The organism is Tepidiforma sp. (genome assembly GCF_034432735.1).
Taxonomy (GTDB): Bacteria; Chloroflexota; Dehalococcoidia; order Tepidiformales; family Tepidiformaceae; genus Tepidiforma.
The window spans coordinates 1-57671 of record NZ_DAOUBJ010000050.1 but is presented as its reverse complement, the minus strand read 5'-3'; the positions used below and the strand labels follow the sequence as shown (position 1 = coordinate 57671).

Below are 57671 nucleotides of genomic sequence, written 5' to 3'. Positions count from 1 at the left end.
AGGCCGAACCGATGGTCGCGGGTCATGGGGAAACCTTCGACAAACCGTAATTGTTCGTCAAGTGTCAAAGCGAACAGTGATCATAATGTTCGAGCAGGCCGAAACCGGGGCAACGTCACGTCGTCGTACTGCTCGAAAACAACCTCCACCGGCATGCCGATAGCAATGGCGTCGTTCGCGACGCCCATGAGATTCGTCGGGATCCTCGGGCCCTCCTCGAGCTCGACGATGGTGACGTTGTAGGGCACCTCGAAGGCCGGGTGGTAGCGCTGATGCATGATGCCGAATGTCCGGACGACGCCCCGCCCGCTCGCCTGCTCCCATGTGTATTCGTCGGAAAGGCAGACGTCGCAATGTTGCCGGGCTGGAAGACGCCACGTCTGGCAGCGGACACAGCGCATCAGCATGAGGCGACCCTCCGCCGCTCCATCGAAGAAGGGCCGCGAGGCTTCGTCGGGTTCAGGCACGGGAATCGAAGACTGTGACATCGGCGCGACTCCTCGGGCTCAAGCCGGGTGTGGACTGAGAATGAGACAGGCGTGATAGCTAAGGCTGCCGCCATTCCCCGTGACCAAGATCACGTCGTTGGGAGCTTGTCGTTCGCCCCCATGGCCCCTTCCCTGGATGACGGCTTCGCTCAAGGGGGTCATTCCCCACATGTAATACGCCGAGAGCTCGCCGCCGCCCGTATTCGTCGGGAGAGACCCGCCGGGTCCGAGCTTACCGTCCTCGACGAACGGGCCGCCTTCGCCCTTCTTGCAGAACCCGTAATCCTCCAGCGTCACCAGCACGGTGTAGGTGTAGCAGTCATAGAGCTGACATTGCGAGATATCGGAAGGGCCGACCCCGGCCATCCGATAGGCGGTTCGAGCTGCCAGGCGGGCACCGGTCTCGGTTTCCCACTCGGAGCCCGCACGACCGCTGTCGCCGGGATGACCCTGGCCCATCCCGTGCACATAGACCGGTGGCTGGGGCATGTCCTTCGCGCGGTCGGCGGGGCTGACAATGACCGCAACGGCGCCGTTGGAAACAAGGCAGCAATCGAGCAGGTGGAGCGGCTCGATGATCCATCGGGAGTTGTGGTAATCCTCCAACGTGATCGGCTCGCGCATCTGGGCCAGGGGGTTCATCGCCGCCCACTGCCGTTGGCCAACCGCGATGATGCCAAAATGGTCCTGTTTCGTTCCGTAGAGCGCCATGTGTCGGCGCGCAGCGAGTGCATACGGCGTGTTCGCGCCGAAATAGCCAGCGGCTGCATAGAGGCCCGCCATTCCTTTCGGGCGCTGAGGGTTACGTGCCGCGCCGCCGTATGCGGCGCCGGCCGACGACCCCTCTTTGAGGGGCGCATCGGCGAAGACGCACACCACGTGCGTTGCCATCCCAGCGTGGATGGCCATCGTCGCGTACTGAACCATCTGGGCAGCCGTCGACCCAGCGGCGTTCATGTGATTGAGCAGGCGAAGGTTTCTCAGCCCAAGATAGTTCTGGAGCCCGAGCGTGAGACCTCCGCCAGTCGTCCCGGTGATTCCGGCGTTGATGAGCAGCCCATCGATGTCGGACTTCTGGAGTCCGGCATCGGCAATCGCTTTGGCGACGGCTTCCGCCGCCAGCTCGCTCGTCGACCGGTAAATGCGGCCCATCGGTGTCATGCCGAGGCCTGTGATGGCCGTGGCGCCTCGGAGGGGATGCGGCATACCTACTGTCTCTCCTTCGGGGAGCATTCTACCGGCGGCTTTCAGACGCGGTAGCGCTCCAGATCGCGCGCGACGAGGGTATTCGCCAGATGCGTCACCGAAACGGCTGGCGTTACGTGCGTGAGGATCAGCCGCGAGTCGGGGGGCATTGCTTCGCGGATGCGAGGAATATCGTCCACCAGATTGAGGTGGATCGGCACGCGCTCATCGACCGACGAGCATTCCGCGACGACGAGCTCGGACTCGCCGGCCATGGCCAGCACCGCATCACATAGACCGGTGTCGCCGGTGTACGAAAAGAAGCGGTCGCCTAAGCGGCAGGAAAATCCGAGGTTCAGACTCAGGCGGGTATCGTGCTCGACGCGGTGCGCCCGGATGTGAAGCCCTTCCAATTCCACGACGTCGCCGTCCTCGAGTTCGAACCAACGCAACTCGTACGAAAGGTCGAACAGACCCGGATAAACGGAGCGGCCAATGGCTGTCGCCAGCTCGCGGGTCCCAGGTGGCCCGACGATCGCGGCCGGTCGGCTGCGGCCGAAGTACTTCCAGTGCAGCATGATGAACGGGAGACCCAGAAAGTGGTCGCCATGGTGATGGCTCAAAACAACGGCGTCGAGCGCGTTCGGGTCGATGCCCATGCGGTTGAGCGACATAAGGGCCTGAGGCGGTGCCTCGAAGAGGAAGCGCCCATCGAGAACGAATCCGTTCCAGCACAAGCCGCCCGGCGCGAACGCGTTGCCCGAGCCCACGAACGCCAGTTCCAAGTGCGACACGCCAGCGATCCTATCGCGGGTCAGCGAACTGTGTGCTCACTCGGCAGACGTGCGCCGGCTTCCCATCCCGAACATGACTTGGGCAATTCGTCGAATTTGAATTTCGTCGCTCCCCTCCGTGATGCGGTAGCGACGATGGTGCCGATAGATGTGTTCGAACGGCATGTGGCGCGTGTATCCGATGCCGCCGTGCACCTGAATGGCGAGGTCGGCTGCGTTGCAAGCGAGCCGGTTGGCGCGATAGTTGCACATCGCGACCTTGTCGCTGACCTCCATGTGGTGCTTTTGGTCGAGCAACCAGGCCGTTCGGTAAACCATCCAGCGAACCATTTCGCATTCGGTCTGCATCTCGGCGAGCGGCCACTGAATGGCCTGTCGTGAGGAGAGCGGCTGCCCGAAGGTCACCCGCTGCTGTGCGTAGGCGACTGCCCGGTCGATGCAATACTGCGCGGCCCCCACACCCGATGCCGCCTGCCGAATGCGATTCTCGTGGACGAATGTGTTGGCCAACGCGAGCCCGTCGCCTTCCTTGCCGAGCATGGCAGTTGCCGGCACGCGCACATCCTTGAGCGTCACCTCGGCATGATCGCTCGGCATGTTCATCGTCCACCACATGAACTCGACCGAGAAACCCTCGGCGTTGGTCGGGACGATGAAACAGCTGATTCCGCGGGCTTTGCCTTCTTCGCCCGATGTACGGGCAAAGATGAGGTCATGGGTTGCGTTGTGGAGTCCGCTGTTGAATCGCTTCTTGCCGTTGATGACCCATTCGTCGCCGTCGCGGACCGCTCGAGTCTCGAGCCAGGATGCGTCCGAGCCGTGGTTCGGCTCGGTAAGGCCGAAAGCCACCCGGGTCTTCCCCGTGAACATGCCCTCCAGGAACTCCCGCTTTTGCTCTTCCGTGCCGAACTCCTCCCACATCCGAACCGTCGGGAAGTTTCCCACAACGGAGGACTCGTTCTGAAGGTCGTTGTGCAAGCCGAGCCCCTTCTTCGCGAGGTGCTCCCGGATGATCGCCATTTCCAGGTTGGTTCCGTCTCGCCCACCGTATTTGCGGGGCACGGCGAACCGGAGCCATCCAGCCCGGTCGGCACGCCGACGCATCTCGGCCAAGAGTTCCTCCCACTCTTTTCGTGGGATACCGCCGTTTTCCCAATCGGTCCGGGCCCATTCGCGGCGATGGTCGAAGAAGCGAATGTTGTCGTTTTCCCGCTCGAGGGGCTTGATTTCCCGCTCGATGAACTCATCCAGCTCTCGCAGCAGGTCGGGGATGTGGGGAGGGAGAGCGAAATCCACAGGGCAGCCTCGCTGTCGGGTTTTGCGCGCGTATGCTACGCCGGAGATTGCCCCATGTCTGGTCCGAAACCGCTCGCCATTCGCCGCCTCGAAGCAGAGGGGATCGCGTTCCGCGTCCATCGGTTCGATGCCTCGATACGCTCGGCGGTCGAGGTCGCGGGCGCACTGGGGATCGAGCCCGTACGTGTCCTCAAGACACTCGTCATCGAGGAGAATCCGCCACGGGGCCGACCGTACCTGCTCATGGTACCGGCCGCGCTCACCATCGACCTCAAGGCCCTAGCCCGTGAACTGGGCGCCAAGCGGCTTCGAATGGCCGCTCATTTGGAGGCGGAACGAATTACCGGCCTCCGGGTCGGCGGGATCAGCGCGCTGACGTTAGCCGGAAGGGGCTTTCGTATCCTCATCGACCGGTCCGTGACCGACCATGATCAGGTGCTCGTCAGCGCTGGCGAACGCGGCATCGATGTCGAGTTGCGGCCAGCCGACCTCATTACCGTCACCGGCGCAGTGCCGGTGACGGTCGTCGGATTGGCAGAGCCAACGCATTAGCCGAGCAGCTCGAGGTACTTGCGCTTCATCCAGTCGCCTTTGCGACGGTATTCCGTCGCCGTGGAGAGCGTGCCGCGCTGTCCGGTCTCTCGGGCATAAGCCGCATTGAGGACGGCAAAGTGATTCTCGCCCTTTCCGAATCGGCGTTCTCGCTCGCGGGCGGCACGGCTAGTCCACAGTCGACAGTAATCGATTGCGTCCTGGAGCTCCGCGCGGAGGTCTATCACCGCAGGCTGGGAGGCCGGCTCCGCGGGCGTCGTACCAGATTTCGGCGAGGGTGGAGGTGAAGGTACGCCAAACATCGTGAGCTGCTGACCCTCCACCAGCCGCCCGGTTTCGTCGAGCACCGCATCGCCGACTTCTTCCACATCGACGATTTCGGGGACGCTCCGCTCCTCGTCACTTTCCGTACCCAGCTCCTTCCGAGCATCCTCCACCAGCCGGGCTCGCCACGACTCCGGAGTCCCAGGTCGCTGTGGCACCGCCGGGACGCTCGCTTCGCGCTCGAGGTGGTCGATGATGGGTGCCAAGCGCGGGTCGCGGCCCACGAACACGTGAAGGACGTTTTGCGCTTCGGGCAGGTTGCGGTTGTAGCGAAGGCCGCGCCCGAGCTGCTGGATGACCGGCTCGCGGCTGAACACCGCATCCAGCTTCAAAAGAACAGAAACCGTCGGCGCATCGAATCCCTCGCTCGCCTTTCGAACCTGGATGAGGACGTCGTACCTCCCCGCGAGAAAATCCCGCATCCGCCGGTCGGCTTCCGCTTCTGGCAGGTCGCTCCCGCTGTGCACGACGGTGCAGCGGAGAGAAGGATGGTGGCGTGCGAATACCCGGGCGAGATGCTCCGCGTGTGCCGTCGTGGCTGCGAATACCAGCCCTTGGTGCTGTCCCGGTGAGAGCCGTCGTTTCCATTCGAGCGTGGTGGCGAACTCGCGTACAAGAGGTTGGACATAATCATCGTTCCATCGAAGCTGCTGCCGGACGCATCGCTGGTCGAAGTCCGGCAGTTCGGCCATTTCGGACGCAGTGAAGGTATAGACCTCGCCGTCCGTGCCTCGGAGTTCGACCGCGTAGTCTTTCATTTGAATTGCGAGCCGCTTGAGGATGCGTCCTTCGCGCCACGCCTGCCGCATGGTCACGTGGACGAGTGGAGCGATTGCCAGGCCTTCCCCGGCGTCCGCTGGCACGTACCGGGCTCCCGCGATGGGTTCGCGGTCCAGTCGCACGGGGGTAGCCGAGAGGAGGAGCGAGCTCACCACCGGAAGTTGTCCGAGAGCGGCCGCCCAGAGTCCGCGTTCGGCGAGGTGATGGGCCTCGTCGGCGACGAGATGCACACGGCGGCCAGCGCACATACGGGCGTAACGCACAGGAGCGGCAGCCACCTGCTGGTACGTGGCAACGACAACGTTCGCACGGTTGGCCGCCACCCGGTGGAGCGAAGCGTTCTCGGCGAGGTACTTCCGAACTTCGATTTCGCTGCCGAGCAGTCCAAGCACCCGTTCGACCCCCTCGTACACCTGCGACCTCAGGACATCGGTCGGGGTCAGGTAGAGGCAGGTATCGACCAACCCCTCGGCGGCAGCGATGGCGAACGATCCGATGCCGATGACCGTCTTGCCATAGCCGACGGGCACCACAACGAGCTCCGATCGCGAACCTGCGCGAAGCGCTTCGCACCAACGGCGGAGCGACTCGGCTTGTCCGGGCCGAAGGCGCAGGTTTTCAAGGTCGAGAGCGCTCATGCCAGCGTGGTCACGTCCGTTGCAGGCATGATTCCGAGCGTACGGCGGTCGTCCGTTGAGGGCAGCTTTCGTCCTCGCGACAAACTGTGATGCCGCGTTCAGCCGGGCGGCGGCAACGTCAGTCGTTCGCCGCCATCGGCACCACCGCCCGGTACTGCCGTATTGGTTTCGTCGGGCCCTGAGCGCTAGGGGTCGCACCGGGGGTGCGCTCTCTGACCAGGAACTGGCCCGCCATCCAGCCGTCGCCCACCGGTGAGGACACTCGGTACCAATCGATCCCGAGCTGGCGCGCGGGCCCCTCGATGATGGTGACCAGCGTCCGATCGGCCACGCACTGGATAATGTCTCCCCCAGGCACCGCGCGGAGTCGGAGGCAATCACCTGGAGTGTTCGTACGGGCGAGGTCACCCGGGCTGAACGTCGTCTGCGTACCCGAGGGAACGCCCCCGGGAGCGGCGCTGTTGCCTACCGGAAACCGGTAGATGCGGACTTGGAGTCCGTTCGCAGCCGCCTGCGCAAAGGGGTCGTATGCCGGTCGGAGGCGCACGACCCCGTCCCAGCGTTGGTTCGAATCAATTGCATCGAACGTCCCGTCGCTGTTCTTGGTGATCACGATCGCCGTGTGGAGTCCGGGATAATCGGCGTCCGGCGATGTCCAGTCGTCGCGGGCCACCTGGATGATGTCCCCGGGGGCCGCTTCGGCCGCCCCGACCTCGATGGCTCCGGCTTCGAGGAACCCTTGGCGGTAGTCGAACCCCATCGTCCTGCCCGTCGCGTCGTGAACCACCCGCTTCACCCAAGGCCAGCAATCGCCTTGGAAGGTACCTAAATCGCGCAGGGCGCGCTGCACGATCGGGTGGTTTTCGTTTGCCGCCGCCGGCCGAAAGGATCCGCCTGCGCCGAACAAGGCAACGAAGGCGACCAGAATGGCTGCGACAGCGTGCCGGTGGCGGGTCATCGGCATCGACGCGCTCCTCATTCGCCTGGGGGCTGCGAGGCACCGTAGCCCAGATGGCGCAGTTGTGACAAGCTCCACAATCTCCAATCGGCTTCACCAGCACGACAAATCAGCGAACTCCGCTTCAGAGTCCGGAAATTCTCGATACCTCCCTATGGGACTTGCTGCCCTTTCTCGCTCCCTCCGTATCATGTCCCCAATGCCCAGAACCTCACCGCTCGAAGGCCTCCGCGTCATCGAATGCACCGGCTGGAATGGGGTCCTTGCAGGGCGATTGCTCGCCGAGGCCGGCGCCGATGTCGTGCGAGTCATCCCGCCCGCGGGCGACCCGCTCGATGCCGAGCCCCCTTTCTTCGGCGCCACCAGCGTCTCCATCCAGGCGACCTTTTACAACGCCGGAAAGCGGCTGCTCCGGCTGGACCTCGCATCCGAGTCCGGGCATCGCGAGTTCCTCGAACTCTTGCGCGGGGCCGACGTTCTCATCGAAGAATGGCCCGCTGAGTCCCCACCGATCGAACGCGCAGAAGTCGCGTCGGCCAATCCTGCCATCACCCAGGTGTCGATTACTCCCATGGGCTCCGATGGTCCACGAGCTAACTGGCGCGTCAACGATCTCGTCGCGAATGCGATGTGTGGCTCCGCGTGGGTCACCGGCGACCCTTCCAGCCCGCCTATCTCCGGCTACGGAAATCAATCGCACCACACCGTCGGGCTCTACGCCGCTGTCGCCGCCCTCGCAGCACACCGGTTCGCCCGAACGAGCGGACGAGGCGTGCACGTCGATCTGTCCGGCCACGAGGCTCTCGTCAGCTGCACCGAGCAGGTACTCATGCAATGGTTCTTCCCGGGTGGTACCTGGGGAACGCCGATCGCCCGACGGCAGGGAAGCCTCCACTGGAGCGGCGCTTACGAAGTCTACCCCGCGAAAGACGGTCGCGGCGTCATGGTCACCGCCTCGCTCAAACTCACAGAAGTGCTGGTGCCTTGGCTCATCGAATGCGGCGCCGCGCAAGACCTGGCGGACCGCGAGAAATACCCGGATGTCATCGCAATGGTGAAAGATCTCCCGTACGTCATGAAGGTGCTTCGGGAGTGGGTGGCGACCTGGGACGGCGAGGCGCTCTTCTACGAAGGCCAGCGCCGGCATCAGCCGTTCGGTGTGGTGTGGAACGTCGGCGAGGCCGTCGAACGAAGCCCCCAGATCCGTGCCCGCGATTATCTCTACCGAGCCGACGTCCCCGGCGTCGGGACCGTCCAACTGCCCGGGCGGTTTTTCCGAACTGACGCCGATGGCCCCCCGCCTGAGCCCGCTCGGGAAGTTACAAGACCAGCGCTATCATGGGCGCCCCGTCGACCAGCTCCGAGTCCAGCGGCCATCTCGGCCGACCCCGCGCTTCCGCTCGCGGGCGTTCGAATCCTCGACTTTACGCACGTCCTCGCCGGCCCATTCGGGACGAGGGTGCTCGCCGACCTTGGCGCAGAGGTCCTCAAAGTCGGCAGCGCGAAACGAAGCGGTGGCGCCAACTCACCCGACCACCCGTACTACGTTTGCTGGAATCGGAACAAGCGAAGCGTCGCGCTTGACATGAGCCTCCCTGAAGCTCGGGCAGTAGCCCGGGACCTCGCATTGCGCTGCGATATCGTGATCGAGAATTTCTCGGCCGGCGTGCTCGAACGCTGGGGGCTCGACCGCGCATCGCTGGCGGCAGACCATCCGGGAATCACCGTGATCTCCATGGGTGGGATGGGCCGAACTGGCCCATGGAAGGAGTTCGTCACCTATGCCCCGACCATCCATGCACTCACCGGGCTCACCTACCTGACGAACCCGGAGGGGACCTTCACCGACGGTTACGGGTTTTCCCTCACCGACCACCTGAGCGGGCTCGCAGCAGCCCTCGCTGCGCTCGAAGGGCTCGAGCACCGCGAGCGGACGGGGGAGGGGCTCGCGATCGACCTCGCCCAGTACGAGCTCGGGCTGGGCATCATGGGACCGGCAATCATCGACTACCTGGCGAACGGTACGAATCCGGAGCCGCGCGGCAACCGCCACCCGTTCGATGCCTGGGCGCCGCATGGCATCTACCCATGCGCCGGCGACGACCGCTGGGTTGCCATCGCAGCCCGTGGCGACGACGAGTGGCAGCGGCTCGCCGGAATGCTTGGAATCGACCCCGGAGGTCCCTTTGCGACACACTCCGACCGGATCGCCAATTGGCGGGCACTGGACGCGGTCATTTCAAATCGCACCAGGACGATGGATGCCTTCGAGCTGGCCGAGAGATTGCAGCGGGCAGGCGTGCACGCAGGTCCCGTCCAGCACGCCGGCGACCTCGCCGAGCGCGACCCGCAACTCGCCGCGCGCGATTTCTTCGGCACGGCCTACGCGGAGCGGTGGGGCGAATATAGCCTCGACCGCTTTCCAGCCCGGTTCGACGGCCGCCGTCCGCCGCGCTACGAGGGAGTGCACCAGGTTGGGCAGGACACGTTCGTCGTCCTCGCCGAGGTCCTCGGATACGACGACGAGCGCATCGCTCACCTGATGGCAATCGGGGCGCTGACGTGACCGTTGCAATGAGCAACCGACACTCTGTTACCCTAGCCTGAGCCCCGCTGCGAGGAGCCCAGAACGTGACATTCCGCTTGTTCACATCGCTCGGCAACGAAGTCCGGGAATTCCGAACTGTCGTTCCCGGTGAGGTCAGGATGTACGTGTGTGGAGTCACGCCCTACGACGTGACACACCTGGGTCACGCCTTCTCGTACGTCCAGTTCGACACTCTCCGCCGATTCCTCGAGTGGCTCGGTTACCGCGTTCGCTACGTCCAAAACGTCACCGACATCGATGACGACATGATCATGGTTTCGAAGCGGCAAGGAGGCCGGGCGATTGCCGAGATCCGCGACGAGAACGACGCAATCCTCCGGGCCGACCTGGACCGCCTCAACGTCCTCCGCCCCACCGTCTACCCGTACGCGACCGACCACATCCCGGAAATCGTCGAAACCACGCAACGCCTCATCGACCGAGGTCATGCGTACGTGGTCGATGGCGACGTGTTCTTCGATGTCGCCTCGTTCCCCCGCTATGGGCAGCTCAACGGGTTGACACTCGATGAGCTGGGTAAACGGGAGAACCCCGAATCGAAGCGGGCCCACAAGAAGCGGGGGCACCTCGATTTCCTTCTCTGGCAGCAAGTCGAGCCGGGCGACCCAGCTTGGGATAGCCCCTGGGGGCCAGGGAGACCCGGTTGGAGCATCGAGTGTACAGCCATGGCGGTGAAACACCTCGGAACCCAGATCGACATCCACGGGGGCGGCAGCGACTTGAAGTACCCCCACCACGAGAATGAGATCGCACAGGCAGAATGCGCCTACGGTGTGGAACCGTTCTGTGGATGGTGGGTCCACAACGGCATGTTGCAGCTCGATGGGGTCAAAATGAGCAAATCGTTGGGCAACCTCGTGCTAGCTCGGGACCTGATGCGGACCTACGAACCCGACCATCTCCGCCTCTATTTGCTCAGCCACCATATGCGTACTGACGCGAACTACGTGCCAGGGGCCGTCGATGCGCTTGCCGACCGATTCGGCTCCCTCCGGGCGGCGACGGCACACGCAGCAGAGGGGCCACCGAACAGAGAAGCACTCGCTACCATGGTCGCTCACCTCGAGGCCGATTTCGATGTTCCCGGGACGCTCGACGCCGCCGAACGAGTCGCCCGCCGGGTGCTGGGGGGCGTGTCGGAGCAAGGAGAAGCCACGGCCCTCCGAGAGACACTGCGCATCCTCGGTTTCGCGTTTGCCGGGGCGCGAGGGCCAGCGACGGGCGACTTCAGTCCTTGACGAGCTACCCCTCGGCGGGTCCGACGATACGTCGCGCCCGCAAGCTCTCTATCTCCTCATCGGCGAGTCCGAGCTCCCGGAGCACCTCCGCCGTATCGGCACCAAGGTCGCGTGCCGGGAATGCGATTCGTGGCGGCGTCGCGGAAAGCTGGATGTGCGGCCCGACCACCCGTTGGCGCCCGAATCTGGGATGCTCGATTTCCGCAAGGTAACCGTTGGCCCAAGCCTGCTTCGACTCGGCCAGGTCCAGGTAGTCTTGCACGAGCGAGGCGGGCACATCTTCAGCCTGGAGCCGCTCCAGCCAATAACCGGAAGTATTGGCGGCGAAAGCGGCTTCCATGAGCGGTTCGAGTTCGTGCCGATTCTTGAATCGGACAAACCCACGGGCGAAGCGAGGGTCATCGATGAGATGCTCGAGGTGGAGGGCACGGGCAATGCGCGGCCAGAACTTCTGATCGATGCCCACGATCATCACCCAGCGTCCGTCCGAGCACTGATAATGCCCGACTGTCGGCGCGGCCCGGAACTCCCGAGGGCGCTCTTTGCCGAAGTGGAGCGCGTGGAGGAGCTCCGGGGCCTGCAGCGCGATCTGGGTGCCCAAGAGGGAGACCTCGACCACCTGCCCCTGCCCGGTGCGTTCACGAGCGAACAGGGCCGTCATGATGCCAAGGGCAAGGTTCATCCCGCCGGACTGGTCGGCAATACCTGGGTAGGGCACCTCAGGGCGATGGCCCGGTCCGCCGCCGGAATGCTGCGCGAAGCCCGAGTAGGCTTGCGCAATTTGGTCGAAGGAAGGAAGTCCCGCCATCGGCCCCTTCGAACCCCAACCGGTCGCCCGGGCGTAGATTAGCCGGGGATTTCGTCGAAGCGCGATATCAGGGCCGAGGCCCCATCTTTCCATAGTGCCCGGACGAAAGTTCTCGACGAGAACATCGGCCCGGTCCGAAAGGCTGAGCGCGAGCTCGACACCCTCGGGCATTCGGAGGTCGATGCACACCGAGCGCTTTCCCCGGTCGAGCGACTCCCAGAAGGCGGAGAATCCATCGGGCTCCCGCCACATGCGGCGGCCGTAATCGCCGTTCGGCTCTTCGACCTTGATGACGTCGGCACCGAAGTCCGCGAGGATGACGGTGGCGAACGGCCCTTGCTGATAGCGGGTGAAATCGAGGACGCGGATCCCTTCCAACGGCGGATTCATGCCGGGGAGTGTACTCGACCGGAGCCCTATGCAAAGGGCGTAGGGCTTTCACCAACCTGCAACCCGCTGTCACCGAATCCACGTCGACGCGGGTCATCGGCGCCCCTGGAGACCGCGCCGGGCAGTGTCGTTGAATGTGGTGAGCGAGATTCGACCTGGCCGAGGCCAGGTTTTCGCCGTTCACTTTTCCACCGTGCTCGGCCACGGTCGCGACACAAATGCGACATTTTGGACCGGGTTGGAAGCAGGTCAGGGCTACACCGCAGGTCCTGAGCAGTCGAAAAGTAACTGCGAGATGACCGCGCTCTCCGCCCCGCGCCGCCGTGAGGACTGGTTCATCGCGCTGACGTTTGCCGCCGGTTCGGTTGGCTTCACGGCAGCGTTCTTTCTCAGAGAGCTCGATGACCCGGTAGGACTCGCGGTTATCGTCGCACTGGCGGTGCTCACCGAGGCGCTCTCGGTACGGCTCTACTTTGGCGGTTGGGTCTCGGTGAGTTTCGTCGGCACCGCGATGGCCGCTGTTCTGTTCGGCCCGCCGGGTGCCGTCACCACTGCGGGCGCGATTGCCCTAACCGGATGGATGACCGGCGAGCGGGACCGGCGGAAGTTGCTGTTCAACTTTGGTCACGAAGCAGCGAGCGCATTCCTGGCCGCTCTGGCGGTCATGGGCGTCGGGGCCGTCGCCGGCACGACCGTTCCTCTCGCTCCTCTCTCGCTCATCGAGGGTGCCCTGGCGGCATTGTGTCTCTATTTCTCTGACGGTGTCTGGGTCGCCGCCATTATCTCATTCACCAGCTCAAGAAATGTTCGCGTCATCTTTCGCGAGAACATTGGCTGGTTGCTCCCGTATTACGTTGGCTTCGGCGTCGTCGCTGGGGCCTTGGCCGTCATTTTCCACCAGCTCGGGGTCGCCGCGGTGGCGGTGATGGTTCTGCCGCTCGTCCTTGCCCGGTACTCCGTGACGCAGTTCGTAGAGCGGACGCGGGAGAACGTCGTTCGCCTCGAACGGTCGAACGAGCAGCTCCATCGCGCGTACGTCGAGATCCGCGATATGTCGGAGAAGTTGCGCGATGCCTACACGGGCACACTCGAATCGCTGGTCACCGCACTCGACGTCCGCGATCAGGAAACCAAGGGACACTCCGTTCGCGTCGCCCAGCACGCGCTGGACATCGCGAGGCTCCTCGGAATCTCGGACGAAGAGGAACTGTTGACCATCTATCGGGGTGCGTTGATGCACGACGTGGGCAAGATCGGTGTCCCCGACGCCATCTTGCTCAAACCGGAACGGCTAACGGAGGAGGAGTGGACGTTCATGCGGCGGCACCCCGCGATGGGATACCGCATTCTCGCTCAAGTCCCATACCTTCGGCCTGCGGCGAAAATCGTCCTCGCCCACCACGAGCGTTGGGATGGCCACGGCTACCCCAGGGGGCTCGAGGGCGAGGCCATTCCCCTCGGGGCGCGCATTTTCGCCGTCTGCGATACCTACGATGCCATCATTTCCGACCGTCCGTACCGGCGGGGACAGTCGCCAGACGCGGCACTTGCTGAGATACTGCGCTGCGCCGGGAGCCAGTTCGACCCGCAGGTGGTGGAAGCCTTCGAAGCGCTATTCCCCCGTTGGAAGCAGGAGTCGGCCGGCCAGACCCCGCGGCCACTGCTCTACCTCCCGGCGTGGAGGCAGGAAGACGATGATGCGACAGGACGAGCGGCGGGCTAGGACGCGACGACGATTGCTCGACGCGGCTCGACGGGCGTTCGCCGTTCGGGGCTACGACAGCGCCTCCCTCGACAGCATCGCCGCAGAAGCGAGCCTCTCGAAGGGGGCCGTCTATGCGCACTTCCCGACCAAACAGGACCTCTATCTGGCCGTCGTCGACGAAGTCCTCGCCGATGCCCGCTCGCGGGTCGAATCCGTTTCCGCACAACTGGAAAGTGGCCGCACGCCCGAAGCGGCATACCGGGCCTACTTCGAGGACGGCGGGGGGACGCTCCACGCCGCCCTGATGCTCGATGCTTGGAATACGTCGGTCCGCGAACCGGCCGTTCGGACGGCACTCGAAGAGTTCCTGCGATGGCGAACCGCCGCACTCGCCTCGGCAGCGGTAGCGGCCGTCCCGCCCGAAGAGGCGATTCGGCTAGCCGACCTCGTGGGCCGGCTCATCGATGGGGAGCTGATGCGCGTGCGACACGGGTTTGGAAGCCTTTCCGACGAACGGGCTACCGGAACAGGGTGAGGGGGGCCACCTCGATGGCCCCCCTCCTGGGGGTTCGCTCCGCAGCTACCAGCGGATGGTCAGCATGGGCGCAGCCGTCGAAACGACCGCGACCGCTGCCAGCGCGCCAGCAACGAGGAGCATCCGGAGCCTAGCCATTAGGCACCTCCCGCGATATTCCGGCGGCAACATGCCGACCGGCCGGTATGTAATACGTGCTGCGACGTCAAGGTGTCAAGATGGGAAATTTCCGGTTACCGGAAGGTTCTCCTGCGATCCATCGTTGTCTGCAAGCCCCGATGGCTCAGCGGGCCAGCCAACTCTCTTTCCGGTGGATGCTCAACCCGAGCTCCAATTCCTCGATGATGGCCTCCGCCAGCTCCCGCTCTGGCCCGGAAGGAACCTCTCCACGCCAGGCCGCGAAGGCAAGCTCCGCAAGCCGCTCCGGGCCCAGTTCGTGTTCGGCTTCCGAAAGCGTCTCGGCACGTGCCTTCAGGTGCAGGCGGATGCGGTCCTGGAGGATGCTTCTGATCTTCTCGTCGGCCGCGCGACGCGCTTCGGGGTCCGACAGCGGCGGAAGACGGTACGAAAGAAGCTGCTGCGCCCGCCGACCGACCTCGTCCAGCGGCTCCGTCGCACTCGCGGGGTCGGCGAGCCAGCGGCGGAAGATCTCCCGCTCGACTGCTCCGCCGAAAAGCGTTGCTGGGTAGTTCCGGTACGCCGCTCGCAGAGCCGGATGACGGAGAAGCAGCGCGAGCAGCACCTCCTCGGGCGTCAAGGGATCTGCACCGCGCTTCGCTTGACGCACAGGTCGAGTTCGAGCCGGCCGAATCCTCTCGGCGATGCTCTCCTCGCTGACCCCGAGGTGCCTGGCCACGCGCTGGATATAGAGGCTCCGCTCGACCGGGTCGCGCACGGATAGGAGCACCGGGCGAAGCCGGTCGACCGTATGCCGCACCTCCAGCGGCGATGCCGGCCGATCCGTACCCAGCAGGCGAAAGATCAAGAACTCGGCGAACGGAACGGCGGCCTCGATCGCTCCCCGCCATGCCTCCGGGTCTTCTCGGATAAGCTCGTCGGGGTCTTTGCCCGACGGGAGCCTCGCGACGCGCAAGTCGATGTCGACGCTGCTTGCCATCTCGTCGGCCTGGCGGACTGCCAGGGCTGCTTGCTCTTCCGTTTGGACCCCGAGCACGAGGCTTCCCGCCCGTTCGGCCGCGTTCGCACCGGCAGTGTCGGGGTCGAGCGCGAGCACGATGCGCGGTGCGAATCCCCGCAGAAGCCTTGCGTGCTCTTGTGTCAGCGACGTCCCCATCGTGGCAACCACGTTTCGGAAGCCCGCCTGCCACGGTCCGAGAACATCCATGTATCCTTCGACGACGACCACTTCGCCCGCGTTGCGGATTGCATCTCTGGCGAGGTGAAGGCCGAAGAGCGTCCGCCCTTTGTCGAAAAGCTCGGTCTGGGGAGAGTTGAGGTATTTGGGTTCCTCGTTGTGAAGGGTCCGTCCCCCGAGCGCGATGAACTCGCCACGTTCGTTCGCGATGGGAACAATCACGCGGCCCCGAAACCGATCGTACGGTTCCCGGCCATCGTCGGGCTCGACCAGCAGGCCAGCCGCCATCATGTCCTCGACCGTGTATCCCCGATTGAGCAGAAAATCGCGCAAATTGTGCCAGCCTGCCGGTGCCCAACCGAGGTGCCATGCACGGATCGTCTCGTGCGTCAGGCCGCGGGCTTCGCGCAGATACGCGGATGCCTCCTCCCCCTCGGCTTCCGCGAGCTTCCGCTCGTAATAGCCAACCGCAGCCGAAACAATGGCGGCCAGCCGATCGAGATGGGCGCGGCGTTTCGGGTCATCCTCGAAGAGCTGGACGCCGGCTTCCTCAGCGAGCGTGCGCAGGGCGCCGCGAAAGTCGACGTTGTCCCGCTTTTGAACGAACGTAAAAATGTCGCCGCCCTCGCCACAGGCACCGAAGCATCGCCACGTGCCCCGTTCGGGGAAGACATAAAACGAAGGGGTCTTCTCCGCATGGAAGGGACAAAGCCCCCGAAAGCCTCGCCCCGCTCGCTGGAGCTGGGTGAATCGGCCAATGTACCCGACGAGGTCGACCCGGCGCTTGATGGCTTCGACAGCATCCACAGCCGCTATGGTAAGGCGCCCGGCCTCGAAGCGTGCACCTGCGCCAACGGAGGGCCCGTATCACGCTACGGTTGTAGCTGGACCGTCGTGCTGGCCATGGGCTGGTTCGAGACATAGACCGTCACCGTAGCCTGTCCCGAACCGGCCGGCCGGGCCACCTCGATGACGGGCGAACTTTGCCCTTTGGCAAGGGCGATGTTGACGCTGTTGCTCGTGGTCTGGCCCCCCAGCTGAACCTGCACCACGACGGTGGTAGCCGGCATGGGGCCGCCATCGTTCCGAATCGTGACCTCGATCGTCGAAGGCTTCACGGTGACTCCAGTGATCACGAGACTTGGGGCCTCGACTGGAGGCTGAAGGACGAACGTCGCGCTGTTGTTGTCCTCCCGCAGCTCACGAACGATGTTGGCTGGATCGACGCCGACCACGACACGTTTCCCCCCTTGCGTTACCGGCGGTGATAGCGGGAACTCGACGACCGCGGTGCCGCCATTGGCCTTGAGCGAAACCGTCGCCGCGAGCTCTTGCTGCGGAACATCGCCACCGATGGCGACGACGAGCGGCCCGCTGTAGTCGCTGTTCGCCACATTCGCAACCGTCACGCGGAGTACCGCGCCGCCGCTGGCCAGCACGGCGTTCGTCGGAACGAAGTCGGGGGCCGACGCGGGGGGAGATGGTGAGGCCGTCGCAGTCGGCGAGGTTTGCGGTGTCGCTGTCGGGCTTGGAGCAGGCGTGGGGGTAACGTCGCGCACCGGAACGAGGTCGAGTGTATCGAGTGGCTCCACCGCGGCCCGACGAACCCAGCCCTCCGCACCGGTGGACGGCCGGATGAGTAGCCAGGCGCCATCGCGTGTCTTGCCCGCGATGGTCACCTCCGCTCCCGCCCGCAGACTTCCCCTCTCCGGGAAGCTGTCGCCCGGACCTTCGCGCACGGTTGCGTCAGCCACCACCCGGCCTTGAATCGTCTGCGGGCGTTCGCCGACAGGCTCGATGGCCACGATGCGGAGACGCTCCGAATCCTTGGACGCGCCGGACTCCGCGAAGACACGCACGAAGATGTCGTAGGTTCCCTTCGTCGCCAGCATGAGGCGGAGCGTGGCCCTGTAGCGGTTATCCGAGGGAATATCGGTGACGTCGACGGCATCCACGACACGGTCGCCGACGAACAGCTCGAACCTCCGGATGCGCTCGGTTGAAGAAGCCTGAACGACTACGTCGTGGGGACGGTTGATTTCCAGCCGCTCGTCTCGTCTGGGGCTGTCGATCTGGACTGCAAACGCAGTGGCCGGCCCCTCGCTCTCGCCCCCGCCGCTCGACACGAGGTTGAAGACCAGAAACACAAGGAGACCACCGACGACCGCGGCGAGGAAGAGGACGACGTAGAACATTGGCTGGCGAGCAGGCGGCTCGAGGTCGCCGTAGTACTCTTCTTCCCAATAGCCATCGTCGTCGTACTCGCCTTCGTAATCGACGTCCGGCTCGCCCGGTCCATATGGGTCGGGGCGATAACCTGCAGCCGGCGAGCGGGGCGTGCGTTGGGGCAGCTCGGCGCCAATGACGGGTTCATCTTCCGGCGTCACGCCGATAACCGGCTCGTCTTCGAAGCTGGAGCCGTAGCGATTGGACATGGCGGGTAGCCTCGAGTATCGGCGTGAGGTGGTCTACCTTCAAGGCTGGCGGCTTCACTCGAGCAATTCCTGGGAAAGAACGACAAGCTCTACACCTGCCAGCCGAGCGCATCCGGGCAGCCGAGGGACGCAGCAAGACGGATTGCGAACCGGTCGGTCATTCCACTCACGTAGTCGGCAACCCGGCGCTCCACTGGGTCATCCGGCAACGAATAGTCGGGTGAAATTCCCTCGGGATGAGCCATGTAGTAGCTGAACAGGAAGTGGACGATGCGTTTGCCGCGCTCCGCTTCGCGGCGTGTCCGATCGTACAGGTAGACACGTTCGAACATGAATTCGCGGAGCTCATTCGCCGCCCGGTGCACTTCGGGGCTAAACCGGATCACGGGGTCAGCGCCTGCGCCAGTCGCGGCCCAGCTTGCTGCGACGATGTCGCAGACGAGAGCGTCGAGGCGCTCGCCATGACTCCGCCCGAGGATCCGCTTGGTGCTGTCCGGAAGATCCTCCTCGGTGATGATGCCAGCGCGGACGGCATCGAGAATGTCATGATTCAAGTACGCGATGGCATCGGCGGTTTTCACCACCTGCCCTTCGAGCGTGACGGGTACGCCCCACCCTTCTGCAAAGATGTCTTCGCGGGTCTTGGAACTCTTTTCGATCGCGTCGAGCACCTCGAACGTGAGGTTCAGACCGCGGCCCCCGTTTTCCAGGCAGTCGAGCACGCGGACCGACTGGTAGTTGTGCCGAAATCCATCGGGCAGGCATTCCGCCAAAGCCTCTTCTCCGGCATGACCGAAGGGCCCGTGGCCGATGTCGTGACCGAGCGCGGCCGCCTCTGCGAGGTCCTCGTTGAGGTTCAGCGCACGCGCAATTGTCCGGGCAATCTGCGCCACCTCCAACGTGTGGGTAAGGCGCGTGACGAAATGGTCCTGAGTCGGAGCGATGAAGACCTGTGTCTTGTGCTTGAGACGGCGAAAGGCTTTCGTGTGCAGGATGCGGTCGCGGTCGCGTTGGTACTCTGTCCTGAGCGGCGAAGGAGACTCCGGGCGCTTTCGGCCGCGGCTCGTCGCAGTCTTCGCTGCGTAAGGACTGAGTGTCGCCTCGGCTGCTTCGAGACGACGGCGCACCACGTGGAGGTCCATCTGAGCCAGATTGTAGCCTGAGCCACCGGAATACCCGAAGGCGAGCCGTGACTGGGGGGCCGACCCCGAGAGGCGACACATCCGGCCTGTCGCACGGGCGCTACACCGGCGCGATGCCGAGTTTCGCTTCGGCGTTGGCGATGATCTCCCGGGTCTGGTCGATCATGTCGGGGCTCACGCTGACACTCGTAATGCCCCACTCCACGAGCTTCTCCGTGACCTCGGGGTAGACGCTGGGGGCCTGCCCGCAGATCGAAGCCGTGATGCCGCGACGCCGCGCCACGGTGACGGCAGTCTGAATCGCCGCCATCACGGCTTCATTGCGTTCGTCGAACGTATCGGCGAGCGCCTCGCTATCCCGGTCGATACCGAGAACGAGCTGGGTGAGGTCGTTCGACCCGATCGAGATACCGTCGATGCCCACATCGATGAACCGGTCCAGGATGATCACGTTGGAGGGGACCTCGACCATCATCCAGAGCTTGAAGTCGTCCGAGCGGACGAGGCCCTGCTCCGACATGAGCTGCTTCACACCTCGGAGCTCGTCCGGCGTACGGCAGAAGGGGACCATCACGTAGAGGTTCTTGAACTCGCGGCGGACGCCCTTGATGGCCTCGAGCTCGAGGCGGAAGATGTCGGGCTCCCGAATGTAGCGGCTGGCCCCCCGATAACCGATCATCGGATTCTCTTCCGTCGGCTCGTACTTCGCGCCACCTTCGAGATTCGCGTACTCGTTCGTCTTGAAGTCCGTCAAGCGATAGACGACCGGGCGCGGGTTGAATGCGCGGCAGAATTCCTTGATGCCTTCCTCCAGGCGCCGGGTGTACTCCTCCGGGTGCCCTTCGTCGATGAACTGGCGCGGGTGCTTGCCGACCTGGGCAACGATGAACTCCGCCCGCAGCAGCCCGACGCCATCCACGTTCCGCTTGGCGACTACCTCGGCGAGCTCCGGTTCGGCAAGGTTCACGTAGAGCCGAGTCGTCGTTTTGAGCATTGCCGAGCGGGCATAGCGCTCCTTCTGGCGCTCGTACCAGGCGAGCCGGGCCTCTGCGCGTCCGTCGTAGATGCGGCCGGCGGAGCCGTCGACCGTGACTTCGCGACCAACCTCGAGCCTCGTCGCTCCTGCGACACCGACAACGCAAGGGATGCCGAGCTCGCGGCTGACGATCGCCGCGTGGCAGGTACGGCCGCCCCGCTCGGTGACGATCGCCGCGGCGCGCTTCATCGCAGGCACGAAGTCCGGCGTCGTCATCTCTGCGACCAGGACGTCGCCTTGCTTGACGATATCGATCTCGCGGGGGTCGTGCACAATCCGAACAGCGCCGACGCCGACCCCGGGTGAGGCCGGCTGCCCCGTGAGAAGGATTGGGGCCGTCTCCGCTTCGCCCTCGTCCTCTTCCATTTCGAGCTTCAGGGTGGTCACCGGCCGGGCCTGGACGAGGTAGAAATGGCCCTGCTCGTAGGCCCATTCGATGTCCTGCGGGCTCCCGTAATGCTCTTCGACCGCGCGGCCGATACGGGCGAGCTCTCGAATCTCAGCATCGGTGAGTTTCTGCCGCTCCCGGAGCTCCACGGGTACTGGAAGCCAGGCGTTGGCCGCTTCATGGCTCCCATCGGCATCCGGCCGCCGCGCGATCATTCGTTCCTGGGGCGTGACGCTCTTCGAGATGATCTGGAGCGACTCCTTGTCGACGAGGTAGAGGTCCGGCGAGATTTCGCCCGAGACGATGCCCTCCCCGAGGCCGTACACCGCTTCGATGGTGATCCGGCTACGGTCGGAGGTGACCGGCTCGACCGTGAACATCACGCCCGAAATCTCCGACTGGACCATGCGCTGAACGGGCACGGCAAGACCGACCTTGGTATGGTCGTACCCCGCCTCTTCGCGATAGAAGATGGCGCGGGCTTCGAAGAGCGAGGCCCAGCATGCTTGCACTGCTCGAACGACATTGTCCGCGCCGACGACATTGAGGAAGGTACTCTGCTGGCCGGCGAAGCTCGCTTCCGGGAGATCTTCTGCGGTGGCGGAACTTCGCACCGCAACCGGCCCTTCTCCCAGCTCGCGGTAGGCGGACCGGATTTCGTCCGCGATGTGCGCCGGCATCGGCGCCTGCAAGATCCGCCGCCGGATGTTCTCTGCTCGTTCGTTCAGGAGGCGGGAATTGTGCACATCGAGCCCGAAAAGTTCCTTCCGGATGACGGGCTCGAGCGCGTTCTGCTGGATAAAACGGAAATAGGTGTCGGCGGTCACGACGAACCCCGGGGGCACGGGGATGTTCGCGCGCGTGAGTTCGCCGAGATTGGCGCCCTTGCCCCCCACGAGGCCGATATCCTCCCGCCCTACCTCAGAGAACCAGACGACGGAACGAGTGACGCTTACCAATCTGTCTATACCTCCGCGCATCGCGCATAGTGCAGACCGATGGCTTCGGTCGCACGATTATAGGCCGATGGCCGCCGTTTGCACTGCTGTCCGAGCGGCCCACGTTCTCGGGCTGGACGGCCGTTCATTCGACCGTCACCGTCTTTGCCAAGTTTCGCGGCTGGTCGACGTCGCATCCTCGATGCACCGCTACATCGTAGGCGAGAAGCTGGAGCGGGATCACCGCAACGACGGGTTCGAGCCAAGGCGAAACAGGCGGCACGGCAATCGCTGCATCGCACAGTGCTGCGAGCTCGTCGTCACCTTCGGTCACGATGGCCGTGACCGGCCCGCCCCGTGCTTGGATCTGTTCGATGTTCGAGACCATCTTGGAGCGGAGGGCATGTTGCGTCGCTATGGCAACCGTCGGGAACGCCGGTTCGATGAGGGCGATCGGCCCGTGCTTCATCTCGCCTGCCGCGTATCCCTCGGCGTGGATATAGGAAACTTCCTTGAGCTTGAGCGCACCCTCCATGGCGACCGGGTAGGCGAGGCCGCGACCGAGGAAGAGTACGTGCTCGGCCCGGGCGAGCTGAATCGCCCGCCCGCGGAGTGCATCGCGGCGGGCGATGATCGTGGCAACCGCACCCGGGAGGTGGGCAAGGTCCGAGAGATGACCGGCAAGCTCGGCCTCGGTGACACGCCCCTTGGCCATCGCCAGCCTCAGAGCGAGGAGGTAGAGCGCGACGACGGCCGCGGTGAAGCACTTGGTGCTCGCCACTCCACGCTCCAGGCCGGCGCGGGTGTAGACCGTGCCCTCGGCGACCCGCGTCGTCTGCGCGCCTTCGGTGTTGCAGACGGTGATCTGCAGGGCGCCCGCCGCGCGAGCCACGGCCATGGCTTCGAGAACGTCCACCGTCTCGCCCGACTGCGACACGCTGATCACCAGCGTGCGTCCGTCCAGGACGGGATCGCGATAGCGGAACTCGCTGGCGTTGTCCGCGAAGGCGGGCACACGGGCGAACGCCTCGATGTATCGCTGACCGAGCATCGCCGCATGGAGGCTCGTTCCCATACCAATGAGCACGACCCGCTCGACCTGAGCCAGGCGGGCCGCTGCACTTCCCAGGTCGTCGAAGTACAAGGCGGCCGGGTCGAGGGTCGCGAGACTCCAGATGGTGTCGGCGAGCGCCTCCGGTTGTTCATGGATTTCCTTGAGCATGAAGTGGGGAAACTGCCCCTTGAGCGCGGTCACGGGGTCGATTGGGATCCGCTTTCGCTCGAGCCGCACAGGATCGCCGTCGACGGTGGCGACTTCGATGCCCCCCGACGTTACCCGGGCGACTTGCCCGTCGGCGAGAAATGCGACCTCCTGCGTGATGGGAAGGACGGCCGCAAGGTCGCTCGCCACGACCGTCTCACCGTTGCCGAAGCCGACGACGACGCCGCCGGCGTTTCCCAGTCGGGCGGCGGCCAGCACGTCTGGTTCGTCGAGGCTCATTGCGACGATAGCCTGCGAGCCTTCCAAGCGGCGCGCGGTCTCCCGCAACGCCCGGAAAAGGTCTGCCCCCTCCCGTATCCGCTCCTCGAGCAGGTGGGCGAGGATCTCGGTATCGGTTTCGCTGCGAAAGGCGTGGCCACGCGCCGAGAGCTCTTCCTTCAGCGAGGCGTAGTTCTCGACGATGCCATTGTGGATGACCATCGTGCGGCCGTCGCAGGACGCGTGTGGATGCGCGTTTTCGTCGCTAGGCCGTCCATGGGTGGCCCAACGCGTATGTCCAATTCCCACGGTTCCGGCAGGAACGTTGCTCAGCGCAGACTCGAGATTGACGAGCTTGCCCTGCTTCTTGGCGATCGAAACGCCATCACCATCGAGGACGGCAATCCCAGCCGAGTCGTAGCCGCGGTACTCGAGATCTCGGAGGGCTTGGAGGAGGATGGGCACGGCGGGGCGATTCCCCACATAGCCGATGATGCCGCACATAACGACTGCTCCCTTGAGAAAGGCCAATGCCTGAACTGGAGCACGCAGCTCTTTCCCGCACCTCGCCGGCAACGGCGACGGTGCAGAACGTCGATGGTTCCTGGAGCAGCTTTGTCGACGGGCTAGGGTAGGGCCCGTGCACGTGGTACGCTTTTGTCACCCAGTTACCTGGCGTGGTTTGTGCGTCACCTGCGGCTGTGCAGCCGGGGGGCCATCCGCCGAATGGTTCGATCCTGCCCCCGCCTCGTCATCCGCGCATACACGCGCGGACCTGGCGCTTGGTGTACCTGCTCCCTGCGTGCCGTGTCCGATAGTGCTTCCGTTCCCTTGGCCACCTCCGTTTCGCCATCTGCCTTCGCAGTCTCTCGGGAATGCGGCGGCCCCGTCAACTCTCCCGCCGTGAAATCCCTGCGAACCCGAGGAAATCATCCTCCCACTGGAGCACAGCCCGGATGATGCGGGCGTCGAGTGGATACGGGCGCGCCTCGACGCCCCGCCGCTGGAACTCCTCCGCCAGCGCGCTGGCAATCACGTCAATCGGCTCCACGTGGACGCCAAGCTCGCGCTCAGTCTCGAGAATCAACTCGACGAGCTCTCCTTGGAGCTGAATTCCCTCCTCTTGGAGCTGCTCCCAAACCCATTCGGCGCATTCGGTGAAGAGCGCTCCCTGCAAGCGACCGGTGGACGGCACGGACGCGACCTCGGTTCGTTCTCGTGCTTAGCGTTCGGCCGCGCGCCTGATTCGGTCAAGGGGCGGGAGCTTCGGAGCCGGTAGCCCCGCCTCCGAACGGAGGCGCTTGAGCCTAAGGACGTTCTTCCGGTCGGGGCCGTGGCCATCGAAGCCCGGCACTTCGAGCAAGAAGGGGACCTCGGCGACGGCCGGGTGCGCGATGAGCGCTCGGAACCCCACCGTCCCGAGGTGGCCCTCGCCAATATTCTCGTGGCGATCGCGAAACGTGCCGCGGGGAAGCTTGGTGTCGTTAGCGTGGACCGCAACGAGGCGGGCGAGGCCAAGTTCACGGTCGAGCTCCTCGAGGGCAGCTTCCAGCCCGGCGGGGCTGGCGATGTCGTACCCCATGGCATACGCGTGGCAGGTATCGAGGCAGATCCCAACATTGGGCGGGCTGCCCATCGCGCGGACAATTGCGCCCAGCTCGGCGAAGTGCCCGCCGATGCAGTTCCCCTGGCCGGCATTGTTCTCGAGAATCAGCAGCGCCGGATTCCCGGGGTCGTCGTCGAGGACGTTGCGGAGCATCCCTGCGATGCGCTCGACGAGAGCGCCGTCGAACCCAGCACCGAGGTGGCTCCCAACGTGGAAAATCGTGCCCACCACCCCCATCCGCCCAGCGAGTCGGTGGTATGCCAGGAGTGAAGCTAGCGATTTTTCGAGGATGGCCTGGTCCTGGCTCCCGAAATTCATCAGGTAGACGCCGTGAAAAAAGACGGGCATGCCAGACGCTTCGCGCACCCGGTTGAACCGCTCGATTTCGTCGTCGCCCAGGGCGGGCGCCTTCCACTGCTGAGGAGGACTGACGAAAAGCTGAATTGCCTCGGCACCGATCGCTCGAGCGCGCTCGAAGACCAGGTGCGGCCCTCCAGCACTCGACACATGGGCTCCGATTCTCATGCTCGATCAGTTCCCACCGACCTGGCCACCCCGGCGATCGCCGGTAACGGTCCTATTCGCAAGCTCCAGAGCTCCTCGAACGCGAAGCCGGCGGCTTCGATGACCTCCCGTGTATCGCGATTCGGGTGGCAACCGCCGCCGAGACGCGCCCAAACGGGCGTCACCGCGTGTAGGATTGCACGCCCCAGCCGAGCCTGTGCGTTGACATGCTCCCAGAACAACAATTTGCCCCCCGGTCGAAGGACGCGGCGGATTTCCGCTAGCGCCTGTGCGGGGTCCGGTATCGTGCAAAGTACGAGCGTCCCGATGACGGTATCGAACTCTCCGTCTGAAAAAGCGAGTGCCTGAGCGTCACCATCGCGGAGGTCGAGCTCGATGCCGGGCGGCCGGTGACGCACGGCGCGCTCCCGCATGTAGGGGTCCGGTTCGATCCCGACGTACTCGATGTCCGCGGGAAGGTGCGGCCAGTTGGATCCGACACCGTAGCCGATTTCGAGGACCCGGCCCTCCGCCTGGCCGACGATACGCCGGCGGAGCCGCCGTTCGCGGGCACTTTCGTGCCGGGCCAGCCAGTCCCAAGCAGCTGCAAATCGCCGATGTCCGGTCGTTGCGGGCACTCGTCCTCCCGTTCGTTGACAGGATGTTGCGCCCCTACCAAGATCCCGCCCAACGGGGAGGGGCAGGGATGTTTCCAGACGCGCCCAACACAGGGCAGCCGCTTTCGGGACTCGTGGTTCTCGATTGCACCATCTGGCAGCAGGGCACGTACGCCACGGCAATGCTGGCAGATTTTGGTGCCGACGTCATCAAGATCGAAGGTCCCGACTCTCCCGACCCGGGCCGCGGCCTCAGCGAGGCGTACTTCGAGAGCCACAACCGGAACAAGCGCGGAATCGTGGTGGACCTCAAACATCCCGAAGGTCGCGAAACCGTCCTGCGGCTGGCGGAGCGAGCGGACGTCTTCGTGCAAAACATGCGCCAGGGCGTCATGGAACGGCTCGGCCTCGACTATCCGGCCCTCAAGGCGAGAAACCCGCGGATCATCTACGCCAGCGCGTCGGGATATGGATCCCGTGGTCCGCACGCCAAATGGCCGGCGATGGATATCCTTGGCCAGGCGCGCGGCGGAACGATGATGATGCAGGGACCGCCAGATCGACCGCCCGTCTTTTCCTTCGGCGGGATGGCGGACCAGGTCGGTGCCATTTCCCTCAGCTACGGCATCCTGCTCGCGCTCATCCACCGCGCCCGCACAGGCGAAGGCCAGCATGTCGAGGCATCGCTCCTTGGCGGCCAGGTCATGCTGCAGTCGTTCAACATCACCGGCACGCTCTTCACGGGAGACGTCCCGCCGCGACGGAGCCGGGAAGATGCCGCACCGCTCTGGAACGTGTACCGCTGTCGAGATGGCGGATGGATCGCCCTGAGTATGGCCCAGCTCGGGCGGTGGTGGGTGCCGTTTTGCGAGGCCGTCGGCCGACCGGACCTGCGCGACGACCCGCGCTACAACGCCCTCCCCGCCCACATGGAGCACCGCCGTGAGCTGATTGCCGAACTCGACCGCCTCTTCGCAACCCGAGACCAGTGGGACTGGGTCGAAGACCTATGCAACCGCGGTCTACCAGTCGCGCCGGTCCAGGACTACGCTCAAGTCATCGCCGACCCGCAGGTTATCGCCAACGGCTACATCGTTGAGTACGAACATCGCTCCGGCGAACGTAGACGGATGGTGGGGCCTGCCGTCCAGCTCGAGCGAACACCCGGAGCCATTCGCCGGGGCGCCCCGGAGTTCGACGAGCACACTGAACAAGTGCTCCTGGAATTCGGGTTCGACTGGGACGAAGTCGTTCGGCTGCGGGCAGCCGGCGCCGTAGGAAGCCGCGGCCCGCGGTAGACGAAACCCTCTCTTCGCTTTAGGATAGGGGGGTACCCTGTAGGAGGCGACATGACCCCAGAGGTCCAACGCCAAGCGTTACGGCGCATCAAGATCATCGCGGGGCAAGTCGCGGCGCTCGAGAAACAGCTCGAAGAGAACCGTTACTGCATGGATATCCTCGACCTGTCGCTGTCGATTCAGCGCGCCCTCAGAAGCCTCGATGCGCTCGTCCTCGACGGCCATCTCAAGACGCACGTCGTCGAAATGATGAAAGGTGGCGAAGAGGAGCGCGCGATTGCGGAATTGCAGCGCCTTTACCGGACACAGGGACCAAGCGAACCGTAGTCGACACACTTCAGGAGGCAGAAATGGCTCAGACGATCGAGCTCAGCATCGACGGAATGACCTGCGACCACTGCGTGAACGCCGTCACCTCGGCGCTCAAGAGCGTGCCAGGCGTCGCGGACGCGACGGTTAGCCTCGCGGGAAAGTTCGCCCGCATCACCGGCGAAGGCCTCGACGCCAAGAAGCTGATCGAAGCCGTTCGGGAAGAGGGCTACGAAGCGGCGGTCCGGTAGCCCGCCCTCCAACCTCGGCCGGAGGTGTTCCGATGTCGGCGAGGACAGCTGCAGAGCACGCGGTGACCCTCAGCGTGCAAGGCATGACCTGCGCATCGTGCGTGCGGCGCGTGGAGCGGGCGCTGAGCCGAGTCGAGGGCGTCGAGTCGGCGTCGGTCAATTTCGCTGCCGAAACGGCGCGGGTAACGCTCGGTGCCGACGTGCCCGTGGAGAAGCTCATCGCGGCCGTCGAGAAGGCCGGTTATCACGCAGCACCGGTGAGCGCCAGTGAGCGGCCGAACCCTGGGGACCTGGCCCAGAAAACGCTCCTCCAGCTCATCGCCGCGTCGGTCTTTGCCGTTCCAGCCGTGTTGCTCGCGATGGCGATGGATATCGCAGGACTCCACCTCTTCGGCAATCCGACCCTCCACGCCTGGCTCGTGATGGCGCTCGCCACGCCTGTTCAGTTCGGGCTAGGGTGGCGCTTCTACCGGGGAGGGTGGGCGTCGCTCAGGCAGTTGAACCCGAACATGGACGTTCTCGTTGCCCTGGGCACCAGCGTCGCGTACTTCTACAGCGTTTGGGTTGTCATAACTGGCAGAACCGACACCCACATGTACTTCGATGTCAGCACCGCCGTCCTGCTGTTCATCTCCATGGGCAAGTACTTCGAGGAAACGTCGAAGGGCGCCGCCTCGCAGGCCATCCGGGCGCTGCTCGCCCAGGCGCCGTCGCGCGCGTCGGTGCTTCGCGACGGCGTCGAAGTGGAGATACCCGTGGAAGAACTCCGCGTCGGTGACCGCCTCATCGTCCGGCCAGGGCAACGGATCCCCGTCGATGGCATCGTCCTCGAGGGAACGACAGCCATCGATGAGTCGATGCTCACAGGCGAGTCGGTGCCCGTCGAGCGGAAGCCCGGCGACCGCGTCATCGGTGGGACGGTGAACCAGTACGGCGCGGTCATCGTCGAGGCCACCGCGGTCGGCGCCGACGCCGCACTCCAACAGCTCGTGAAGCTCGTTGAGGAAGCTCAAGGCTCGAAGGCCCCAGTCCAACGGCTGGTCGACCAAGTGGCGGCGGTTTTCGTGCCGGTCGTTATCGCCCTCGCGGGGGCCACCTTTCTCCTCTGGGGGCTCACTGGCGGCGACTGGCGTCAGGGCATGACGGCCGCAGTCGCCGTACTGGTCGTGGCCTGCCCGTGTGCCCTCGGACTGGCGACACCGGCTGCCATCATGGTCGGTACGGGGCTCGGCGCATCGCGCGGGATTCTCATTCGAAACGCAGCGGTGCTCGAGCGCACCCGCGCACTGGACGTTGTCGTGCTCGACAAGACCGGTACGCTCACCGAAGGGCGACCTCAGGTGGCCGACGTCATTCTGTTGGCTGATTACCGCCGCGAAGAGCTGCTTCGACTCGCAGCTGCCGCCGAATCTCCGAGCGAACATCCCCTCAGCCGGGCAGTCGTCGATGCGGCAGTCGAGTCCGGCCTCGAGCTACCACGGGCCACCCAGTTCGAGGCGATCGCTGCAAGAGGAGTCCAGGCGATGGTCGAGGGCCGGCTCGTCCAGGTCGGCAATCTCGCCATGTTCGAAGAACTCGGCTACCCAGTCGACGCTGTCCGTGACGATGTCGAAGCGCTGGAACAGCGTGGTCGTACAGTGGCCCTGGTCGCCGTCGACGGCTTGCTCGCCGGGCTCCTCGGGCTCGCCGATGACTTGAAACCGAACGCGCGACGTGCCATCGAAGCGCTCCAACGGCTGGGACTCCGGGTCGTCATGTTGACTGGCGACAACGAACGCGCTGCAGCAGCTGCGGCGGCTGCTGCCGGCATCCACGAGTTCCGCGCCCGCGTACGCCCCGAGGACAAACTCGCGTTCGTTCGTGAATTGCAGACGCAAGGGTTGGCAGTTGCGATGGCCGGAGACGGCGTCAACGACGCCCCAGCGCTCGCCCAGGCGGACGTCGGCATCGCCATGAGTACGGGCACCGACGTGGCGATCGAGGCCGGGGACATTACGCTCTTGCACGGCGACGTAGCGAAGATTGCCGAGGCGATCGCGCTCGCCCGCGAAACACTGCGGACCATCCGCCAGAACCTCGTTTGGGCGTTCGGCTACAACGTGGTCGCGCTTCCCATCGCAGCGCTCGGCCTGCTCAATCCGCTGTTCGCGGGAGCCGCCATGGCCCTGAGTTCCGTCAGCGTCATGGCGAATAGTCTGCGCCTCCGCTCCAAGGCGCGTACTCTCGCGCGCGCAGCTGGGAATGAATACACCGCCCCTGTCCAGGGGGTGTTCGAGGCGAACCGAGGTCCAGTGGTCGCTATGGCGCTGGCGTTTGTCCTGCTGGTAGTCCCGCTGATCGTTTTCACGAGCATCGACCGCGGCTGGCTGGGCAGCAACGAAACAGCCGACCACGGCACCGGTGGGCATGGCTGAGCTCCGTCCGAACAGGGCACGAGGCTGCTTACGCCACGTTCCGACTACGCTTGCTAGACTCAACCCATGAAGCGTTCGAACACCCGGCCCGTCCGCGCAGGCTCGGTCGTCATCGGTGGCGGAAATCCGATTGTCGTTCAGTCGATGTGTGCTACTCGAACGACCGACATCGATGCGACCGTCGCCCAGGCCCAGATGCTCCATCAGGCAGGCGCTGGTTTGGTCCGCATCGCCGTCGACAGCGTCAAAGATGTGGCCGCGCTCGCCGAAGTTCGGGCGCGCGTACCTGAAGCGAACCTCGTCGTCGACCTTCAGGAAAACTACCGTCTGGTGACCCAGGTCGCACCCTTCGTCAATAAGGTGCGATACAACCCTGGCCACCTTCACCACCACGAAAAGCAAAAATCAGTCCGTGACAAGGTTGCGTTCATTGCCGATACGGCCGCCAAGCACGATCTCGCCATCCGCATTGGCGTAAATTGCGGTTCCGTCGACCCCGAGATGGACGCGAAATTTCGCGGAGCGGACCCTCCGGAGCTCGACGGGGTCACCGCAATGGTCGAAAGCGCGCTCGAACATTGCCGCATCCTCGACGACCTCGGGTTCGATCGGTACGTCGTATCGTTGAAGGACTCCGATCCGCGGAAAGTGATCGAAGCGAACGTACGGTTCGCGGAAGCCCGTCCCGAAATTCCCCTCCACCTAGGCGTCACCGAGGCGGGGATGCTTCCCGATGGGGTGATCAAGACGCGCATCGCCTTCGAACAGCTTCTCTCTCGGGGAATCGGCGATACCATCCGGGTTTCGCTCACGCTCCCCTTCGCCGAGAAGTGGCGCGAAGTCGAGGCAGGCCGGCAGATCATCGCGGACGTCGAAGCCGGCCGGTTCCGTTCGGTGCCGAAGTTCCTCGATGGCGGCCTCAACATCATCAGCTGCCCGAGCTGCAGCCGAGTCGAAAACGAGGCGTTCGTCGACCTCGCCTTCAAGGTGAAAGAGATGACCGCCTACGCCCGTGAGTACGACATAACCATCGCGGTCATGGGCTGTCGGGTAAACGGGCCCGGCGAGACCGACGATGCCGACCTCGGTCTCTGGTGTGCACCCACCTTCGTCAACCTCAAGCGTGGCGAACAGGAACTCGGAGCGTACCCGTACGACACGGTCCTCGACCGCCTGAAAGAGGAGCTCGACCGTCTGATCGACGAGCGACGCCAACGCGAGGCAGCAAGAACATCCGGAAAACCCCTGTAGCTTGCGAGGTCGAGGACGGGCACGTAGGCTCCCGGAGTGGCTGTCGCTACGATTCGTGAAATTTGGCAATTCCCAGTGAAGGGAATGGCCGGCATTCCCATGGACCGCGGGCGCCTGACGCTTCAGGGCCTCCCGGGGGACCGGATGTATGCCTTCGTGCGAACCGACCGCGTCCGGCCGTTTCCTTGGCTGACCATGCGGGAGTTTCCTGGCATGGCCGCTTGGACGCCGGAATGGCGGCCGACCGGATCCGGACGAGACGAGCTGCACGTCCGCACCCCGTCAGGTGCTACCCTCCCTGTCACCGACCCGGGGCTCGAGAAGGCCATTGCGACAACCTCCGGCCTTCCGGTTCGACTGCACGCGGACTACCGCGGCAACCCGGACGTCGCTCCCCTTTCGATCATCTCCGTGGCGACCGTAGCCGCCATCTGCGAGCGCGCGGGGCTCAGCGCCGACCCGCGCCGCTTCCGCATGAACCTCGTCATCGACGGGTTGCCGGCCTTTGGCGAAGACGAGTGGCTCGGCGCTGAGGTCCGCGTCGGGACCGCGCGCCTCGCCATCGTCGCGAGAGACGAGCGCTGTGCCGTCATCACCGTGAATCCGGATGGCAGCGAGGACCGCCAGCCGCTCGTTCTCGATGCAGTCGCGAACTTGAATCATGCCTGCGCCGGGGTGTACGCCGTGGTTTTGGAGGCCGGTGAGGTGGCCCTGGGCGATGCCCTCGTGGTGGATGCCGCAAGTTGACCTTCGCAGAATCGACACATCGCCCGGGTATCGCCTTGGGCAAGATAGGAGGAACACAAAAACGCCGGGGTCACGGCCCCGGCGTTTGGTTGCATGGTGGAGACGCGGGAGAGTCGAACTCCCGGTCCAGAGAAGGTCGGCTCCGGATTGTCCTACAGGCTTTCCCACCGATAAGGGTCTTGCCGGGTGACTGCAGTGGTGGTCCCCACGCCACCCGGCCAGCCGATGAGTCTTTCGCGAGCTTTATCGGCGTCGGCCCGCGGCAGCCTGGCTTTGGTGACGCCCTACCCCAGTGCTACCAGGCCGGGCCCTGGGGAGGACGGCTCCGCACTAAGCGGCGAGAGCGAGTTGGCGAGTGTTGCCGTTTATTTTTGGCCGCCTGATTAACGAGGGTGACAGCCAACCTCGGCCTGCTATCCGGCTACCTGGCTTCCTGTCGAATCCTTTCGTCCCCGTGATACGACGAGCATAGCACAGGCGTTCGACGAGGTCAGCCCCGTCGCCGCAGGGCCTCCTCGAGTGCCCGCTGCTGGTCGCGCTTTTTGACGACCTCTCTCTTGTCATAACGCTTTAGACCGCGTCCCATGCCGAGCTCGACTTTCACCTTGCCGCGCTTGAAGTACATCGAGAGCGGGATCAGCGTTAGACCACGTTGTTCCACCATCTGGGCGATGCGTCGAATCTCCTTCTTGTGGAGCAAGAGCTTGCGATCCCTTGTCGGGTCATGTGTCGCGTAGCCTGCGTTTGCGTACGGCGCGATGTGCGCCCCGAGAAGCCAAACCTCTCCGTCCTTGACTCGGGCGTACGCCCCTTGGAGCTGCACCTTGTGGTCGCGGGCGGACTTGACCTCGCTCCCCGTCAAGGCGATACCCGCCTCGAATCGACTCAGGATTTCATAGTCATGGCGGGCTCGGCGATTCTGGACAATCGTTGTATCGGACATGGGAAAGCCAAAACGGGAGCGGGCCCATCGCGGCGATGGGCCCGCTGACCGGCATATTACCGTGACGCGACCTCAGTTGCCGCGCAGGATCTCGATAGCCTTGAACAACTGAATGTCCCCGTTTTCGACATAATCATCGTAGCTCATCGGTACCTCCACGTCGGGCTTCACTCCCAGGCCCTCGATTTGGTCGCCTTTGGGTGTGAGCCAGCGGCCAACCGAGATGTACAGAGCACCGCACCCTTTGGGGTCGCCGCAACTCTTGAGCTCGTGCAGCTGGTTCACGGTACCCTTTCCGAAGCTTCGGGTGCCGACGATTGTCGCACGACCATTGTCGCGGAGAGCGGCGGCCAGCACCTCCGCGCCGGACGCACTGCCTTCGTCTTGAAGGATCACCAGCGGAATGGCGGTGAGGATCCCGCCACGTTTCGCGCTCCAGGATTGGACCTTTCCGTCGGCATCCTGCTCCGTCAGGATGGTACCCGAGTCCAAGAATTCGTCGGCAACATCGACGGTGGCCTGAAGGAGGCCACCCGGGTTGCTGCGAAGGTCCAGGACAAGACCGCGGTAGCCCTTCGCCTGAAGGTCCCTCGCCTTGGTTCGAAGCTCGTCGACGGTTCGGTCGTGGAATTGGGTGATGGCGATGTAGGCGATATCCGTCACTGCGTTACCGTTTCGATCCACGAGACGGTTACCACTCTCCCCGGGAATCACCTCGAGATTGGGCTCCAGGAAGACGCTTTCGAGGGGGATGTTGCCGCGCGTGATCGTGATCGTCTCGATCGTCCCGTCGGTATGCTTCACCTTGAGCGTCACCTGCGTGCCCGAGGGACCGCGAATCACTTGCACCGCCTGGGTCTGCGTCCACCCCTCGGTCGATACACCATCGACCTCGAGGATGATGTCGCCTGGGCGGATTCCGGCTTTCTCGGCGGGCGAATCCCTGAACGGTGCCACGATGGTGATCGCACCGCTGCGGTCGGAGACGGTCGCGCCGATGCCGTCATAACTTGACGATAAATCGAGCGCGCCCGCTTTCAGTTCTGCTGGAGTCAGATACTCCGTGTGCGAATCGTTGAGCGATCGGATGATTCCATCGATCGCTGCCTGACGGAGCGTTTCCGGGTCGAGCGCCGCCTTGTCGACGTACCTGGTCTCGAGGAGCTCCACAATCTCGTCGATGATGGCGGCACCGATCGTGTCACTGCTCCCGGATGCCCCCGCGGGCTGGGACGGGGCGGTCGGCCCGTCGTCGCTGACGAGGTCGTGGACGGCCCATCCGAGGCCGAAAGAGAGCGTGAGCATGCTGAGGAGAAGAAAGACAGCTACCGCAGCGCGGGCGAGCTGTTCGCCGCTCCCGGGCCGGGAAGTATCGCGGGGGATGTCCATGGAGGTCCTTCGCGCGGCTGCCGCGCTGGATGGATGATATCGCGAGTGTACAAGCGGCGATCCATGGCCTTCAATTTGGCGATTACCCGGCATTTACGCGGTCTCGGCCTTGCTCGTTCCGGCCTTGGACATATTCGCACTATATAGGTTATGTTGAAATAACCGTAGGGGTCCTCCCCCCGACGCCTCAGGGTCTCCCCTTATGTCGCAGGTTGTCACCGAAGCACCACCCGGGCGTCACGACCTGCGCATTGTTCTGTCACCCAGCGGACCTGAACAATCGGCACAGCCGCCCGAAAACAAAGGCACCACCGGTTTCAAATCGGGAAACCGCCAGCCTAGGGCAGCACGGGCAACGGGGGAGAACACCAATGCAGTGGCCGTCGACCTTCAACGAAGAAACGGGACAACCCTCCGGCGAGCTCCCGAACCGCCTGCCTCTCGAGGAACAGCAACGGCTCGTGATGCAGTATGCGCCGTTGGTCAGGCGCGTCGCGAGAACGCTGCCGCTGGAGATCCCCGGCCTGCTGGAATTCGAAGATGCGGTCGGTTATGGCACCTGCGGCCTCGTCGAAGCCGTCCGTCGGTACGACCCCACCAAGGGGACGAACTTCCACGCCTACGCCGTCCAACGCATCCGTGGGGCGATGATCGACGCCTTTCGACGCATGGACCGTCTGAGTCGAACGATGCGCCAAAAAGCGCGCGACGTTCAGCGTGCCCAATCCGAGCTCGAAAACCTCCTGGGGCGAACACCAACGGAGTCGGAAACAGCCGAGCACATGGGCGTCTCTATCGAGCAGTTCCGAGAGACCGCCTCCCAGGCTCGCTGGGTCACGGTCTCGCTCGACCGAATTTTGGAGCGCGACGACGACGGCGATTCCTTCCCGGCGGCCGAAATGCCAACGGCCGAGGAGGACCTCGACTTCACGCGGACCTTCGAGGAAAAGGAACTGTACGAGGACTTGGCACGTTCCGTGGCCCAGCTGCCGGAGCGCGAGCGCCTCGTCATCAGCCTCTATTATGTCGAACGCCTGACCATGCGCGACATCGCCGCAGTGCTGCAGGTTTCGGAGACGAGGGTGAGCCAACTCCACGCGCAGGCAGTCAAGCGACTTCGGCGGTCGCTCCTTCGAGACGCGGCTTAGCAAGGCGGCGGCTACGCAGGGCGCCCGACCGGCGAAAGCGATATTGAGACGGCCCAGAACAAGGGCCGTCTCTGCATTTGCAACTGCACAACTCGGGGCCGGTCACCAACGTGGCGAGCGCGGTCCGGGATGGTTGGGCTTTCACCGGCCAGACCCCTACTAGGCGCGCCGAAGCTGCCGAAGATAGAGAGTGAGCCGGAAACGCGTGACCCTCATGCGGGGGCATCCCGGTTGCCGGCAGAAGTTCGCAAACCCCGCGGCGCCCGAACGGTCGCCACGGGCGGGGACTTTCTTGGGGGTGATGCCATGGCGGACCGCTTTCACGAGGGCTTGCGGAGCCAAGTCGCGTTCGTGACCCACACACGCGATTACCGCTCTGCCGAGGTCCTCCCGTCGCTTGCGCGCCACGGATTTACGACAACCGAACGGCCGCATGACCGGGAGACAGAACGACTGCTCGCCCAGTTCGATCCGGACCTCGTGGTGCTCGCCATCGACCCGCGCCACGATGACGATATCGCACTCGTGCGGCAGGTAGCCCGGGCCTGCAAGGCACAGATCATCGTCGTTGCGCCGGGTCCGCACCCACACGGGTTGGCGCTGGCTCTCGAGGCAGGGGCCGACGTTTGTGTTCGCGACACCGACGGGGGAGAGATGTTCAACGCCCAACTCGGCGCGATCCTCCGGCGGAAGACCTCGCCCATCGAACAGGAGGCGGAGGACGACGGCCCCAGTACGATCACCGTACGAGACCTGGTTCTCGATTTCGATCGGTGTCAGGCCGTCAGGAACGGGGAGTCGATCCCCCTCACTCCGACAGAATTCAAGATTCTCGCTTACCTCGCGAAGAACGCGGGGAAGGTCGTCAGCCCCGTCGAAATCCTCCGGGCTGTGCAGGATTACACCTACTCCGAACGCGAAGCGCAGGAGATCGTGAAGGTCTACATCCGCCGGATTCGGCGCAAGGTAGAGCTCGACCCGGCGGAGCCCAGCTACATCGTGAACGTCCGCGGATTCGGATACATGCTCGAACGGCGAAGCAATCGGCGTGATGCCGTTCGAGCGAGCGAAGCCGCCTGATCGGCGACGGGACTTTGCGAAATACGAAGGCGAGAGGCCCCGGAACTGTTCCGGGGCCTCTCGCCTTCACTCTCCCGACCTCAAATGGGCCGGGAAGAAATCCCTCGGCTACGCGATCGTTACCCCAGCGCACCGATAGACATCCTGGATCGCATTGAGCAGCGCGATTCCTTCGTTCATGGGGCGCTGGAACGCCTTCCGTCCGCTGATCAGTCCCATTCCCCCCGCGCGCTTGTTGATGACCGCCGTCTTTACCGCTTCCTTGAGGTCGCTTTCGCCGGAGCTCGCCCCTCCCGAGTTGATCAGGCCGACGCGTCCCATGTACCCGTTCGCTACCTGGTAGCGCGTGAGGTCGATCGGGTGGTCGGTCGTGAGCTTGGTGTACATCCGCTCGTCGAACTTCCCATAGCTGCCCTTCTGGTTGAGAACACGATAGCCGCCGTTTTGCTCGGGGAGTTTCTGCTTCACGATATCCGCCTGGATCGTCACCCCGAGATGGTTGGCCTGACCGGTGAGGTCGGCGGATGTCTCGTGATTCACGCCGTCCACCTTGAAACCCGGATTCCGGAGGTAGCACCAAAGAACGGTCGCCATGCCGAGCTCATGCGCATAGGCGAACGCCTCTGCTACCTCGACGATCTGGCGAGAGCTCTCTTCCGACCCGAAATAGATGGTCGCACCGACCGCGGCGGCGCCCAGGTTCCATGCTTCCTTGATCGTCCCGAACATGATCTGGTCGTACTTGTTCGGATAGGTGAGCAGCTCGTTGTGGTTGATCTTCACGATGAACGGGATGCGGTGGGCGTACTTCCGGCTCACCGCCCCGAGCACGCCGAAGGTCGAGGCGACCGCATTGCAGCCGCCCTCGATGGCGAGCAGCACGATGTTCTCGGGGTCGAAATAGGCAGGGTTCTTCGCGAACGAGGCGCCGCCCGAGTGCTCGATCCCCTGATCGACCGGCAGAATGGAGACATAGCCCGTGCCTGCAAGGCGCCCGTGGCCAAGGATGGACTGCAGGTTGCGCAGGACCTGAGGCGAGCGGTCGGAGTGCGCCCAGACTCGGCTGACAAAATCCGGGCCGGGAAGGTGGAGCGAGTCCGCTGGGATGCCTTGGCAACGATGTTCGAGCAGTGAGGTAGCTTCGTCACCGAGAATATCGGCGATGTCCGAGAGCGAAAGTTCACGCGTGGAGCGTTCGGCAAGGACCATCGATAGTGCCTCCTGAAGGGATCGGCGATGCGCTGGCCCGATGATACCGCGCGCAGCCGGAGCGGTCGCCCGCTGGTATTCGCCAATCGTATTTCTTTACCTTCGCTTCGGCTTCGTTGCGCTACGTTGGAAGCGACGCCGGGAGATTGGCTAGGAGAAGGAGGGCGCTGTATGCGCGTGCTTGTGGTCGAAGATGAAGAGGCCATCGCGGGGGCCATCGAGCGAGGCCTGACCAAACAGGGTTACGAGGTCGATGTCGCCCGTGATGGCGCCGAGGCCCTCGAGTTGGCGGCCGAAACCAACTACGACGTAATCTGCCTCGACCTGAACCTTCCGAGAGTCGATGGCATCGAAGTGTGCCGCCGCCTTCGCGAGGACCGGTACTCCGGCGGCATCATCATGCTCACAGCCCGCAGTTCGATTCGGGAGCGAATCGAGGGACTCGACCAGGGAGCGGACGACTACCTGGTGAAACCCTTCGCTTTCAGTGAGCTCGCGGCACGCATCCGCGCAATTACGCGGCGTGAAGGTTCCATGCGGGAACCGGTCATCGAAACCCGCGGGCTGGAGCTCGATCCGAACACCAACCGTTGCCGACGTGAGGGAAAAGAGATTCACCTCACCCCCAAAGAGTTCGCGCTCCTCTATTACCTGGCACGGAACGAAGGCCGGGCAGTGCCCCAGGAAGAGCTCCTCGAAAACATCTGGGATGAACATGCCAACCCCTTCACCCAAACGGTGAAGGTGCACATGAACAACCTTCGCCGCAAACTGAACGAAGGATTCGCGGAACAGCTGATCGAAACGATCCGCGGAAAGGGCTACGTCCTCTAAGGTGCGCGTGCCACCGTTTTCCCGGAGCATCCGTTTCCGGCTCACGGTCTGGTATTCCAGTCTCCTTCTGATCTTCGGCGTGGCGTTCGTGGTCGCGCTCAACCTGGCCGTGCGCCTCGACCAGCCTCCGGTTTTCGAGCTTTCGCGCTACAACGACGTGGTCTACACGCCGGTGCGGACCGGCCCGGCTCAGGCCATCATCGTGCCCATCGAAACCGAGACCTACAGCTTGCGCGAGGTCGAGGACGGGATCTACTCGAAGAGCCTCGACCGACTCCAATACTGGTCGCTCGTTTCGGTGGTTGGCCTCGCCATCGCCTCGGGGATTGGAGGATACGTCCTGTCGGGCATCCTGTTGCGACCCGTTCGCGACATTACCCAGGCCGCCTCGGAGATTAGCGCAACCAACCTCGGTCGCCGAATCAACTACGAAGGCCCGCGGGACGAACTCTGGGCACTCGCCGAGACGTTCGACTCGATGATCGGCAGGCTCGAGGCATCGTTCGAGCGGCAACGTCAGTTCGTCCAGGACGCATCCCACGAGTTGCGGACCCCGCTGGCCGCGATTCGCACCAACATCGAGGTCACCGAGATGGACCCCGATGCAACGATCGAGGAGTATCGCGAGCTCGTCGCGACCATCAAACACCAGACGGAACGTCTAACCCGCCTCAGCGAAGACTTGTTGTTGCTCACCAATGACGACGGCGGTCGCGTCGAGCCGGAGCCGGTCGACCTGCAGGCTCTCGCAACCGACGTGCTCGGGGAACTGCAGCCGCTTGCCTCGCAACGTGGCGTCGCTCTGCGCCGAGAGTTCTCCGCTGACGTCGAAGCCGTGGCCAGCCCCGATCTCCTCCATCGCTGCGTTCTGAATCTGGTCGATAACGCGATCAAGTACTCGGGCGAAGGCTCGACCGTCACCGTCCGCCTGCGTGGGGCGGGCACAGTGGCGCGGATCGAAGTCGAAGACAACGGCCCGGGGATCCCCGCCGAGGCTCTGCCGCATATCTTCGAACGCTTTTACCGTGTCGATAAGGGGCGGAGCCGTCGCGAGGGCGGAACTGGGCTCGGCCTGGCAATCGTCCGCGAGCTCATCACTGCCATGGGAGGCCAGGTCGGGGTGGAATCGGAACCGGGTACAGGCACGACGTTTTGGATCGAGCTGCCGCGTCCGCCACAGGGGCCCGGCACACTGGCGTCGCTACATGGCAGCAAGCCCCTCGCGTGGGATTCCGGACGGCCTGCTTGACGGCCATTCGGCTCCCCCATAGCTTCGGGATTGCCGGGTAAGCCGCCGTACCGACCGAACTAGGCCGGGATGGGCTACCGTTGAGGGTGCAGGAGGAATTCAGGGCGTGACCAGTTTGCTCGACCGCATCGAGAGTCCACTCGACCTTCGCGGACTCACCTACGACCAGCTCGAAGCGCTGGCCGCCGAAATTCGGGATTTCCTCGTCAAGACGGTCGATGGCATCGGCGGCGGCGGCCACCTCGCCTCGAATCTGGGCGTCGTCGAACTCACCCTCGCGCTCCATCGGCTGTTCGACTCTCCCCGCGACAAGATCGTCTGGGATGTCAGCCATCAGGTTTATGTCCACAAAATGCTCACCGGACGAAAGGACCGGATGCACACGATCCGCCAGTTCGGCGGACTCAGTGGCTTTGCCGACCGTAAGGAGAGTGAGCACGACGTGTTCGGTGCCGGGCACGCGGGGACCTCTATCTCGGCCGCCGTGGGCATGGCAGTTGCGCGTGACTTGAAAGGAGAGGATTTCTACGCGATCGCCGTGATCGGCGACGGCGCGATGACCTGCGGCATGGCACTCGAGGCGATGAATCACGCCGGCCACCTTGGCCTGCACCGCCTGATCGTCATCCTCAACGACAACGCGATGTCGATTTCGCCGAACGTCGGCGCGCTCAGCCGAAACGTCAACAAGCTTCGTGTCGATCCCCTGTACCGCAACGCGAAGCGCGAGATCGGCGAGCTCGTCGAACACCTCCCGCTGGGCCGGCAGGTCTGGCAGCGCGCCAAGCGCGTGAAGGCAAGCCTCCGCGACCTCCTGGTGCCGGCCAGCTTTTGGGAGCAGTTCGGATTCGAGTACTACGGGCCCATCGACGGTCATGACATTCGCGAGCTCGAAGCCACGATCGGCGCAATCAAAAAGGTCGAAGGCAAGCCTGTTCTCCTCCATGTCCTGACCGAGAAAGGCCACGGCGTACCGGAGGCCGCCGCTGACCCGGTCAAGAGTCACAGCGGTACGTACTGGTTGAAGAAAACCGACCCTACCGCTCCGCCTCCACGGCCAACGTACTCGCAGGTCTTCGCCGGGGCAGTCCAAGAGCTCATCGAAAGCAACCCGCGCGTCGTCGCAATTACGGCCGCTATGCTCGAAGGTACCGGCTTGGCTCCCGTGCACGCGAAGCACCCCGGGAGAGTGTTCGATGTCGCAATCGCCGAGCAGCACGCCGTCACGTTCGCTGCCGGCCTCGCCACTCAGGGAATGCGCCCCATCGCAGCGATCTACAGTACCTTCCTTCAGCGCGGCTACGATTCGGTCGTCCACGACGTTGTCGTCCAGAATCTCCCGGTCGTCTTCGCAATGGACCGCGCCGGCTTTGTCGGGGACGACGGAAAAACCCATCAGGGCTTCATCGATATCAGCTACCTCCGCTGCCTGCCGAACATGGTGGTCAGCGCGCCGAAAGACGAGAAAGAGCTCCGAGACCTTCTCTACACCGGCGTCGAGCACGATGGCCCCTTCGCCGTCCGCTATCCCCGCGGAAGCGGCCCCGGAGCGCCTACCGACCTGCCAATGGAGCGCATCCCTATCGGGAAGGCAGAGTTGCTCCGGCCGGGCCGTGATATCGCGCTCGTTGGCTTCGGGGCTCCGGTCAGCCAGTGCGTAGCCGCCGCCAAGCTCCTCGAAGCCGACGGAATCGACGCCGCAGTCGTCAATGCCCGTTTCGCGAAGCCGCTCGACGCGGAGTTGCTGCTCGAATTGGCTCGAACCACGTCGGGCATCGTCACCGCCGAGGAGAACGTCCGCGCGGGCGGCTTCGGTGACGCCGTCCTCGAGCTCCTCACCGACCACGGGCTCGCCGACCGCTATCTCGCGGCATTGACCATGCCCGATGCCATCGTCGACCACGGGCCGCAAGCGACGATGCGGCATCTGTACCAGCTCGATGCCGAAGGCATCGCAACCGCGGCACGGGAGGCCCTCGCGGCTCGGCGGGCGACCACCCCACCGGTCAGCCCCGTGCCAGCATGACCGCTCCGGAGAATTTCCAGCGCTTCCTCCCGCTCGTCGAACAGGGCCTCCGGAGAGCGCTCGCTAACGGGCCAGACGAACTCCTCCGTGCTTCTCGTTATGTATTGGGCTGGGAAGACGCCTCTGGCCGTCCCTCGTCGGGAGGCGGCAAACGCCTGCGCCCGCTCATCTGCCTCGAAGTTGCAGCAGCCATCGGGGTCGCTCCCGAGCGTGCTCTACCCGGTGCCGTCGCCGTCGAACTGATCCACAACTTTTCGCTGGTGCACGACGATATTCAGGACGGCGACGCGATCCGCCACGGCCGTCCGACGGCATGGAAGGTGATCGGGCAACCCCAGGCCATCAACCTTGGGAACTTCCTCTATGCCAGGGGCATCGGCCAACTGACCGACTGTAGCCTTCCAGGCGCTCCTGCAGCACTTCGCTTGCTCGTCGATGCGATCGAGCGGATGGTCGAGGGCCAGTGGTCCGACATCGCCTTCGAAACGGCAGCCCAGGTGACCGAGCAGGAGTACCTCGCGATGGTCGCGGGGAAAACCGGCGCCCTCCTCGGCGCAGCGGCCGGGATCGGGTCCGCCCTTGCCGGCGCCGACACACGCTCGGTCGAGGCCTTCCGCCGTTGGGGCGAGTTACTGGGTCTTGCCTTCCAGGTCCGCGACGACTACCTCGGGACATGGGGTGACCCAGATGCCACGGGAAAGTCGGCCTCGAGCGACATCGTCCGCAGAAAGCGCACTCTGCCAGTCGTTTACGCGCTCGCCGCCGGCGAGACCGACGCGCTCAGCGCGTACTATGCGGAGAAGAACGATGGAAGGTCATCTGGGCTCACACCGGAAGCCGTCGCTGAGATCCTCGCGACCAGAGGAGCTCGGGAGCACACCGACGCTCTGGCTCGCCGCCTCGCCGCCGACGCCGACGACGCTCTCTACACCGTCGCGGAGCTCGGCCACGACACGACAACACTTCGGGCACTGGCCGCGTTCATCGTCGAGCGTGACCGCTAGCTCGCTCCTTGCGACCATGCGTGAGAGCCCATCACCCGGGCCAGAGGCGCTAGATGTTCGAAAACGTGCGCGAAGACATCCGTCAGGCGGTAACGTGGCACTCGGTACCGCTCGTACGGCGATGGCTCGGCCCTCACGCCGAAACGGTGGCCAGCATCCTGCTCTCTGCTGAAGCACAAGTCGTGCTGATCTATCGTTTGCAGGCCTGGCTCCGGCGGCGTGGCGTGCCGCTCCTTCCGAATCTCCTGCGGCGCCTGACGATGCTGCTCGCCGGCGTGTCCATCGGTGATCGTGTCGAGATCGGGCCCGGTCTCCTCATCAACCACGGCCACGTGGTCATCGACGGAACTACCAGCATCGGAGACCACTGCTCGATAGCGCCGTTCGTCACGATCGGTCTCGACACCGGCGGTCCCGATGTGTCCCTCGAAGGTCCCACCATAGGAAGCTTCGTGTTCATCGGGACCGGCGCGAAGGTGCTTGGCCCGGTCGTCATCGGCGACCACGCGCGGATCGGCGCGAATGCGGTGGTGATCACCGACATTCCAGCCGATTCCACGGCTGTCGGAGTACCAGCTCGGACTATCCCCCACGCCTACCCTCTCGGTCCCACGCGACCCGACGAATCCGGCAGCTAGACGATCCGCGTTCGCCCCCTGGCGGCCGTGAACGGGTCAGTTGATCGGCAGCAAGGTTTCGCCCATCAGATATTGGTCGATGCCGCGGGCAGCGGCACGGCCCTCCGCGATAGCCCACACGATCAATGACTGGCCGCGCGTCATGTCGCCCGCCGTAAAGACGCCCGGTACCGACGTCATCTTGTTCTCGTCCGCCCAGACGTTTCCGCGTTCCGTCAGCTGGACACCGAGCTGTTCGAGCAAGCCGCCCTTTTCGGGGCCGAGGAAGCCCATGGCAAGAAGCAGGAGGTCGACGGGCTCCGAGAACTCGCTTCCCGGGATTTCGCGCATGACTTGGCGGCCATCCTCGTTCACGAATTCGACCCGAACGGCGTGGAGGGTGGTCAGCCGGCCGTTCTCGCCGGAAAGCCGCGTCGTCATGATGCAGTAGTCGCGCTCGCCGCCTTCCTCGTGAGCGGAGGAGACGCGATAAATGTTGGGGTAGAGCGGCCACGGCTGCTCGGGGGGCCGCGTGGCGGGTGGGCGAGGCAGGATTTCGTATTGGAGGACCTGGCGGGCGCCCTGGCGCAGCGCTGTCCCAAGGCAGTCCGCCCCAGTATCACCGCCACCGAGAATGATCACGCGCTTGTCCTTCGCGGAGATGAACTCCTCGTCTGGGATTTCGTCACCCGCGTTCCTCCGGTTTTGCATCGGCAGGTACTGCATCGCGAAGTAGACACCCTCGAGCTCGCGGCCCGGAACCTGGAGGTCGCGCGGCTGGGTGGCGCCCCCTGCTAGGCAGAGCGCATCGAACTCCTCGAGCAGTTCGCGTGCGTCGATGTCTTTCCCGACATTCACACCCGGACGGAAGACGACGCCCTCGGCCTCCATCTGGGCGAGCCGGCGGTCGAGGAAGCGCTTCTCCATCTTGAAGTCGGGGATGCCGTAGCGGAGCAGACCGCCGATCCGGTCGTCGCGCTCGAAGACCGTGACCTCGTGGCCAGCCCGCGCCAGTTGCTGTGCACAGGCGAGCCCAGCCGGCCCCGAGCCAATGATTGCGACGGTCTTGCCGGTTCGGTGGCTGGCGGGCTGCGGCCTTACCCACCCAGCCTGCCAGGCATACTCGATGATCTCGAGTTCGACCTGTTTGATCGTCACGGGGTCGGCATTGATGCCAAGGACGCACGCTGCCTCACAGGGAGCCGGGCACAGTCGGCCCGTGAACTCCGGGAAGTTGTTGGTCGCGTGGAGGCGCTCGATGGCGTCACGCCAGCGATTGCGATACACGAGATCGTTCCAGTCGGGAATGATGTTCCCGAGCGGGCAGCCCTGGTGGCAGAAGGGGATCCCGCAGTCCATGCAGCGGGCGGCCTGGGTCTGGAGCTTCTCGATGGGAAACTCTTCGTAGACTTCGAGCCAGTCGTGAACGCGTTGGTCGACGGGCCGGCGTTTCGGGGTCTCGCGCGGGTATTCGAGGAATCCAGTCGGCTTAGCCATGGGCGGCTCCAACGGTAGAGGTCTCGGTGCCCTGGCTCCCGTTCTGCGCTCCGAAGCGCTGCTGTTCCAGGACGCGGCGGTAATCCACCGGCATCACCTTGACGAACTTCCGCGCGGCGGCCGGCCAGTCTTCGAGCAGCCGGCTGGCTACCGTGCTACCGGTGTACTCGACGTGGCGCTCGAGAAGGCCCTTCACGAGGTCGAGGTCCTCCGGCTCCTCGAGCGGCTCGAGCGCCACCATTTCGAGATTGCAGCGCGTGTGGAAGTCGCCCTCTTCGTCAAGAACGTACGCAATGCCCCCGCTCATCCCAGCGGCGAAGTTGCGCCCCGTGCGGCCGATAATGACGGCACGGCCGCCCGTCATGTACTCACAGCCATGGTCCCCCGTTCCCTCGACCACCGCGACGGCGCCAGAATTGCGAACCATGAACCGTTCACCGGCGACGCCCCGGAAGAAGGCCGCACCGGAAGTCGCCCCGTACAGCGCCACATTGCCGATGACAATGTTCTCTTCCGGCACGAACGAGGCATCTTTCGGGGGATAGACGATGATTTTGCCGCCGGAGAGCCCCTTCCCGATGTAGTCGTTGGCATCGCCCTCGAGGCGAAGGGTGATACCGGCAGGCAAGAATGCACCGAAGCTCTGTCCTGCCGATCCATGGAACGTGATATCGATCGTGTCGTCGGGAAGCCCGGTGTGGCCGTAGCGACGGGTGAGTTCGCTCCCGAGCATCGTCCCGACAGTTCGATTCACGTTACGAATCGGGAAATCGAGCACCACCCGTTCGCCGCGCTCGAGGGCTGGCTCGGCACACCGAATCAGCTCGTTATCCAGGGCGCGCTCCAGCCCGTGGTCTTGCGTCGTCACGCAACGGGTGGGCACGGAAGGATCGACCTGCGGCCGGTAGAGGATCGCCGAAAGGTCGAGCCCTTGCGCCTTCCAGTGGTCGACGGCCCGTCGCACATCGAGCAGGTCGGAGCGACCGATGATCTCGTCGAGGGACCGATAGCCGAGTTGAGCGAGGTACTCGCGCACCTCTTCTGCGATGAACCGGAAGAAATTGACGACGTGCTCCGCTCGTCCGGTGAACTTCTCGCGCAGGGCAGGGTTCTGCGTGGCGATACCGACTGGACAGGTATCGAGGTGACACACACGCATCATCACGCAGCCCATGACAACCAGGGGCGCGGTAGCGAAGCCGTACTCTTCGGCGCCGAGGAGCGCCCCGATGATGACATCGCGCCCGGTCTTCATTTGGCCGTCCACTTGGACGACGATGCGGTCGCGGAGCTTGTTCATCACGAGTGTTTGCTGCGTCTCGGCGAGACCCAGCTCCCAAGGGAGGCCCGCGTGCTTGATCGAGGTCAGCGGACTGGCGCCGGTCCCACCGTCATGACCCGAGATGAGCACGTGATCCGACTTGGCCTTGGCCACCCCGGCGGCGACGGTTCCGACGCCCACCTCGGCGACGAGCTTGACGCTGATGCGAGCGCGGGGATTCGCGTTCTTGAGGTCGTGGATGAGCTGCGCGAGGTCCTCGATGGAGTAAATGTCGTGATGAGGCGGCGGGCTGATGAGCCCGACCCCCGGCGTCGCGTGCCGCACCTCGGCAATCCACGGATAAACCTTCGTGCCGGGGAGCTGCCCGCCTTCGCCGGGCTTGGCACCCTGCGCCATCTTGATCTGAATCTCGTCGGCATTGACCAGGTATTCGCTGGTGACGCCGAAGCGGCCAGAAGCCACCTGTTTGATGGCCGAGCGGCGCGAGTCTCCGTTCGGGTCCGGCACGTACCGGCGGCGGTCCTCGCCGCCCTCTCCGGTGTTGCTCTTGCCCCCGATACGGTTCATGGCAATGGCGAGCGTTTCGTGGGCCTCGGCGCTGATAGAGCCGAACGACATGGCACCGGTCGCGAAACGCTTGAAAATGCTCTCGGCAGGCTCTACTTCGTCGATCGGGATAGGTGAGCGATCCGATTTCAGTTCGAAAAGGCCGCGCAGCGTAGCGAGCCGCCGGCTCTGGTCATCGATCAGGCGCGTGTACTCTTTGAAAATTCGGTACTGGCCCGTTCGTGTGGAGTGCTGGAGCCGAAAGACCGTCTCGGGATTGAAGAGATGGTATTCGCCGTCGCGGCGCCACTGGTACTGGCCCCCCCAAGCGAGCTCGCGAAGCCCGCCGTCGCGGGCCGGGTAGGCTCGTTGGTGGTGCGCGAGGACCTCCTGCGCCACTTCATCGATCCCGATGCCACCGATGCGGGAGACCGTGTTCGTGAAGTACTTGTCGATGAAGGCCTCGCTGAGACCAACAGCTTCGAAGATCTGGGCACCACGGTAGCTCTGGATCGTCGAAATGCCCATTTTGGACATCACCTTGACGACACCCTTCTTGACCGCCTTGAGGTAGTTTGCCCGGAGCTTCTCGACGGGGTAATCCGCCGTGATGTAACCATCCTGGCGTACCTGCTCGAGCGAATCGAGCGCGAGCCACGGGTTCACGGCCCCAGCACCGTAACCAATCAAAAGCGCGAAGTGGTGCACCTCACGCGCATCGCCAGACTCCACGATGAGCCCGACGCGGGTTCGCTTCTTCTCGCGGACCAGGTGGTTGTGGAGGCCCGCAACCGCCAGGAGCGACGGGATTGGGGCATGCTCTGCGTCGACCCCGCGGTCGGAGAGGATGAGAATCTTTGCGCCGTTGTCGATTGCCTGGTCGGCGGCGCGGAAAAGCTCCTCCATGGCTGCCTCGAGCCCGGCGGGCCCAGCTTTGGCGGGGAAGAGCATAGGAAGGACCGTCGCACGCAGGGCGTGGTCCTTCAAGGCCTTGAACTTCGCCAGCTGTTCGTTGTCGATGAACGGATTGTCGAGGCTGATGAGGTGGCAGCTCTCCGGTTCCGGGTCGAGCAAGTTACCTTCGGGCCCGATAACCGTTTTGACGGACGTGACAAGTTCCTCGCGGATGGCATCGAGCGGTGGGTTGGTGACCTGAGCGAAGAGCTGCTGGAAATAGTTGTACAGGGGCTGCGGCCGGTCGCTGAGGACGGCGAGCGGTGTGTCCGTGCCCATCGAGCCGACCGCCTCTTCGCCCTTTTCGGCCATCGGACCGAGGTGGTACTTCTCGTCTTCGATGGTGTATCCGTAGGCCATCTGAAGCTCGAGGAGTGTCTCGGGAGAAGGTGGGGGCGGCGTTTCGCTCGGGGGAATCTCTTCGATATCGATAAGATTCTCCTCGAGCCACTGGGCGTACGGCCGCTCCAAGGCCAGCTTCATTTTGAGCTCGGTATCGTCGATGATCCGGCCCTCGTCGATGCTCACGAGGAACATCTTGCCCGGCTGGAGGCGCCCCTTGACGAGGATCCGCTCTGGCTCGATCGGAAGAACGCCGACCTCCGAAGCCATGATGACGAGATCGTCCTTCGTGACGTAAAAGCGGGACGGACGGAGACCGTTACGGTCGAGCACTGCCCCGATATTCCGGCCATCGGTAAACGCAACCGAGGCTGGACCGTCCCACGGCTCCATCAGGCAGGAGTGGTATTCGTAGAAGGCCTTCTTGGCCGGGTCCATGCTCTCGTGGCCCTGCCAGGCCTCCGGGATGAGCATCATCATCGCGTGGGGCAAGCTGCGGCCCGCCATGACGAGCAGCTCGAGCGCCTCGTCGAGGCTCGCCGTGTCGCTTGCGTGCTCATCGATGACAGGAAGAACCTTGTGGATGTCGGGAATGAGCGGTGTCTGGAACAGAGCCTCGCGCGCCGCCATCCAATTGCGGTTGCCGCGGAGGGTATTGATCTCGCCGTTATGGGCGATCATCCGATAGGGATGCGCCAGCTCCCAACTCGGGAACGTGTTGGTGCTGAATCGGGAGTGGAACATCGCGAGCGCGCTGATGAGGTGGCGGTCGCTGAGGTCCGGGAAGTAGGTCCGCAGCTGAGTGGCCGTCAGCATGCCCTTGTAGACGAGTGTGCGGCTCGAAAGGCTCGGGAAATAGAACCAGTCGGCGTCGCGGATTCCCCAGCGCTGGATGGCCTTCTCGAATCGCTTTCGAATGACGTAGAGCCGGCGCTCGAAAGCGTCCTGGTCGGGAATACCGGCACCGCGGCTGATGAACACCTGCCAAATGTCGGGCTCCGCCTCCAGGGCTGTCGCCCCAAGCTCCACATTGTTCGTGGGAACCTTGCGCCAGCCGAGAAGATGCTGCCCCTCCTCTTCCACGATCGCGGTGAAGAGCGCCTTGGCCTGATCGGTCGCTCGCCCATCTCGCGAAGCGAAGAAGAGGCCAGCACCGTAGTGGCCAGCCTCGGGAAGCCGGATACCAATCTGAGCACACTCACGGCGAAGGAATTCGTGCGGCATCTGGATGAGGATTCCCGCGCCGTCGCCCGTGTTGGGCTCGCTGCCGGAGGCGCCTCGGTGATGCAGGTGCTCCAGGGCGGTGATGGCATCGTCGACCAGTTTGTGCGAACGATGCCCCTTGAGATGCACGATGAAGCCGACACCGCAAGCGTCGTGGTCGAGCCCTGGACGGTACAGACCCTGCCTTCCGGGCCTCCGGGGTTGCTGCATGCTACGTCCCTCTCCGAGCACTTCCCACCTCGCCAGAATTGCGAAATGAATGGAGCCGCTGGCGTCGCCGTCATTCCGGTGCGCCATTTGTGAAATGCTTCGCAATCTCTCGCGAGACGATGGGTGAGCTTGAAGTATAACAGCTCGGCCAACCCGCGTGTCGAGCCCCACGCAGCTCCGACGGGCGGAAGCGTATAATCCGGCCACTACCCGCGGGAGCTTCCCCATGGCCGAACCCTACTGGACCCCCGAGCGCGTCGACGCGCTGGTCAGCTCGCGCTCACGCATCCTCGGGCCACAAGTCTGGGCAGCGGCGACACCAGACCCGCGCCACATCATCTCGTTCGCAGGCGGGCTCCCCGATATCCCCTCGCTCCCTTCGGACGAGCTGCTCCGCGCAACGGAGGCCGTCCTCCAACGTGAGCGCAAAGAAGCCCTCGAGTACGGCGGCACGTTCGGACCGACCCCGCTCCGGGACGCCATCGCCGACCGCGCAACCCGCCTCGAAGGTGTCCCCGTGACGCGGGACCACGTCATCATCGTGAGCGGCTCGGCGCACGGCATCGGCCTTGTCTGCGAAACGTTGCTCGACCCGGGCGACGTCGTGATGGTGGAGAGCCCCAACTTCCCGGGGTCGATGCGCACCATCCGGTCATTCGGCGTCGAGCAGGTTGCCATCCCGCTCGACGAGGAGGGAATGCGGACGGACGTCCTGGAGGACCGGCTCGAGGCTCTCGCGGCGCAAGGCCGGCGGGCGAAGTTCATCTACTGCATCCCCAACCACCAGAACCCCGCCGGGTGCACGATGTCCCTCCGCCGGCGTGAACACCTGCTCGAACTAGCCCGCCGATTCGAGACGTTCGTTCTCGAGGACGATGCCTACGGGGAGCTCTGGTTCGAGGAACCGCCTCCGCCTTCGCTGTTCGCCCTCAGCGGCGGAGAGCACGGCGTGAAGGTGGCCAGTTTCTCCAAAACCATCGCGACCGGCCTGCGCATGGGTTGGGTCCAAGGGCCTCCGGCGCTCGTCTCGCGGATCGCTGCACTGCGTTATGACATGGGAACGAGCCCACTCCTCGGTCGGGTCATCGCAGAGATGATTCGCAACGGCGACCTCGACCGCCATATCGCCCGGCTGCGGACCATTTACCGTCGAAAGCTCGAGAGGGTGGAAGCTGCACTGGCGCGGTACTGCTCACCCTATATCCGCTACACCCGGCCTCGAGGCGGATTTTTCCTCTGGCTCGCGCTTCGTCCGGGCATGAGCTCGCGCGACGTCCAGCTCGCGGCGAACGAGCGGGGCGTCATCGTTGGACAAGGCCCCCAGTTCTTCGCCGATGGTGTCGCGACCAACCACCTCCGTCTCGCTTTCAGTTATGTCGATCTTGAGGAAATCGACGAAGGCATTCAACGACTCGGCGAAGCGATGGCCGAAGTGGCCGCTCGGACCGGGACCAAGTGACCAAGACGGGGGCACGCCAGGCATGAACACCGTTGCGATTGGTTCCGTCACGATTGCTCCGCTCCTCGATGCCCCCGTATCGATGAACCCACGCCATTTCATTCCGCAGCACGCCGATGCCTTCTACGCCGAATTCGGCCACGAGGCCGATGAGCGCGGGCTTTTTGGGATGGCAATTACCTGTTACCTGGTGCGTTCCGCCGGGCGCACCGTCCTCATCGATACCGGTCTCGGTCCAAGGCGTCGACCAGGTTTCCCCGTCGGCCGCCTCGACGAGGCTCTCCGGGTGGCCGGCGTCAGCCCCAGCGAGATCGACCTCGTCGTGCATACCCACCTCCATATCGACCACGTGGGGTGGAACACCGTCGATTCGGCCAACGGCGAACCGGATGTTTTCTTCACCAACGCGGAGTTTGTCATTCAACGGCAGGAATGGGATTACTGGATGGTCCCGGAGCGACTGACAGCGCCAGGCAACGAGCACCTCCGCGAGTGCGTCGAGCCTCTTCGGCAAACGGGGCGCATCCGCTTCGTGGACGGGGAGATGGCCCTCGACGAGCACCTGGTTTTCGTCCCTACCCCCGGCCACACCCCCGGCCATGTGGCCATCGGCATCGTCGACGGGGCAGAGCGCGGCATCATCGTCGGCGATGCGTCGCATCACCCGATGCAGCTCATCCACCCGGACTGGTCACCCGCTTTCGACGTCGACCCGTTCCAATCGGCCGCCACCCGCGAAGCGCTTTTCGAGCGCGCGGTCGCAGAAGGGCTGACCTGGTTCGCCGGCCACTGGCCACACCCCGGCATCGGTCGCCTGGTTCGTCGTGACGGACGACGAGTGTTCGAGCCGCTTTCGCCGCCCTTGCCCGGTCAGCCCTCGCCTGAGTAGCGTTAGGCTCGATGCGCTGGGTCTTGACGGCGGTATTCGCCATCGTCCTCGGCGGCATAGCCGTCGCGGCCCGCCCGGCCGCGGGCGATGAGCTCACGATCATCACCGTGACATCTCCGGCGGACACGACGGGCAGCTGCCCGAGCGCCACGACCTGTACCCTCCGAGCCGCTATCGAAGCCGCCAACGTCGCGACCGGGATGGTAGCGATCCGCTTCTCGCCCGCGGTCTTCCCACCCGGTGCACCGGCCACCATCGCCATCGGGAGTGCGGGGCTGCCACCCCTCACCAAAGCCGGTGCGATCATCGACGGATCCGATGCAGGGGTCATCGTGCGGGCCGGCTCCCAGAGCGTATCCCTCCCGCTGGACGGATTCCGCCTCGCAGGAACTGGCGCGGCGGTCCGCGGACTCACGGTCGAGGGTTTCAGCGGGGCCTGCATCGCGGCGGCAGGAGCGAACAGCGTCGTCGGTGGGACCGGGAGCAATCAGCTTCGCGCTTGCGGCGTTGGCGTGCGAGCCGCAGCGCCGGGTGTCGTGGTCGCCGGCAACCGATTCATCGGTCCCGCTGACGGTCCGCCTTACGGCACCGGCGTCGAAGCCTCCGCCCCGTCGGTCATTGTGGGCGGTATCGCCGAAAACTCCTTCGAGCGGCTCGCTACGGGCGTCCGCGTGGTCGCGTCGACAGGTCCCGTAACCGGGACGACGATCGACCGGAACACGTTCACCGGAATCGATGGGCCGTGCGTCGAGCTGGGCGCCGGCACCAACGCTGCCACCGTGACCAACAACAGTTTCAGCTCGTGCGGCACTGCCGTCGTCGTCGGCAAGGCCACCGACGACCACCCGGCGTCCGAGCGCAACACCATCCGCGCCAACTCATTTGCCAATCTGGCCGGGCTTGCGATCGATATCGGCGGCGACGGCCGACGGAATCCCCCGGATTCGGTGCCGGCGAACGGGGGTATTGCATTCCCTACCGTCCAGCGCGCCACCGTCTCGGCCATCGAAGGCCTGACCTGTCCGGGCTGCTCCGTCGAGCTGTACCTCGCCGCCCATACGCCCGGCGGACGGAGCGACTACGGTCTGGTCCGTCTCGGGCAGTCAGTTACCGCCGACGGCACCGGCCGATTCACCACCCGGCTCTCCGTAAGCCCGGGGCAATGGGTAATCGCTACCGCAACCGATTCCGACGGCAACACGAGCGAGTTCGGCCCTTCGGCGCGAGTCGGGGCTGGCGTGGTCCAGTGTGGCAACGTCCAACTCGCTCCGGGGTGGAATCACGTTGGCTATTTCGGCAGTCAGCCGCTCGTGCTGGGCGACACCTTCCCCGGCGGCGGAAGCTCCACGGTTTCCGCAATTTACCAGGCTATCGATGGTACCGCGTCGTACCGTAGGTGGCTCGCGGCTACTCCCGCCGGGCGCACACTCGGAGTCCTCGAACCAGGTCAGGAGTACTGGTTCCTCGCCACCGCACCGACATCGCTGGCGGGCGGCTTCTCCGTTTCGTTCCCCGTCCCGGTCGAGCTTTCGCCGGGCTGGAACGATGTCGTGTACATCGGCAGCAGCGCCGACCCCCAAGATGCCTTCGCATCGTTGGGCGAGAATTTGGTTTCGGTCGCAAAGTGGGACGCTGGAACGCAGCGCTGGCTACGCTACGGCGATGGCAGCGCTCCGCCGTGGGCGAGAGCGCTCACGCAGGTCGAAAGCTGCGAAGTCTATCAGCTCCTGCTCAGCGGGCACGCCACCCTCGTCCCACTCCAGCCATGATGTCGCCTGGTAGACTGCGACGCCATGGAAATCGAGATTCGCCCCTGCACCGACGGTAATGAGCTCGACGAGCTGCGAAGGATAGCCGCCTACGTGTTCGCTTCCGAGGACGGAATGGAGGAGGAAGTCGGAGGCCTCCAATCGGACTGGACCGTGTGCGCGTTCGTCGATGGACGAATGGCCTCGACCCTCGGCATGTGGCCGTTCACCGTCCGCCTCGACGGCTCTCCGGTCCCGATGGCGGGCGTCACGCTCGTTGGCACCCTTCCGAACTACCGACGGCGAGGGCTTCTTCGCCAGACGATGCAGCGCGCGTTCACCGTGATGCGCGACCGGCGTCAGCCCTTGGCCATCCTCTGGGCGAGCATGGGGGCCATTTACCAGCGCTTCGGTTACGGCTTAGCTTCGACCGGCGTCACCTATCGGTTCGACCCGAGGCTGGCCTCGCTAGCGAGTCGACCGCACGATATCCCCGGGCACATCGACCTCCTTTCGCCGACCGACGCCTACCCACTCATCAAACCGGTCTTCATCGAGTGGGCGAGCCCCCGGAATCTGATCATCCACCGCTCCGCTGAACTCTGGCGGGTTTCGACCTTCCGACCTCCCCGGAAGGGGCTTCCGGTGCACGTGGCAGTCTACCGTGACGAGACCGGGGCGCCACGCGGGTACGCCGTCTATACCACCATGACAGTGGACCACGCACCCGACGAAGGCGAGCAGGAGGTGCAGGTGACCGAGCTCATCGCGTTGACGCCTACCGCCTGGGTCGCGCTTTGGGAGTTTCTTCGCGCCCACGACCTGGCCCGCCGAATCCACTTTCGGAGCGTCCCGCCCGACGATCCCGCACCCGAGCTCCTGCTCGAGCCACGGGTTCTGAATCGACGTACGCAAGATGCGATCTGGATGCGCGTGGTCGATGTCCCGGGGGCGCTCGAAGCTCGACCGTATGGGGTGTCCGGCCGCCTGACCATCGGCATTCCGCGAGACGAACTCTGCCCGTGGAACGAAGGCACGTGGCGGCTAGAGTTCGACGGCCAGCGGGCGGAGGTTCGTCGCACGGACGCAGACCCCGACATCATCGCCGAGCCAGCCGTCCTGGCATCGCTCCTCGCCGGGCACCGGTCCGCAACGTACCAGAAACGGGCCGGCCGGCTCCAAGCGCGCGACGAAGCTACCCTCCGCCTCGCGGACGATCTCTTCCGGACGTCCTACGAGCCGTTTTGTCCGAACGGGTTCTAGCGAACTGCGGATTTTCAGCTGCCGCTCGTGCCGACGAGCCCAAGATAGCGATCCCGGTCCGCAGCGCGCGCCGGCGCGTGCTTCACATCCTCCGGCCCGAGCGCTCGTGTCCAAGTAGCGAATTCGAGCAAGATGCCGTCGGGGTCCTGGAAGTAGAACGAGCGGATGAACGTGCCCGCGTGGACCTCCCGCGACACCTGCCTGGGGCTATCGTCATGGTTGAGAATCGGCGTCACGGGGATGCCCTTCGCCTTGATTTTTTCGTAGTATTCGTCGAACTTCTCGGCCGGCACGTCGAACGCCACATGGTTCATCGAGCCATGCGCCGTCGCCAGTTCGCCCTCTCCGGGCATCCCGGCGGGAGACGCGATCCCAGGGGCTGCCTCGGGCGCATTCGGGAACCAAAAGAACGCGAGCGAATCGCCATTGCCGATGTCGAAGAAAAAGTGCTGGCCCATGTTGTTGGGCAGTTCGATCGTCTTGATGAGGGGCATCCCGAGGACGTTCGAGTAGAACTCGACCGTCCGCTCCATGTCGCGGCAGACGAGAGCAAGGTGATTGATGCCGCGAAATTCGAACTCGGTGTTCTTACGTTCCATCTGCTGCCTCCTGCCGCGACGTCCGCGGCCCTTCTACTTTAGCCGAGGACGTCAAGCCCGGTCCGCGCGGTCGTCGATATCCTGGCGCCGGTTCCCGAAGCGGTCCCAGTGGGTGATGGCAGAAAGCGGTTTCCGCGGGGCGATGCCAAATCTGCCCCGCGGGCGCCCCATCGGCACGAGCGCAGCGATTTCGTAGCGCTCGGGGATGCCAAGAAGCTCGCGAACCTCGCCCTGATAAATCCGGATGACCGTGGTCAGGGTCGTGCCGATACCGAGGGACCGGGCAGCGAGCATAAAGTTCTGGACCGCGGGGTAGAGCGACGCGTACGGTGTGCCAACGTCGAGTGGCCCCTCCTCATCCTGGAGGGTCATGCTGATGTTCGGCATGAGGAACAGCACGATGACGGGCGATTCTTGCAGGTGTGCGGCGAGGTGGCGCGCCGACGCGACAGTTCGCCGGTGGCGCTCCGCCTCGGCCTCGTGCCGGAAGGGCGGAGTGGCCGCCAGCATCGCCGGCTCGTAGCGGGTATAAGCCCGCCGGTAGATCTCGCCAAGGCCCCTGCGGATGCTGGGTTCGCGGACGACGAGGAATTGCCACGGCTGAATGTTTCCTCCGCTCGGTGCCTGCCTGGCGGCACGCAGGCAGGTGAGAACCTCCTCCTCGGTGACGGGCTCGTCGGTGAACCTCCGAATGGCCCGGAGCGTCATGATAGCCTCGATAGCGTCCACCGGCTGTGCTCCTAAAGCATGAACGTGTCGACGGGCAGCCCGAGCATGACTCTGCCCACGACCTCGTAGGTCGGTTGTCCGACCATGACGTGCTGGGTGAGCGTGTGGATGTCGCGAAAGTGACGCTGGAGGGAGCTGGTTTCGTAGATGCTCGACCCACCGCCGAGGTCGTAGCAGATGTCGACCGCGCGCGTGCAGCTCCTCGCTGCGTGCGTCGCCGCCAGCCGGAGTTGCGCACGGTCGGCGACCGAAAGCGGCGAACCTTGCTCGGCGGACGCCCACGCCGACTCGATCGACGCGTACAAGTAGGCCCGCCCGCTTTCCAGAAGGGCATGAGCCTCGGCGATGCCCGCCTGCGCAGCGGCGCGTTCTGCGAGTTGGCGCCGGCTTCCCGTCGGCGTCTTCACCTGTGCCAGTGCCGTAACTTCGTCGATAGCTGCCCGGGCGATGCCAAGCCCCACCGCCGCAACCCCTAGAGCGAGCAGGCCGTACATGGGGAAGGCATAGAGAGTCCCTTCTGCCCAAGGCCGGTCGATTCCGAGGCCGACGGTTCGGTGGGATGGCACGAATAGGTTCGTGACTTCGTAGTCGTTGCTGGCAGTCCCACGCAGGCCCGAAACGTGCCAGGTGTCGTGGATCGTGTAGCTACCAGCCGGAAAGAAGGCCATCCGGAGATGCGGATGGCCCCCACGGATCGCTTCGGGATTCCCGTTCGCATCGACCACCGTCACCCCGCCGAGGAGCCACGTGGCGTGAGACGAGCCACTGCCGTATGACCAGCGGCCCGTCACGCGATAGCCACCCTCGACCGGCACTGCCGTTCCGCGTGGCATGAGCATGCCGCCCGTGATGGACCCAAGGTCACCGTGGATTTCGGCTGCCCCCTCCCTCGGAAGCAATGCGGCCGTGATACCCGTAGTAGCGCCGATCATGAGGCACCACCCCGCCGACCCGTCGCCTGCAGCCACGGCCTCGATGGCGGCAACGAGCTCCGCGACGGACGCTTGGCCGCCGCCGAACTCACGCGGTACGAGCATTCGAAAAAGCCCGGCCGAGCGCAGCGCATCCACCACCGGCGGGGCCAGCCGCCGTGCACGCTCGGTCTCGTCGGCCAACGCGCGCGCAAGTGGTGCAATCTCACGGGCAGCAGCCACCGGGCGCGACGATATCGCCTGCATGGTCACCCTCCTGCGAAGAGCCGAAGCCTAGAGCCTCGCGCGCGAGGGCGCAATCAGTCAGGCCGCTCGCTTCTGTCCGAAGGGCCAAGGGAAGCGACGCTTCCTCGGCGCCTGTCCTTCCTTGGGCCCGGCGAAACCACGGCCGCAGCCCTGGCAGTAGGAGTAGACGTTGAGGTTCTCGCGACCGCACCACGGGCACTTCCGCATGATTCCTCCTCCTTA

At 64.5% G+C, this 57671-nt stretch carries 46 protein-coding genes and 1 other RNA gene (1 of these 47 running past the window's edge); 22 read left to right on the top strand and 25 right to left on the bottom strand.

The annotated features are described in order from the left end of the window. The 5 genes in view from VAE53_RS05480 to VAE53_RS05460 are tightly spaced (at most 54 nt apart) and all read right to left on the bottom strand, a layout consistent with a single transcriptional unit that may run on beyond the window. On the bottom strand, window positions 1-26 hold the 5' end (the start) of the coding sequence (locus VAE53_RS05480; RefSeq protein WP_322818365.1) for a VOC family protein. Its footprint begins 379 nt before the window's first position; the window shows 26 of its 405 coding nt (coding positions 1-26); the start codon lies at window positions 24-26; its stop codon lies beyond the left edge, outside the window. A gap of 54 nt (window positions 27-80) precedes the next feature. After that, window positions 81-467: an OB-fold domain-containing protein gene (locus VAE53_RS05475; protein WP_322818364.1), complete on the bottom strand. Its 387-nt coding sequence runs from the start codon at window positions 465-467 to the stop codon at window positions 81-83. Between the two features lie 39 nt (window positions 468-506). After that, entirely contained in the window at window positions 507-1694 is a 1188-nt protein-coding gene (locus tag VAE53_RS05470; protein ID WP_322818363.1) for a thiolase family protein, read from the bottom strand. A 41-nt stretch (window positions 1695-1735) separates the two neighbouring features. After that, a complete protein-coding gene (locus VAE53_RS05465; protein WP_322818362.1) occupies window positions 1736-2467 on the bottom strand; it encodes an MBL fold metallo-hydrolase in 732 nt (243 codons plus the stop codon). Window positions 2468-2503: 36 nt separating this feature from the next. Then, entirely contained in the window at window positions 2504-3763 is a 1260-nt protein-coding gene (locus tag VAE53_RS05460; RefSeq protein ID WP_322818361.1) for an acyl-CoA dehydrogenase family protein, read from the bottom strand. A gap of 54 nt (window positions 3764-3817) precedes the next feature. On the opposite strand from VAE53_RS05460, the gene VAE53_RS05455 reads away from it, so the two are divergent. Continuing rightward, window positions 3818-4315, top strand: coding sequence for a YbaK/EbsC family protein (locus VAE53_RS05455; protein ID WP_322818360.1), 498 nt, complete (start codon window positions 3818-3820; stop codon window positions 4313-4315). Here VAE53_RS05455 and VAE53_RS05450 read toward each other — a convergent pair. Continuing rightward, on the bottom strand, window positions 4312-6057 hold the full coding sequence (locus VAE53_RS05450) for a DEAD/DEAH box helicase family protein (protein WP_322818359.1): 1746 nt from the start codon (window positions 6055-6057) through the stop codon (window positions 4312-4314). The two genes, VAE53_RS05455 and VAE53_RS05450, sit on opposite strands and share 4 nt — an antisense overlap. Window positions 6058-6175: 118 nt before the next feature. Next, the gene (locus VAE53_RS05445) at window positions 6176-7021 is read right to left on the bottom strand and encodes a hypothetical protein (protein ID WP_322818358.1); all 846 of its coding nucleotides are present in this window, start codon (window positions 7019-7021) and stop codon (window positions 6176-6178) included. A gap of 193 nt (window positions 7022-7214) precedes the next feature. Here VAE53_RS05445 and VAE53_RS05440 point away from each other — a divergent pair, with 193 nt between their 5' ends. Next, on the top strand, window positions 7215-9581 hold the full coding sequence (locus tag VAE53_RS05440) for a CoA transferase (RefSeq protein ID WP_322818357.1): 2367 nt from the start codon (window positions 7215-7217) through the stop codon (window positions 9579-9581). A 65-nt stretch (window positions 9582-9646) separates the two neighbouring features. Next, on the top strand, window positions 9647-10861 hold the full coding sequence (cysS, locus tag VAE53_RS05435) for a cysteine--tRNA ligase (RefSeq protein WP_322818356.1): 1215 nt from the start codon (window positions 9647-9649) through the stop codon (window positions 10859-10861). A 4-nt stretch (window positions 10862-10865) separates the two neighbouring features. On the opposite strand, the gene VAE53_RS05430 is transcribed toward cysS, so the two are convergent. Beyond that, window positions 10866-12059, bottom strand: coding sequence for a CoA transferase (locus VAE53_RS05430; protein ID WP_322818355.1), 1194 nt, complete (start codon window positions 12057-12059; stop codon window positions 10866-10868). Window positions 12060-12183: 124 nt separating this feature from the next. Between VAE53_RS05430 and VAE53_RS05425 the strand changes: the two genes are divergently transcribed. Further along, entirely contained in the window at window positions 12184-13782 is a 1599-nt protein-coding gene (locus VAE53_RS05425) for an HD-GYP domain-containing protein (protein WP_322818354.1), read from the top strand. Next, window positions 13754-14299 carry a helix-turn-helix domain-containing protein gene (locus VAE53_RS05420; protein WP_322818353.1) on the top strand — a complete coding sequence of 182 codons (546 nt, stop codon included), beginning with the start codon at window positions 13754-13756 and terminating at the stop codon, window positions 14297-14299. Before VAE53_RS05425 ends, VAE53_RS05420 begins: the two co-directional genes overlap by 29 nt. 283 nt (window positions 14300-14582) lie before the next feature. On the opposite strand, the gene dnaG is transcribed toward VAE53_RS05420, so the two are convergent. The 8 genes from dnaG to VAE53_RS05380 form a co-directional block, all read right to left on the bottom strand. After that, window positions 14583-16421, bottom strand: a complete 1839-nt coding sequence (gene dnaG / locus VAE53_RS05415) for a DNA primase (protein ID WP_322818352.1) — start codon at window positions 16419-16421, stop codon at window positions 14583-14585. Between the two features lie 65 nt (window positions 16422-16486). After that, window positions 16487-18049, bottom strand: a complete 1563-nt coding sequence (locus VAE53_RS05410; protein WP_322818351.1) for an SH3 domain-containing protein — start codon at window positions 18047-18049, stop codon at window positions 16487-16489. Between the two features lie 89 nt (window positions 18050-18138). Continuing rightward, entirely contained in the window at window positions 18139-19191 is a 1053-nt protein-coding gene (locus VAE53_RS05405; RefSeq protein ID WP_322818350.1) for a deoxyguanosinetriphosphate triphosphohydrolase, read from the bottom strand. Window positions 19192-19291: 100 nt separating this feature from the next. Continuing rightward, the gene (gene ppsA / locus VAE53_RS05400; protein WP_322818349.1) at window positions 19292-21574 is read right to left on the bottom strand and encodes a phosphoenolpyruvate synthase; all 2283 of its coding nucleotides are present in this window, start codon (window positions 21572-21574) and stop codon (window positions 19292-19294) included. 124 nt (window positions 21575-21698) lie between these two features. Then, window positions 21699-23537 (bottom strand): glutamine--fructose-6-phosphate transaminase (isomerizing), encoded by a 1839-nt coding sequence (gene glmS, locus VAE53_RS05395; protein ID WP_322818348.1) that lies wholly within the window; start codon window positions 23535-23537, stop codon window positions 21699-21701. 385 nt (window positions 23538-23922) lie between these two features. Next, the gene (locus tag VAE53_RS05390) at window positions 23923-24228 is read right to left on the bottom strand and encodes a hypothetical protein (RefSeq protein ID WP_322818347.1); all 306 of its coding nucleotides are present in this window, start codon (window positions 24226-24228) and stop codon (window positions 23923-23925) included. A 27-nt stretch (window positions 24229-24255) separates the two neighbouring features. Next, a complete protein-coding gene (locus tag VAE53_RS05385) occupies window positions 24256-25146 on the bottom strand; it encodes a deoxyribonuclease IV (RefSeq protein WP_322818346.1) in 891 nt (296 codons plus the stop codon). 14 nt (window positions 25147-25160) lie between these two features. Beyond that, window positions 25161-25781, bottom strand: coding sequence for a class I SAM-dependent methyltransferase (locus tag VAE53_RS05380; protein WP_322818345.1), 621 nt, complete (start codon window positions 25779-25781; stop codon window positions 25161-25163). Between the two features lie 68 nt (window positions 25782-25849). On the opposite strand from VAE53_RS05380, the gene VAE53_RS05375 reads away from it, so the two are divergent. The 6 genes from VAE53_RS05375 to VAE53_RS05350 all read left to right on the top strand — a co-directional run bounded on the left by VAE53_RS05375 (window position 25850) and on the right by VAE53_RS05350 (window position 32030). Then, window positions 25850-27058: a CoA transferase gene (locus VAE53_RS05375; RefSeq protein ID WP_322818344.1), complete on the top strand. Its 1209-nt coding sequence runs from the start codon at window positions 25850-25852 to the stop codon at window positions 27056-27058. A gap of 51 nt (window positions 27059-27109) precedes the next feature. Continuing rightward, on the top strand, window positions 27110-27385 hold the full coding sequence (locus VAE53_RS05370; protein WP_322818343.1) for a metal-sensing transcriptional repressor: 276 nt from the start codon (window positions 27110-27112) through the stop codon (window positions 27383-27385). A gap of 23 nt (window positions 27386-27408) precedes the next feature. After that, on the top strand, window positions 27409-27618 hold the full coding sequence (locus tag VAE53_RS05365) for a heavy-metal-associated domain-containing protein (protein ID WP_322818342.1): 210 nt from the start codon (window positions 27409-27411) through the stop codon (window positions 27616-27618). 32 nt (window positions 27619-27650) lie between these two features. Next, a complete protein-coding gene (locus tag VAE53_RS05360; RefSeq protein ID WP_322818341.1) occupies window positions 27651-30032 on the top strand; it encodes a heavy metal translocating P-type ATPase in 2382 nt (793 codons plus the stop codon). Between the two features lie 66 nt (window positions 30033-30098). Beyond that, window positions 30099-31283 carry a (E)-4-hydroxy-3-methylbut-2-enyl-diphosphate synthase gene (gene ispG, locus VAE53_RS05355; protein WP_322818340.1) on the top strand — a complete coding sequence of 395 codons (1185 nt, stop codon included), beginning with the start codon at window positions 30099-30101 and terminating at the stop codon, window positions 31281-31283. Window positions 31284-31319: 36 nt separating this feature from the next. Then, a complete protein-coding gene (locus VAE53_RS05350) occupies window positions 31320-32030 on the top strand; it encodes an MOSC N-terminal beta barrel domain-containing protein (protein ID WP_322818339.1) in 711 nt (236 codons plus the stop codon). A gap of 94 nt (window positions 32031-32124) precedes the next feature. Here VAE53_RS05350 and ssrA read toward each other — a convergent pair. The 3 genes from ssrA to VAE53_RS05335 form a co-directional block, all read right to left on the bottom strand. Next, window positions 32125-32484, bottom strand: a transfer-messenger RNA (tmRNA) gene (gene ssrA, locus VAE53_RS05345). A gap of 36 nt (window positions 32485-32520) precedes the next feature. Continuing rightward, window positions 32521-32973 carry an SsrA-binding protein SmpB gene (smpB, locus tag VAE53_RS05340; protein WP_322818338.1) on the bottom strand — a complete coding sequence of 151 codons (453 nt, stop codon included), beginning with the start codon at window positions 32971-32973 and terminating at the stop codon, window positions 32521-32523. A gap of 72 nt (window positions 32974-33045) precedes the next feature. Continuing rightward, the gene (locus VAE53_RS05335; RefSeq protein WP_322818337.1) at window positions 33046-34362 is read right to left on the bottom strand and encodes a S41 family peptidase; all 1317 of its coding nucleotides are present in this window, start codon (window positions 34360-34362) and stop codon (window positions 33046-33048) included. A 371-nt stretch (window positions 34363-34733) separates the two neighbouring features. Here VAE53_RS05335 and VAE53_RS05330 point away from each other — a divergent pair, with 371 nt between their 5' ends. Together VAE53_RS05330 and VAE53_RS05325 are read left to right on the top strand one after the other, a co-directional pair. After that, window positions 34734-35510, top strand: coding sequence for a FliA/WhiG family RNA polymerase sigma factor (locus VAE53_RS05330; RefSeq protein WP_322818336.1), 777 nt, complete (start codon window positions 34734-34736; stop codon window positions 35508-35510). Window positions 35511-35816: 306 nt separating this feature from the next. After that, a complete protein-coding gene (locus VAE53_RS05325; protein WP_322818335.1) occupies window positions 35817-36590 on the top strand; it encodes a response regulator transcription factor in 774 nt (257 codons plus the stop codon). Between the two features lie 108 nt (window positions 36591-36698). On the opposite strand, the gene VAE53_RS05320 is transcribed toward VAE53_RS05325, so the two are convergent. Then, window positions 36699-37799 (bottom strand): class I fructose-bisphosphate aldolase, encoded by a 1101-nt coding sequence (locus VAE53_RS05320; protein WP_322818334.1) that lies wholly within the window; start codon window positions 37797-37799, stop codon window positions 36699-36701. A 171-nt stretch (window positions 37800-37970) separates the two neighbouring features. Between VAE53_RS05320 and VAE53_RS05315 the strand changes: the two genes are divergently transcribed. The 5 genes from VAE53_RS05315 (at window position 37971) to VAE53_RS05295 (ending at window position 43550) form a co-directional block, all read left to right on the top strand. Further along, entirely contained in the window at window positions 37971-38633 is a 663-nt protein-coding gene (locus VAE53_RS05315) for a response regulator transcription factor (protein ID WP_322818333.1), read from the top strand. Between the two features lie 79 nt (window positions 38634-38712). Further along, a complete protein-coding gene (locus tag VAE53_RS05310) occupies window positions 38713-39882 on the top strand; it encodes an ATP-binding protein (protein ID WP_322818332.1) in 1170 nt (389 codons plus the stop codon). A 106-nt stretch (window positions 39883-39988) separates the two neighbouring features. After that, window positions 39989-41908 carry a 1-deoxy-D-xylulose-5-phosphate synthase gene (gene dxs / locus VAE53_RS05305; RefSeq protein ID WP_322818331.1) on the top strand — a complete coding sequence of 640 codons (1920 nt, stop codon included), beginning with the start codon at window positions 39989-39991 and terminating at the stop codon, window positions 41906-41908. Beyond that, complete coding sequence (locus VAE53_RS05300; RefSeq protein ID WP_322818330.1) at window positions 41905-42912, top strand: polyprenyl synthetase family protein; 1008 nt, start codon at window positions 41905-41907, stop codon at window positions 42910-42912. The genes dxs and VAE53_RS05300 overlap by 4 nt, the downstream gene beginning before the upstream one ends. A gap of 146 nt (window positions 42913-43058) precedes the next feature. Continuing rightward, entirely contained in the window at window positions 43059-43550 is a 492-nt protein-coding gene (locus VAE53_RS05295) for a hypothetical protein (protein WP_322818329.1), read from the top strand. 36 nt (window positions 43551-43586) lie between these two features. Here the strand turns inward: VAE53_RS05295 and VAE53_RS05290 are convergent, their stop codons facing one another. Together VAE53_RS05290 and gltB are read right to left on the bottom strand one after the other, a co-directional pair. Then, window positions 43587-45026, bottom strand: coding sequence for a glutamate synthase subunit beta (locus VAE53_RS05290; protein ID WP_322818328.1), 1440 nt, complete (start codon window positions 45024-45026; stop codon window positions 43587-43589). After that, entirely contained in the window at window positions 45019-49584 is a 4566-nt protein-coding gene (gene gltB / locus VAE53_RS05285; protein ID WP_369294030.1) for a glutamate synthase large subunit, read from the bottom strand. Before gltB ends, VAE53_RS05290 begins: the two co-directional genes overlap by 8 nt. A gap of 226 nt (window positions 49585-49810) precedes the next feature. Here gltB and VAE53_RS05280 point away from each other — a divergent pair, with 226 nt between their 5' ends. From VAE53_RS05280 to eis, 4 genes are read left to right on the top strand one after another with little or no spacing between them, the layout of a single operon-like run. Next, the gene (locus VAE53_RS05280; RefSeq protein WP_322818326.1) at window positions 49811-51043 is read left to right on the top strand and encodes a PLP-dependent aminotransferase family protein; all 1233 of its coding nucleotides are present in this window, start codon (window positions 49811-49813) and stop codon (window positions 51041-51043) included. A gap of 22 nt (window positions 51044-51065) precedes the next feature. Beyond that, the gene (locus VAE53_RS05275; protein ID WP_322818325.1) at window positions 51066-51932 is read left to right on the top strand and encodes an MBL fold metallo-hydrolase; all 867 of its coding nucleotides are present in this window, start codon (window positions 51066-51068) and stop codon (window positions 51930-51932) included. Between the two features lie 11 nt (window positions 51933-51943). Beyond that, window positions 51944-53701: a CSLREA domain-containing protein gene (locus VAE53_RS05270; protein ID WP_322818324.1), complete on the top strand. Its 1758-nt coding sequence runs from the start codon at window positions 51944-51946 to the stop codon at window positions 53699-53701. Between the two features lie 24 nt (window positions 53702-53725). Beyond that, complete coding sequence (gene eis, locus VAE53_RS05265; protein WP_322818323.1) at window positions 53726-54943, top strand: GNAT family N-acetyltransferase; 1218 nt, start codon at window positions 53726-53728, stop codon at window positions 54941-54943. A gap of 14 nt (window positions 54944-54957) precedes the next feature. Here eis and VAE53_RS05260 read toward each other — a convergent pair whose 3' ends face one another. From VAE53_RS05260 to VAE53_RS05250, 3 genes are read right to left on the bottom strand one after another with little or no spacing between them, the layout of a single operon-like run. Then, complete coding sequence (locus VAE53_RS05260; RefSeq protein ID WP_322818322.1) at window positions 54958-55542, bottom strand: VOC family protein; 585 nt, start codon at window positions 55540-55542, stop codon at window positions 54958-54960. A 51-nt stretch (window positions 55543-55593) separates the two neighbouring features. Next, window positions 55594-56271 carry a nitroreductase family protein gene (locus tag VAE53_RS05255; protein WP_322818321.1) on the bottom strand — a complete coding sequence of 226 codons (678 nt, stop codon included), beginning with the start codon at window positions 56269-56271 and terminating at the stop codon, window positions 55594-55596. An 11-nt stretch (window positions 56272-56282) separates the two neighbouring features. Continuing rightward, the gene (locus VAE53_RS05250) at window positions 56283-57449 is read right to left on the bottom strand and encodes an acyl-CoA dehydrogenase family protein (RefSeq protein WP_322818320.1); all 1167 of its coding nucleotides are present in this window, start codon (window positions 57447-57449) and stop codon (window positions 56283-56285) included. Window positions 57450-57671: the final 222 nt, after the last annotated feature.

What these genes read in the sequence shown, in the direction of transcription:
- VAE53_RS05470 (WP_322818363.1), bottom strand. Translation starts at nt 1,694, where the DNA reads ATGCCGCATCCCCTCCGAGGCGCCACGGCCATCACAGGCCTCGGCATG.
- VAE53_RS05455 (WP_322818360.1), top strand. Translation starts at nt 3,818, where the DNA reads ATGTCTGGTCCGAAACCGCTCGCCATTCGCCGCCTCGAAGCAGAGGGG.
- VAE53_RS05450 (WP_322818359.1), bottom strand. Translation starts at nt 6,057, where the DNA reads ATGAGCGCTCTCGACCTTGAAAACCTGCGCCTTCGGCCCGGACAAGCC.
- VAE53_RS05445 (WP_322818358.1), bottom strand. Translation starts at nt 7,021, where the DNA reads ATGCCGATGACCCGCCACCGGCACGCTGTCGCAGCCATTCTGGTCGCC.
- VAE53_RS05440 (WP_322818357.1), top strand. Translation starts at nt 7,215, where the DNA reads ATGCCCAGAACCTCACCGCTCGAAGGCCTCCGCGTCATCGAATGCACC.
- VAE53_RS05430 (WP_322818355.1), bottom strand. Translation starts at nt 12,059, where the DNA reads ATGAATCCGCCGTTGGAAGGGATCCGCGTCCTCGATTTCACCCGCTAT.
- VAE53_RS05420 (WP_322818353.1), top strand. Translation starts at nt 13,754, where the DNA reads ATGATGCGACAGGACGAGCGGCGGGCTAGGACGCGACGACGATTGCTC.
- VAE53_RS05410 (WP_322818351.1), bottom strand. Translation starts at nt 18,049, where the DNA reads ATGTCCAATCGCTACGGCTCCAGCTTCGAAGACGAGCCGGTTATCGGC.
- VAE53_RS05405 (WP_322818350.1), bottom strand. Translation starts at nt 19,191, where the DNA reads ATGGACCTCCACGTGGTGCGCCGTCGTCTCGAAGCAGCCGAGGCGACA.
- glmS (WP_322818348.1), bottom strand. Translation starts at nt 23,537, where the DNA reads ATGTGCGGCATCATCGGCTATGTGGGGAATCGCCCCGCCGTGCCCATC.
- VAE53_RS05375 (WP_322818344.1), top strand. Translation starts at nt 25,850, where the DNA reads ATGTTTCCAGACGCGCCCAACACAGGGCAGCCGCTTTCGGGACTCGTG.
- VAE53_RS05370 (WP_322818343.1), top strand. Translation starts at nt 27,110, where the DNA reads ATGACCCCAGAGGTCCAACGCCAAGCGTTACGGCGCATCAAGATCATC.
- VAE53_RS05365 (WP_322818342.1), top strand. Translation starts at nt 27,409, where the DNA reads ATGGCTCAGACGATCGAGCTCAGCATCGACGGAATGACCTGCGACCAC.
- VAE53_RS05360 (WP_322818341.1), top strand. Translation starts at nt 27,651, where the DNA reads ATGTCGGCGAGGACAGCTGCAGAGCACGCGGTGACCCTCAGCGTGCAA.
- ispG (WP_322818340.1), top strand. Translation starts at nt 30,099, where the DNA reads ATGAAGCGTTCGAACACCCGGCCCGTCCGCGCAGGCTCGGTCGTCATC.
- smpB (WP_322818338.1), bottom strand. Translation starts at nt 32,973, where the DNA reads ATGTCCGATACAACGATTGTCCAGAATCGCCGAGCCCGCCATGACTAT.
- VAE53_RS05335 (WP_322818337.1), bottom strand. Translation starts at nt 34,362, where the DNA reads ATGGACATCCCCCGCGATACTTCCCGGCCCGGGAGCGGCGAACAGCTC.
- VAE53_RS05330 (WP_322818336.1), top strand. Translation starts at nt 34,734, where the DNA reads ATGCAGTGGCCGTCGACCTTCAACGAAGAAACGGGACAACCCTCCGGC.
- VAE53_RS05325 (WP_322818335.1), top strand. Translation starts at nt 35,817, where the DNA reads ATGGCGGACCGCTTTCACGAGGGCTTGCGGAGCCAAGTCGCGTTCGTG.
- VAE53_RS05320 (WP_322818334.1), bottom strand. Translation starts at nt 37,799, where the DNA reads ATGGTCCTTGCCGAACGCTCCACGCGTGAACTTTCGCTCTCGGACATC.
- VAE53_RS05315 (WP_322818333.1), top strand. Translation starts at nt 37,971, where the DNA reads ATGCGCGTGCTTGTGGTCGAAGATGAAGAGGCCATCGCGGGGGCCATC.
- VAE53_RS05300 (WP_322818330.1), top strand. Translation starts at nt 41,905, where the DNA reads ATGACCGCTCCGGAGAATTTCCAGCGCTTCCTCCCGCTCGTCGAACAG.
- VAE53_RS05290 (WP_322818328.1), bottom strand. Translation starts at nt 45,026, where the DNA reads ATGGCTAAGCCGACTGGATTCCTCGAATACCCGCGCGAGACCCCGAAA.
- gltB (WP_369294030.1), bottom strand. Translation starts at nt 49,584, where the DNA reads ATGCAGCAACCCCGGAGGCCCGGAAGGCAGGGTCTGTACCGTCCAGGG.
- VAE53_RS05280 (WP_322818326.1), top strand. Translation starts at nt 49,811, where the DNA reads ATGGCCGAACCCTACTGGACCCCCGAGCGCGTCGACGCGCTGGTCAGC.
- VAE53_RS05275 (WP_322818325.1), top strand. Translation starts at nt 51,066, where the DNA reads ATGAACACCGTTGCGATTGGTTCCGTCACGATTGCTCCGCTCCTCGAT.
- VAE53_RS05270 (WP_322818324.1), top strand. Translation starts at nt 51,944, where the DNA reads ATGCGCTGGGTCTTGACGGCGGTATTCGCCATCGTCCTCGGCGGCATA.
- eis (WP_322818323.1), top strand. Translation starts at nt 53,726, where the DNA reads ATGGAAATCGAGATTCGCCCCTGCACCGACGGTAATGAGCTCGACGAG.
- VAE53_RS05260 (WP_322818322.1), bottom strand. Translation starts at nt 55,542, where the DNA reads ATGGAACGTAAGAACACCGAGTTCGAATTTCGCGGCATCAATCACCTT.
- VAE53_RS05250 (WP_322818320.1), bottom strand. Translation starts at nt 57,449, where the DNA reads ATGCAGGCGATATCGTCGCGCCCGGTGGCTGCTGCCCGTGAGATTGCA.